54 protein-coding genes and 1 pseudogene (1 of these 55 only partly in view) are annotated in these 54,569 nt (G+C 73.0%); 18 read left to right on the forward strand and 37 right to left on the reverse strand.

The genetic code is table 11. The features are described from left to right. On the reverse strand, positions 1–89 hold the beginning of the coding sequence (locus ACTMSW_RS13905) for a helix-turn-helix domain-containing protein (protein WP_441181004.1). It extends 1,033 nt beyond the left edge of the window; 89 of the gene's 1,122 nt are visible here — the first part of the coding sequence; it begins with the start codon at positions 87–89; the stop codon falls past the left edge of the window. Next, positions 79–237 carry a hypothetical protein gene (locus ACTMSW_RS13910; RefSeq protein WP_441181005.1) on the reverse strand — a complete coding sequence of 53 codons (159 nt, stop codon included), beginning with the start codon at positions 235–237 and terminating at the stop codon, positions 79–81. The genes ACTMSW_RS13905 and ACTMSW_RS13910 overlap by 11 nt, the downstream gene beginning before the upstream one ends. A gap of 1,632 nt (positions 238–1,869) precedes the next feature. On the opposite strand from ACTMSW_RS13910, the gene ACTMSW_RS13915 reads away from it, so the two are divergent. Next, positions 1,870–2,367: an NUDIX domain-containing protein gene (locus ACTMSW_RS13915; RefSeq protein ID WP_441181006.1), complete on the forward strand. Its 498-nt coding sequence runs from the start codon at positions 1,870–1,872 to the stop codon at positions 2,365–2,367. Between the two features lie 42 nt (positions 2,368–2,409). On the opposite strand, the gene ACTMSW_RS13920 is transcribed toward ACTMSW_RS13915, so the two are convergent. The 5 genes from ACTMSW_RS13920 to glgX all read right to left on the reverse strand — a co-directional run bounded on the left by ACTMSW_RS13920 (position 2,410) and on the right by glgX (position 9,974). Next, on the reverse strand, positions 2,410–2,952 hold the full coding sequence (locus tag ACTMSW_RS13920; RefSeq protein ID WP_441181007.1) for a DapH/DapD/GlmU-related protein: 543 nt from the start codon (positions 2,950–2,952) through the stop codon (positions 2,410–2,412). A gap of 39 nt (positions 2,953–2,991) precedes the next feature. Further along, the gene (locus ACTMSW_RS13925) at positions 2,992–3,639 is read right to left on the reverse strand and encodes a maleylpyruvate isomerase family mycothiol-dependent enzyme (protein ID WP_441181008.1); all 648 of its coding nucleotides are present in this window, start codon (positions 3,637–3,639) and stop codon (positions 2,992–2,994) included. A gap of 174 nt (positions 3,640–3,813) precedes the next feature. Next, entirely contained in the window at positions 3,814–5,541 is a 1,728-nt protein-coding gene (treZ, locus tag ACTMSW_RS13930) for a malto-oligosyltrehalose trehalohydrolase (RefSeq protein ID WP_441181009.1), read from the reverse strand. Then, the gene (treY, locus tag ACTMSW_RS13935; RefSeq protein ID WP_441181010.1) at positions 5,538–7,853 is read right to left on the reverse strand and encodes a malto-oligosyltrehalose synthase; all 2,316 of its coding nucleotides are present in this window, start codon (positions 7,851–7,853) and stop codon (positions 5,538–5,540) included. The genes treZ and treY overlap by 4 nt, the downstream gene beginning before the upstream one ends. A 3-nt stretch (positions 7,854–7,856) precedes the next feature. After that, complete coding sequence (glgX, locus tag ACTMSW_RS13940; RefSeq protein WP_441181011.1) at positions 7,857–9,974, reverse strand: glycogen debranching protein GlgX; 2,118 nt, start codon at positions 9,972–9,974, stop codon at positions 7,857–7,859. Positions 9,975–10,309: 335 nt separating this feature from the next. On the opposite strand from glgX, the gene ACTMSW_RS13945 reads away from it, so the two are divergent. Next, complete coding sequence (locus tag ACTMSW_RS13945; protein WP_441181012.1) at positions 10,310–11,713, forward strand: glycosyltransferase family 4 protein; 1,404 nt, start codon at positions 10,310–10,312, stop codon at positions 11,711–11,713. 185 nt (positions 11,714–11,898) lie between these two features. On the opposite strand, the gene ACTMSW_RS13950 is transcribed toward ACTMSW_RS13945, so the two are convergent. The 4 genes from ACTMSW_RS13950 to ACTMSW_RS13965 all read right to left on the reverse strand — a co-directional run bounded on the left by ACTMSW_RS13950 (position 11,899) and on the right by ACTMSW_RS13965 (position 17,149). Next, positions 11,899–13,182 (reverse strand): citrate synthase, encoded by a 1,284-nt coding sequence (locus ACTMSW_RS13950; RefSeq protein ID WP_441181013.1) that lies wholly within the window; start codon positions 13,180–13,182, stop codon positions 11,899–11,901. Positions 13,183–13,492: 310 nt separating this feature from the next. After that, positions 13,493–15,583 carry a sulfatase-like hydrolase/transferase gene (locus ACTMSW_RS13955; RefSeq protein WP_441181014.1) on the reverse strand — a complete coding sequence of 697 codons (2,091 nt, stop codon included), beginning with the start codon at positions 15,581–15,583 and terminating at the stop codon, positions 13,493–13,495. Next, entirely contained in the window at positions 15,576–16,994 is a 1,419-nt protein-coding gene (locus tag ACTMSW_RS13960; protein WP_441181015.1) for a class I SAM-dependent methyltransferase, read from the reverse strand. Before ACTMSW_RS13960 ends, ACTMSW_RS13955 begins: the two co-directional genes overlap by 8 nt. A gap of 5 nt (positions 16,995–16,999) precedes the next feature. After that, positions 17,000–17,149 (reverse strand): hypothetical protein, encoded by a 150-nt coding sequence (locus ACTMSW_RS13965; protein WP_357041133.1) that lies wholly within the window; start codon positions 17,147–17,149, stop codon positions 17,000–17,002. A 206-nt stretch (positions 17,150–17,355) separates the two neighbouring features. Here ACTMSW_RS13965 and ACTMSW_RS13970 point away from each other — a divergent pair, with 206 nt between their 5' ends. Both ACTMSW_RS13970 and ACTMSW_RS13975 read left to right on the forward strand, forming a co-directional pair. After that, positions 17,356–18,210, forward strand: a complete 855-nt coding sequence (locus ACTMSW_RS13970) for an arginase family protein (RefSeq protein ID WP_441181016.1) — start codon at positions 17,356–17,358, stop codon at positions 18,208–18,210. Positions 18,211–18,280: 70 nt separating this feature from the next. Further along, entirely contained in the window at positions 18,281–18,685 is a 405-nt protein-coding gene (locus ACTMSW_RS13975) for a VOC family protein (protein WP_441181017.1), read from the forward strand. Here ACTMSW_RS13975 and ACTMSW_RS13980 read toward each other — a convergent pair. From ACTMSW_RS13980 to ACTMSW_RS14005, 6 genes are all read right to left on the reverse strand, one after another. Beyond that, a complete protein-coding gene (locus ACTMSW_RS13980; protein WP_441181018.1) occupies positions 18,675–19,364 on the reverse strand; it encodes a helix-turn-helix domain-containing protein in 690 nt (229 codons plus the stop codon). The two genes, ACTMSW_RS13975 and ACTMSW_RS13980, sit on opposite strands and share 11 nt — an antisense overlap. 114 nt (positions 19,365–19,478) lie before the next feature. Beyond that, positions 19,479–20,708, reverse strand: coding sequence for a glycosyltransferase (locus tag ACTMSW_RS13985; RefSeq protein ID WP_441181019.1), 1,230 nt, complete (start codon positions 20,706–20,708; stop codon positions 19,479–19,481). Position 20,709: 1 nt separating this feature from the next. After that, positions 20,710–22,758, reverse strand: coding sequence for a glycosyltransferase family 39 protein (locus ACTMSW_RS13990; RefSeq protein ID WP_441181020.1), 2,049 nt, complete (start codon positions 22,756–22,758; stop codon positions 20,710–20,712). Positions 22,759–22,803: 45 nt separating this feature from the next. Next, on the reverse strand, positions 22,804–24,240 hold the full coding sequence (locus ACTMSW_RS13995) for a HAMP domain-containing sensor histidine kinase (RefSeq protein ID WP_441181066.1): 1,437 nt from the start codon (positions 24,238–24,240) through the stop codon (positions 22,804–22,806). Positions 24,241–24,262: 22 nt separating this feature from the next. Beyond that, positions 24,263–25,018: a response regulator transcription factor gene (locus ACTMSW_RS14000; protein ID WP_441181021.1), complete on the reverse strand. Its 756-nt coding sequence runs from the start codon at positions 25,016–25,018 to the stop codon at positions 24,263–24,265. Positions 25,019–25,090: 72 nt separating this feature from the next. Beyond that, on the reverse strand, positions 25,091–25,312 hold the full coding sequence (locus ACTMSW_RS14005) for a hypothetical protein (RefSeq protein WP_441181022.1): 222 nt from the start codon (positions 25,310–25,312) through the stop codon (positions 25,091–25,093). A 158-nt stretch (positions 25,313–25,470) separates the two neighbouring features. Here ACTMSW_RS14005 and ACTMSW_RS14010 point away from each other — a divergent pair, with 158 nt between their 5' ends. From ACTMSW_RS14010 to ACTMSW_RS14020, 3 genes are all read left to right on the forward strand, one after another. Further along, positions 25,471–26,415 (forward strand): serine/threonine-protein kinase, encoded by a 945-nt coding sequence (locus tag ACTMSW_RS14010; RefSeq protein WP_441181023.1) that lies wholly within the window; start codon positions 25,471–25,473, stop codon positions 26,413–26,415. Between the two features lie 87 nt (positions 26,416–26,502). Beyond that, positions 26,503–26,931: an OsmC family protein gene (locus ACTMSW_RS14015; protein WP_441181024.1), complete on the forward strand. Its 429-nt coding sequence runs from the start codon at positions 26,503–26,505 to the stop codon at positions 26,929–26,931. A gap of 291 nt (positions 26,932–27,222) precedes the next feature. Further along, positions 27,223–28,071 carry a hypothetical protein gene (locus ACTMSW_RS14020; protein WP_441181025.1) on the forward strand — a complete coding sequence of 283 codons (849 nt, stop codon included), beginning with the start codon at positions 27,223–27,225 and terminating at the stop codon, positions 28,069–28,071. 9 nt (positions 28,072–28,080) lie between these two features. Here the strand turns inward: ACTMSW_RS14020 and ACTMSW_RS14025 are convergent, their stop codons facing one another. The 5 genes from ACTMSW_RS14025 to ACTMSW_RS14045 form a co-directional block, all read right to left on the reverse strand. Beyond that, positions 28,081–28,557 carry an ATPase gene (locus ACTMSW_RS14025; RefSeq protein WP_441181026.1) on the reverse strand — a complete coding sequence of 159 codons (477 nt, stop codon included), beginning with the start codon at positions 28,555–28,557 and terminating at the stop codon, positions 28,081–28,083. 121 nt (positions 28,558–28,678) lie between these two features. Then, the gene (locus tag ACTMSW_RS14030; protein ID WP_441181027.1) at positions 28,679–29,125 is read right to left on the reverse strand and encodes a response regulator; all 447 of its coding nucleotides are present in this window, start codon (positions 29,123–29,125) and stop codon (positions 28,679–28,681) included. A 67-nt stretch (positions 29,126–29,192) separates the two neighbouring features. Further along, on the reverse strand, positions 29,193–29,537 hold the full coding sequence (locus tag ACTMSW_RS14035; RefSeq protein ID WP_441181028.1) for an STAS domain-containing protein: 345 nt from the start codon (positions 29,535–29,537) through the stop codon (positions 29,193–29,195). A gap of 85 nt (positions 29,538–29,622) precedes the next feature. Continuing rightward, on the reverse strand, positions 29,623–30,672 hold the full coding sequence (locus ACTMSW_RS14040; protein ID WP_441181029.1) for a cobalamin B12-binding domain-containing protein: 1,050 nt from the start codon (positions 30,670–30,672) through the stop codon (positions 29,623–29,625). Further along, positions 30,669–32,423 (reverse strand): PP2C family protein-serine/threonine phosphatase, encoded by a 1,755-nt coding sequence (locus tag ACTMSW_RS14045; RefSeq protein WP_441181030.1) that lies wholly within the window; start codon positions 32,421–32,423, stop codon positions 30,669–30,671. The genes ACTMSW_RS14040 and ACTMSW_RS14045 overlap by 4 nt, the downstream gene beginning before the upstream one ends. 243 nt (positions 32,424–32,666) lie before the next feature. Here ACTMSW_RS14045 and ACTMSW_RS14050 point away from each other — a divergent pair, with 243 nt between their 5' ends. Both ACTMSW_RS14050 and ACTMSW_RS14055 read left to right on the forward strand, forming a co-directional pair. Next, the gene (locus ACTMSW_RS14050) at positions 32,667–33,008 is read left to right on the forward strand and encodes an STAS domain-containing protein (protein WP_441181031.1); all 342 of its coding nucleotides are present in this window, start codon (positions 32,667–32,669) and stop codon (positions 33,006–33,008) included. Positions 33,009–33,110: 102 nt separating this feature from the next. Beyond that, positions 33,111–33,455: an STAS domain-containing protein gene (locus tag ACTMSW_RS14055; protein WP_441181032.1), complete on the forward strand. Its 345-nt coding sequence runs from the start codon at positions 33,111–33,113 to the stop codon at positions 33,453–33,455. 79 nt (positions 33,456–33,534) lie between these two features. Here the strand turns inward: ACTMSW_RS14055 and ACTMSW_RS14060 are convergent, their stop codons facing one another. After that, positions 33,535–33,849 carry a hypothetical protein gene (locus ACTMSW_RS14060; protein WP_441181067.1) on the reverse strand — a complete coding sequence of 105 codons (315 nt, stop codon included), beginning with the start codon at positions 33,847–33,849 and terminating at the stop codon, positions 33,535–33,537. Positions 33,850–34,059: 210 nt separating this feature from the next. Here ACTMSW_RS14060 and ACTMSW_RS14065 point away from each other — a divergent pair, with 210 nt between their 5' ends. Both ACTMSW_RS14065 and ACTMSW_RS14070 read left to right on the forward strand, forming a co-directional pair. Next, a complete protein-coding gene (locus tag ACTMSW_RS14065; RefSeq protein ID WP_441181033.1) occupies positions 34,060–35,040 on the forward strand; it encodes a DUF2267 domain-containing protein in 981 nt (326 codons plus the stop codon). Between the two features lie 75 nt (positions 35,041–35,115). Further along, on the forward strand, positions 35,116–35,910 hold the full coding sequence (locus ACTMSW_RS14070) for a spermidine synthase (RefSeq protein ID WP_441181034.1): 795 nt from the start codon (positions 35,116–35,118) through the stop codon (positions 35,908–35,910). 154 nt (positions 35,911–36,064) lie between these two features. Here the strand turns inward: ACTMSW_RS14070 and ACTMSW_RS14075 are convergent, their stop codons facing one another. Together ACTMSW_RS14075 and ACTMSW_RS14080 are read right to left on the reverse strand one after the other, a co-directional pair. After that, the gene (locus ACTMSW_RS14075; protein ID WP_441181035.1) at positions 36,065–37,369 is read right to left on the reverse strand and encodes an NAD(P)/FAD-dependent oxidoreductase; all 1,305 of its coding nucleotides are present in this window, start codon (positions 37,367–37,369) and stop codon (positions 36,065–36,067) included. A gap of 91 nt (positions 37,370–37,460) precedes the next feature. Continuing rightward, positions 37,461–39,569, reverse strand: coding sequence for an amylo-alpha-1,6-glucosidase (locus ACTMSW_RS14080; RefSeq protein WP_441181036.1), 2,109 nt, complete (start codon positions 39,567–39,569; stop codon positions 37,461–37,463). Positions 39,570–39,761: 192 nt separating this feature from the next. On the opposite strand from ACTMSW_RS14080, the pseudogene ACTMSW_RS14085 reads away from it, so the two are divergent. The 4 genes and pseudogenes from ACTMSW_RS14085 to ACTMSW_RS14100 all read left to right on the forward strand — a co-directional run. After that, a pseudogene (locus ACTMSW_RS14085) lies at positions 39,762–40,007 on the forward strand (M28 family peptidase); the annotation flags it as partial. A gap of 178 nt (positions 40,008–40,185) precedes the next feature. Then, positions 40,186–40,500 (forward strand): hypothetical protein, encoded by a 315-nt coding sequence (locus tag ACTMSW_RS14090; protein ID WP_441181070.1) that lies wholly within the window; start codon positions 40,186–40,188, stop codon positions 40,498–40,500. 103 nt (positions 40,501–40,603) lie between these two features. Then, a complete protein-coding gene (locus tag ACTMSW_RS14095; RefSeq protein ID WP_441181037.1) occupies positions 40,604–41,692 on the forward strand; it encodes a hypothetical protein in 1,089 nt (362 codons plus the stop codon). Positions 41,693–41,794: 102 nt separating this feature from the next. Next, a complete protein-coding gene (locus tag ACTMSW_RS14100) occupies positions 41,795–41,956 on the forward strand; it encodes a hypothetical protein (protein WP_441181038.1) in 162 nt (53 codons plus the stop codon). Between the two features lie 35 nt (positions 41,957–41,991). Here the strand turns inward: ACTMSW_RS14100 and ACTMSW_RS14105 are convergent, their stop codons facing one another. From ACTMSW_RS14105 to ACTMSW_RS14135, 7 genes are all read right to left on the reverse strand, one after another. Then, the gene (locus ACTMSW_RS14105; RefSeq protein WP_441181039.1) at positions 41,992–42,561 is read right to left on the reverse strand and encodes a GNAT family N-acetyltransferase; all 570 of its coding nucleotides are present in this window, start codon (positions 42,559–42,561) and stop codon (positions 41,992–41,994) included. Between the two features lie 147 nt (positions 42,562–42,708). After that, entirely contained in the window at positions 42,709–43,002 is a 294-nt protein-coding gene (locus ACTMSW_RS14110) for a DUF6510 family protein (protein WP_441181040.1), read from the reverse strand. A gap of 41 nt (positions 43,003–43,043) precedes the next feature. Further along, positions 43,044–43,778 (reverse strand): ferredoxin reductase, encoded by a 735-nt coding sequence (locus ACTMSW_RS14115; protein WP_441181041.1) that lies wholly within the window; start codon positions 43,776–43,778, stop codon positions 43,044–43,046. Continuing rightward, positions 43,775–44,374: a sulfite oxidase-like oxidoreductase gene (locus ACTMSW_RS14120; protein ID WP_441181042.1), complete on the reverse strand. Its 600-nt coding sequence runs from the start codon at positions 44,372–44,374 to the stop codon at positions 43,775–43,777. The genes ACTMSW_RS14115 and ACTMSW_RS14120 overlap by 4 nt, the downstream gene beginning before the upstream one ends. A gap of 61 nt (positions 44,375–44,435) precedes the next feature. Next, a complete protein-coding gene (locus ACTMSW_RS14125; protein WP_441181043.1) occupies positions 44,436–45,452 on the reverse strand; it encodes a TerC/Alx family metal homeostasis membrane protein in 1,017 nt (338 codons plus the stop codon). Between the two features lie 181 nt (positions 45,453–45,633). Then, positions 45,634–46,626: a glycosyltransferase family 9 protein gene (locus ACTMSW_RS14130; protein WP_441181044.1), complete on the reverse strand. Its 993-nt coding sequence runs from the start codon at positions 46,624–46,626 to the stop codon at positions 45,634–45,636. Continuing rightward, entirely contained in the window at positions 46,619–47,806 is a 1,188-nt protein-coding gene (locus ACTMSW_RS14135; RefSeq protein ID WP_441181045.1) for a glycosyltransferase family 4 protein, read from the reverse strand. Before ACTMSW_RS14135 ends, ACTMSW_RS14130 begins: the two co-directional genes overlap by 8 nt. A gap of 56 nt (positions 47,807–47,862) precedes the next feature. On the opposite strand from ACTMSW_RS14135, the gene ACTMSW_RS14140 reads away from it, so the two are divergent. After that, entirely contained in the window at positions 47,863–49,029 is a 1,167-nt protein-coding gene (locus ACTMSW_RS14140; protein WP_441181046.1) for a CaiB/BaiF CoA transferase family protein, read from the forward strand. A 7-nt stretch (positions 49,030–49,036) separates the two neighbouring features. On the opposite strand, the gene ACTMSW_RS14145 is transcribed toward ACTMSW_RS14140, so the two are convergent. After that, positions 49,037–49,441 carry a DUF2267 domain-containing protein gene (locus ACTMSW_RS14145; protein ID WP_441181047.1) on the reverse strand — a complete coding sequence of 135 codons (405 nt, stop codon included), beginning with the start codon at positions 49,439–49,441 and terminating at the stop codon, positions 49,037–49,039. A 155-nt stretch (positions 49,442–49,596) separates the two neighbouring features. On the opposite strand from ACTMSW_RS14145, the gene ACTMSW_RS14150 reads away from it, so the two are divergent. Further along, positions 49,597–49,866, forward strand: coding sequence for a DUF2795 domain-containing protein (locus ACTMSW_RS14150; protein ID WP_441181048.1), 270 nt, complete (start codon positions 49,597–49,599; stop codon positions 49,864–49,866). A 356-nt stretch (positions 49,867–50,222) separates the two neighbouring features. On the opposite strand, the gene ACTMSW_RS14155 is transcribed toward ACTMSW_RS14150, so the two are convergent. From ACTMSW_RS14155 to ACTMSW_RS14165, 3 genes are read right to left on the reverse strand one after another with little or no spacing between them, the layout of a single operon-like run. Further along, entirely contained in the window at positions 50,223–50,873 is a 651-nt protein-coding gene (locus tag ACTMSW_RS14155) for a hypothetical protein (RefSeq protein WP_441181068.1), read from the reverse strand. A 55-nt stretch (positions 50,874–50,928) separates the two neighbouring features. After that, a complete protein-coding gene (locus tag ACTMSW_RS14160) occupies positions 50,929–51,900 on the reverse strand; it encodes a pirin family protein (protein ID WP_441181049.1) in 972 nt (323 codons plus the stop codon). Positions 51,901–51,944: 44 nt separating this feature from the next. Then, positions 51,945–52,904, reverse strand: a complete 960-nt coding sequence (locus ACTMSW_RS14165; RefSeq protein ID WP_441181050.1) for a hypothetical protein — start codon at positions 52,902–52,904, stop codon at positions 51,945–51,947. A 98-nt stretch (positions 52,905–53,002) separates the two neighbouring features. Between ACTMSW_RS14165 and ACTMSW_RS14170 the strand changes: the two genes are divergently transcribed. Then, positions 53,003–53,944 (forward strand): MerR family transcriptional regulator, encoded by a 942-nt coding sequence (locus ACTMSW_RS14170; protein WP_441181051.1) that lies wholly within the window; start codon positions 53,003–53,005, stop codon positions 53,942–53,944. An 88-nt stretch (positions 53,945–54,032) separates the two neighbouring features. Here ACTMSW_RS14170 and ACTMSW_RS14175 read toward each other — a convergent pair. Then, a partial coding sequence (locus tag ACTMSW_RS14175; protein WP_441181052.1) for a hypothetical protein occupies positions 54,033–54,569 on the reverse strand: 537 nt, incomplete at its 5' end.

Raw genomic sequence — 54,569 nt, forward strand, 5'->3', positions numbered from 1 at the left:
CCGAGCCGGTCGGCGAGCATCTGCTGGGTCATCCGCCGCCGTACCCGCCAGCGCGCCACCCGGCGACCGATCGGCAGCTCACCGGTCACGCTTCCACCGCCGGTCCGGGACCGCACGCGTCGGGTCGTCCGTCGGTACGCGGTCCTTCTCGGCCTGGTCGAGGAGGCGCTGTTTCGCGGCCTCCCGCTCAGCCGCCTCGACCTGCTCGCCTCGGCTCGGTGAATCTTCGCCTGTCATCGCTACCTCCGTCAGCGTTGGGCGTGGCAGCAGGTCTGATTTCCTCTCGCCACCGCCCGTGGAGTCCTGCGGCCAGCCAAATCGACTGCTGATCGGCCGACCAGATGGCGAGCGATGCGCGCGGTTGCGCTGCTCGGTGCCGGGGTTGCGCAGGGTTGCGCCGTTCGGTCATGTGAGCATCGAGGCCCATAGGATTATCACTGCAAGTAGCCAGTTGATAGCTGGAGGCCCACGATGGCGCGGCCGGTCACGAACACAGCCTTCGAATCCCTGCTGTACGACGCCGGCTATGGCAACGCCCACGCTGCCTTCGCACGTCAGCTCAACCTCGCCGGCCGTGCCTACGGCGGATGGCGCTATGACGCCGCCAGCGTCTACTGGTGGCTGCGGGGTCGCCGTCCCGCTGAGCATGTCCAAGCCACCATGGCCGACGTACTCGCCCGCAAGCTCGGTCGTCCTGTCGCCGTCGCAGCGCTGGGATTCGCCGCCAGCCCCTTGACCGGAGAGGTCCGCTATCCCACTTCCGCCGGCCACGCGGTCGATGCCGCCGAATCACTCTGGTCGACGCTCAGCAAGCCGGTCGATAGGCAGTCCGACGAGGCGTTCAGCAGCGGCAAAGCTCTGCAAGCCGCGTTCGGGTGGCGGTACGACCTCCCTGACGAATCGGTCAGCCACACTGGTCGACAGCAGGTCACGCTAGTCGACGTCCAGTCCCTGTACGCCCTCGTCGACCACTTCACCGATCTCGATCGACGTCATGGCGGTGGCTCCCCACGCACTCGGACGCTCATGGCCGACTTCCTCGTGCGGCAGGTCGTCCCCATGCTGCACGGCACCTACACCGACACAGTGGGTCGCGACCTCATGCGGGCCACCGCGACACTCTCCGGCCAACTCGCCTTCATGTCTTACGACGCGGGCGACCACGGCATTGCTCAACAGCATCTGACTGTCGCGCTGTCTGGCCAAAGCCGCCAACGACCGCCTGTACGGTGCGCATCTGCTCGCCAATCTCGCCACCCAGGCTGTCTACCTCGGTCATGCCCGGGACGCCGCCCGTCTCGCCGAAGCTGCTATCGATGGCGCAGGCCGCGCCCCAGCCGCCGTCCGCGCCCGGCTCTACACGACGGCGGCCAGCGCATACGCTCGATCGGGCGAGCAACGTGCCTGCCAGGCCGCGCTTACCAAGGCCGAACGTGCCCTCGACCGGGCAGATTCTGGCTCAAGCCCACGCTGGGCCGACTATTTCAGTCCGGCGCACCTGGCCGGTACTGCCCTGAAGTGCCTGAGCGACCTACGCCTGTACCGGCAGGCCCTGAGACGGGCACCCGACGCGCTCACTCTCGGCAGCCAGAACGTCCGGACCCGCGTCCTGCACCACGCCCTCATCGCCACCACCCATGCCTTGACCGGAGACATCGATGCCGCCTGCGGCTGGGGCAATGAACTCCTAGGCCCGGTACGTGGCATCCACTCCGTCCGCGTAAGACACCGTATCCACGAACTCGTTACGACCCTCACCCCTCATCGCACGATGCCTCAGGTCAATGAACTCCTGCTGCATCTGTCCGCCTCCGCAACGCCCAATTGACGCGGGGCCACAGCGGGACCGTCTCGGCTAGCGTCACCGAGGTGACCTGGACGGAGCCTGCCATCTGGTATGCCAACCTGCCCTCCTTCTACGCCGCCGCAGCTGCCTTCATCACAGGTCCGGCCGGCGAGATCCTGCTCGTCAAGCCCACCTACCGCGATCATTGGGCATTCCCGGGAGGCTATGTGGACGAGGGCGAATATCCCCACGTCGCGTGCGCCCGCGAAATCTCCGAGGAGCTGGGCGTCACTCTGGCGGTGGGCGAGCTGCTCGTCGTCGACTGGGCGCCTGCCGCTGGCCTACGTCCCCGTGCCATCGTCAGTTTCACCTTCGACTGCGGAAAGGTCACCGACCTCAACGACGTTCACCTGTCCAGCCACGAGCTGGAGGATGCCGCCTTCTTCTCGCCACCGGACGCCGAGCGGCGTCTTCCCGAGAACGTCGCCCCACGGGTTGGTGCTGCCATGCTTTCCCGGGACCGTCGTGCCCCGGTATACCTCGCTGGCGGTTCGGCTACAAGGTCGGGCGACGTCTGGTAGATGCTGCCATGGCGCGCTGTTGAGCGACGGGAGGACAGGTCCTCACCACCGTCGGTGCACCGTTGCTTTGGTGCCGGTCACCAGGCTGGCCGGCGGAACGTCGTCGGCCACGACCGCGCCTGCGGCGATCACCGCGTCACGGCCGATGCTGACGCCCGGCAGGATCGTGGCACCGGCGCCGATCCACACGTTCTCGGCCACGTCGATGGGCGCGCCCGTGAGGTACAGCCGCCGCTCGGCAGGATCGACCGGGTGGCCGCTGGTGATGAAGGTGACCTTCGGGCCGACCATCACGCGCTCGCCGAGTCGGATACCGGCGTAGTCCAGGAACGTGCAGTTCTGGTTGATGAAGACACGCTCGGCGAGGTCGAGGTGGAGGCCGTGATCCGTGTAGAAGGGCGGATAGATCGTCACTCTCGCCGGCAGTGGCTTGCCGAGGATCTGTGCAAACAGAGCCGCCTTGCCCGCTTCGTCATCGAAGGGCAGGACGTTCAGGCGGGAGGTGAGCTCGGTGACCCGCAGGACCCTCTCGGCCATGGCCCGGAACTCGGCGCTGTGGATGCGCATGAGACGGTGGCTGGACATGCCACGACCCTTCCTGGGGAACCGGTAACCAAGCAAGTCTCAGACTGAGGTACACCGCTCACGCAGGGTGGACACGCCGGGGCCGGTGAGGTCGCCGCAGTAGGCATGCCGGCCGGCCATCACCATGACCAGTGCGAGCGTGGTGCCGCTCGCGAGGGGACCCGAGCCGGTCGCGAACGGTCCGTCGGTCGCCTGGACGCGCAGGCCGTCGATGGCGCTGCGACCGGCCACGGTGAAGTCCCGCTGGGCGTAGAAGCGGGCGACGGGGGTGACGGACTCGATCGCGGGCGTGCGCGCGATGCCGAGCGGACGCCGGATGTCCTGCGCGTGCACGATCACCTCACCGAGCCATGCCTCGGTCGGACCGAACGTCGACGTCGTGCTGGTGATGATGCGGCGGAACCGCTCCAGGGTCTCGGCCGGGGTGGCGCCTCGGCGCTCGGCGAGACGCCTGTCGTTGTGCAGCCCGAAGTCGAACCGGGCGGCCAGGGCACTGGCCAACCAGCGCAGCCGACCGACGCTCGCCGCTGCCGTCAGGTGGGCGACGACCTCCTCCACCGTCCACCGACCGCACAGCGACTGCTGCGCCCACTGCGTCGCATCCAGCGAAGCGAGGTCGTCGGCGAGGGCGGCGCGCTCGGCGTGGGTGGCGGCCCACAGGGCCTCGCGAGACAGGACGTCGGACATGGGGCCCTCCACGGGTCGGCGTGCAGACACCGGGACAGACGTCACCGCAGCGGTGAACTCATCGGTCCGGCGCCGAGATCCACTCGATGTCACGGACATCGGGGCATCCGACTCGGTCGGACACCCCGATGTCACCGACAGCGAGTCGATCAAGGCCGAGCCAGCGCGCCGTCCTCAGAGCGCGACGATCGCCGCCGTCTCCGCCGGCAACTGGATCCGGTCCCGCATCACGGTGACCCCCTCGCCGGTGGCCAGCAGCACCCGCCGCACCACCCCCGGCAGCGAGATCCCCTGCGCCCGACCGGCCAGGTTCGCCACGACGAGGCACTCCCCCCGCCGCATCACCAGGAACTGGTCCCCGTGCCGCACGTCCACCGCCGACAACCGCGGATCGGACAGGTCGGCCCGCGCCTTCCGCAGCGCGATCAACCGCCGGTAGAAGTCGTACATCTCGCGGTGCTCGGGCTTGTTCAGCTCCGCCCAGTCCAGCCGCGACCGTACGAACGTCTGCGGATCCTGCGGGTCCGGGACCTCGTCCGCGCCCCATCCGTGCGCGGCGAACTCCCGCTTGCGCCCGGTCGCCACGGCGACGGCCAGCTCCGGCTCCGGATGCGAGGTGAAGAACTGCCACGGCGTGGACGCCGCCCACTCCTCCCCCATGAACAGCATCGGCGTGAACGGCGCCGTCATCAGCAGCGTCGCGCCCACCCGCAGCAACGCGGGCGACAGCGACGCCGAGAGGCGGTCGCCAACCGCCCGGTTGCCGATCTGGTCGTGGTTCTGCAGGTACGCCACCAGCCGGTGCCCCGGAAGCCGCTGCCGGTCCACCGGCCGCCCGTGATGCCGCTGCCGGAACGACGACCAGGTCCCGGCGTGGAGGAAGCCGCCGGTCAGCACATCGGTCAGCGCCTCCAGCGACCCGAAGTCCCCGTAGTAGCCCTGCCGCTCCCCCGTCAGCAGCGTGTGCAGCGCGTGGTGGGCGTCGTCGTTCCACTGGGCGTGCAGCCCGTACCCACCGGCCTCGCGCGGGGTGATCAACCGGGGGTCGTTCAGGTCGGACTCGGCGATCAGCGACAGCGGCCGACCCAGGTGCGTCGACAGCGACTCCACCTCGACCGCGATCTCCTCCAGCAGGTGCGTCGCACGGGAGTCGGGCATGGCGTGCACGGCGTCCAGCCGCAGCCCGTCGACGTGGTAGTCGCGCAGCCACATCAGCACGCTGTCGACGATGTAGCGGCGTACGCCGTCGGAGTGCGGACCGTCCAGGTTGACCGTGCGGCCCCACGTGTTGGACTGCTCGGTGAGGTACGGCGCGAACATCGGCGCGTAGGCCCCGGAGGGCCCGAAATGGTTGTAGACGACGTCGAGGATCACCCCCAGCCCCTTGGCGTGGGCGGCGTCGATCAGTCGTTTGAGCCCGTCCGGGCCGCCGTAGGGCTCGTGCGGGGCGTACCAGCAGACGCCGTCGTAGCCCCAGTTGTACTCGCCGTTGAAGGCGTTGACCGGCAGCAGCTCGATCATGTCGACGCCGAGGTCGACCAGGTGGTCGAGGCGGCCGATCGCCGCGTCGAAGGTGCCCTCCGGCGTGAACGTGCCGATGTGCAGCTCGTACAGGACACTGCCGGGCAGCTGCCGGCCGGTCCACCCCTGGTCGGTCCACGCGAAGGCCGCGTGGTCGTAGAGCCGGCTCGGCCCGTGCACCCCGTGCGGCTGCCACCGCGACCGGGGGTCGGGCAGCGGCGTCTCGTCGTCACCCAGCAGGAAGGAGTAGTCGGGGCCGGCGTCGGGCACGTCGACCCGCCACCAGCCGTCAGGGTGGGCCCGCATGTCGTGGTCGTCGGCGTCGGGCAGGCGCAGGCGGACCCGGGCGGCGTCCGGCGCCCACACCGCGAATTCGGTCATGAGGCGGCCTCCACGGACTCGGTGAGGGGAGCCAGCAGCGCGACGGGATAGGTGGCCAGCAGTTCGGCCAGAGAAGTCTCACCACCACTGTAGACCTGCCCGGTGAACACGTCGGTAACCGTGTTAACCGGAAATGACACGATCGTGTGACCCCAGCCGCCGGAGCGGGCCAGGGTCAGCGGCAGGCGGGTGGCGACGGCGATCGCGCCGCCCCGGTCGAAGGCCACCGCGTGCCGGGACGCCGGGCCGTGCACGGGCATCGGCCGGTAGGTGGTGAACAGCTCCGGGTGGTCACGGCGCAGCCGCAGCGTCCGCGACACGACGAGCAGCTTGGCCGCCCCGCCGGCGTCGACCGCCGGCCGCCGGCCGCCGTCGAGACCGGCCAGCAGATCCCGGCGTACGGCGAAGTCGACCGGCCGGCGGTTGTCCGGGTCGACCAGGGAGTTGTCCCACAGCTCGGTGCCCTGGTACGTGTCCGGCACGCCGGGCATCGCCAACTGCACCAGCTTCTGCCCCAGCGAGTTCGACCAGCCGGCCGGGGCGATCTCGTCGGCGAACGCGGTCAGCTCGGCGTGCAGTTCGGGCTCGTCGTACATCGCGTCGACCATCGCGTGCATCGCGTCTTCGAAGGCCGGGTCCGGATCGGCCCAACTGGTGGAGACCGACGCCTCCCGGGCGGCCTTCTCCGCGTACGCGTGCAGGCGCTCGCGCTCGACGGGCCAGGCGCCGACGGCGGTCTGCCACAGCAGGTGGGCGAAGGCCGGGTCGGGCAGGGTGACCCGCCCCATCCACCGACCGACCTGCTCGGCCCAACGGCCCGGCAACTCGCTGAGCACGGCGAGCCGGGCCCGGACGTCCTCGCCGCGCTTCGTGTCGTGGGTCGAGAGCGTGGTCATGGCCGCCGGCCAGCGCCGGTGCCGGGCGCCGGCGAAGCGGTGGAACTCCGCCGGCGCGGTGCCGAAGTGGGCGGGGCTGCCGCCCACCTCGTTGAGCGCGATGAAGCGGCTCCACCGGTAGAAGGCGGTGTCCTCCACCCCCTTGGCCATCACCGCGCCGGTGAACTGCGGGAAGCGCTTGGCCAGCTCGTCGTCCGGGTCGCGCAGCCGGCGGGTGATCGCGTCCAGTGCGCCGGTCAGGTCCGGGCGGCGGCGGCCGGCCTCGGAGCGGGCGGCGGCGAGGTGCCGGGCGCCCTCGGGCGGATAGCCGCGGTAGACGGCGAACGCCGCGGCCAGCTCGGCCAGCGCCGCACGGGCCGCGTCCCGGTCCACGTCCGGCGCCAGCGCGGCGAGGCGGGTCAGTTCGGCCGACAGCAGTCGGGTGGCGGCCTCCAGCTTCGTGGTGTGGGTCAGGTCCTCCCAGGAGGTGTGCCGGCCGGTGATCCGGGCGTCCAGGGCGGTAAAGTCCGACTCCGCGTCGGGGTCCACGAACAGGCCGCACACCGCCGACAGCGCCTCGTACCCCGTCGTGCCGTCGACCGGCCAGTCCGGCAGCTCCTCCCCGTACTCCAGGATCTTCTCCACGACCAGCCACGCCTGCGGCGCGGCGGCGCGCAGCCGCGCCAGGTAGCCGGCGGGGTCGCGCAGCCCGTCGGGGTGGTCGACGCGGATGCCGTCGATCTCCCCGGCCTTCGCCCAGGCCAGGACCAGCTCGTGGGTGGCGGCGAAGACCTCCGGGTCCTCCACCCGCAGGCCGGCCAGGTCCGAGACGGCGAAGAAGCGGCGGTACGTCAGCTCGGCGTCGCCGCGCCGCCAGGACACCAGCTCGTAGTGCTGCCGGTCGTGCACCTCACGCGGGCTGCCCTCGCCGGTGCCGTCGGCGATCGGGAAGCGGTGCTCGTGGTACCGCAGCTCCCCCTCGACGACCTTGAGGTCGTCGAGGGCCTCCGGCGCGTCGGCCAGGATCGGGAGCAGCAGCCGGCCCCGGTCCCAGTCGATGTCGAACCACCGGGCGTACGCCGAGTCGCGTCCCCGGCGCAGCACGTCCCACCAGGCCGGGTTGGCGGCCGGCTGGGCCACCCCGGCGTGGTTGGGCACGATGTCCACGACCAGGCCCAGCCCGGCGGCGCGCAGCGCCCGCAGGAGGCGCTGCCGGCCGGCCTCGCCGCCGACCTCCGGGTTGACCGCGCGGTGGTCCACGACGTCGTAGCCGTGCGCCGAGCCGGGGGTGGGGGTCAGCAGGGGCGCGCTGTAGAGGTGGGTGACACCGAGGTCGGCGAGGTAGTCGGCGAGCCCGGCGGTGGTGTCGAGGTCGAAGCCGGGGCGGACCTGGACGCGGTAGGTCGACGTGGGGGTGGGGCGGGGGGTGTCGGGCATTGCTCAGACCGTCCTCTCGAGGACCACCAGGGAGCGGTCGGGAACGGTGAGCGCACCACCCGCCTCGACCACCGTCGTCTTCTCCGGATCCGGGTCGGCGGTGCTGATCACCAGCTCCCACCGCTGGCCGAACTCGACCGGCGGCAGCGTGAAGTCCAGCGGCGCGTCGTGGGCGTTGAAGCAGAGCAGGAAGGAGTCGTCGTGGTGGCGCTGGCCGTACTGGCCGCGCTCCCGGATGCCCTCGCCGTTGACGAACAGCGCCACCGAGCGGCCGAAGTCGTTGCCCCAGTCCTCCCCGGTCATCTGACGGCCGTCCGGGGTGTACCAGGCCAGGTCGGGCAGCGGCTCGTCGACCTCGGGGCCGCGGACGGTCAGGCCGGTGAAGAACCGGCGGCGACGGAACACCTGGTGCCGGCGGCGGAAGGCGACCAGCCGCCGGGTGAAGTCCAGCAGGTCGGTGTCCAGGTCGTCCCAGTCGATCCAGGCCAGCTCGCTGTCCTGGCAGTACGCGTTGTTGTTGCCGCGCTGGGTGCGGCCCAGCTCGTCGCCGTGCCCGATCATCGGCACGCCCTGGGAGAGCATCAGCGTGGCCAGGAAGTTGCGCCGCTGCCGGGCCCGCAGGGCGAGCACGCCCGCGTCGTCGGTCTCGCCCTCGACGCCGCAGTTCCAGGACCGGTTGTGGCTCTCCCCGTCCCGGTTCTCCTCGCCGTTGGCCTCGTTGTGCTTGTCGTTGTACGACACCAGGTCGTTGAGGGTGAACCCGTCGTGGCAGGTGACGAAGTTGATGCTGTGGAAGGGGCGGCGCCCGTCGTCCTGGTAGAGGTCGGCGGACCCGGTGATCCGGGAGGCGAACTCGGCCAGCGTCGCCGGCTCACCGCGCCAGAAGTCGCGGACGGTGTCGCGGTACTTGCCGTTCCACTCGGTCCACACCGGCGGGAAGTTGCCGACCTGGTAGCCGCCGGGACCGACGTCCCACGGCTCGGCGATGAGCTTGACCTGGCTGACCACCGGGTCCTGCTGCACCACCTCGAAGAACGTGGAGAGCCGGTCCACCTCGTAGAACTCGCGGGCCAGGGTGGCGGCGAGGTCGAACCGGAAGCCGTCGACGTGCATCTCGGTCACCCAGTACCGCAGCGAGTCCATGATCAGCTGGAGCGAGTGCGGGCTGCGGACGTTGAGGCTGTTGCCGGTGCCGGTGTAGTCGACGTAGTACCGCCGGTTCTCCTCCGAGAGGCGGTAGTAGCTGTGGTTGTCGACGCCCTTGAAGCTCAGCGTCGGGCCGAGGTGGTTGCCCTCGGCGGTGTGGTTGTAGACCACGTCGAGGATGACCTCGATGCCGGCGGCGTGCAGCGCCTTGACCATGCCCCGGAACTCCTGCACCTGCTGGCCCAGACGACCGAGCGCGGAGTAGCCGTGGTGCGGGGCGAAGAAGCCGATGGTGTTGTAGCCCCAGTAGTTGCGCAGGCCCAGGTCGGCCAGGCGGTGGTCGTGCACGAACTGGTGCACCGGCATCAGCTCGATGGCGGTCACGCCGAGCGTCTGCAGGTGCTCGATCATCGGCGGCGAGGCGATGCCCGCGTACGTGCCGCGCAGCTCGTCCGGGATGTCCGGGAGCCGCATGGTCAGGCCCCGCACGTGGGCCTCGTAGATGACGGAGTGGTGGTACGGGATGCGGGGCGGCTTGTCGTTGCCCCAGTCGAAGTACGGGTTCACCACCACGGACTTCGGCATGTAGGGCGCCGAGTCGGTGTCGTTGCGCGTGTCCGGGTCGCCCAGCTGGTAGTCGTAGACCGCCGGATCCCACTCGACGTCCCCGTCGATCGCCTTCGCGTACGGGTCGATGAGCAGCTTGTTCGGGTTGCACCGCAGGCCGTTGGCGGGGTCGTACGGGCCGTGCACGCGGTAGCCGTACCGCTGGCCCGGCTCGATGCCCGGGATGTAGGCGTGCCAGACGTACGCGTCGACCTCGCGCAGCGGGACCCGCCGCTCGACCCCGGTGTCCCACTCGTCGAACAGGCACAGCTCGATGGACTCGGCCACCTCCGAGAAGATCGCGAAGTTGGTGCCCATCCCGTCGTAGGTGGCCCCCAGGGGGTAACGCTCACCCGGCCAGACCTGCATGTCGCTCCTCAGTCCCACGATCATGAGCGCACACCGCACCATGAGCGCACCACACGGTGGGGACCGGCGGCGCGCAGGCGCCTTATTGCCCCACAGTCTCGAACACGAATCCATCCGTTCGGCCGATATCCGTAATCCACCCGCCTGATGCGTGGTAAACCTTTAGGTGTCGTCCGTCACGTTGACCCCTTTCGAGGTGCGGGATCGCGCGGGATGGCCTTTGCTTGTGCGCGGGACGCGCCCACGCGTCGCCACTCGGCCTTCGGCCACCCCACGCACCCTCTTCTGCCGTCGACGGCGCCGGCGCGATTCACCATGCATGGACGGAGACTGATGTGACGACCCTGCGGGTCGACGTACCGCCCACCACCGCCGCGGGCCGCAAGCACCGGCCCACCCTTACCTCCCGGCCGCAGACCCCGGTGGCGTCCGGGTCCGGTGTCGCCCCGCAGCCCCGCCGCATCCTGATGCTGTCCTGGGAATACCCGCCGGTACTCGTCGGTGGGCTCGGCCGGCACGTGCACGCCCTGTCCGTGGCGCTGGCCGCCGCCGGCCACGAGGTCACCGTCGTCACCCGGCACGTCGACGGCGCCGCCCTGGAGGAGTACGCCGACGGGGTCCGGATCGTCCGCGCCGCCGAGGACCCGGTCACCTTCCCACTGGCCACCTCGTCGCTGCTGGCCTGGACCATGGCGTTCAACCACACGCTGACCCGCGCCGCCCTGCGCGCCACCGAGTCCCAGTCGTACGACGTCATCCACGCCCACGACTGGCTGGTCGCGCACACCGCGATGACCCTGCGCGAGCACCTGGACATCCCGCTGGTCAGCACCATCCACGCCACCGAGGCGGGCCGCCACCAGGGCTGGCTCCCCGAGGAGATGAACCGCACCATCCACGGCGTCGAGCAGTGGCTGTCGACCGAGTCGGGCCGGGTCATCGTCTGCTCCGGCTACATGCGCAACGAGGTGACCGGGCTGTTCGGCGTACCCGGCTCCCGGGTCGACGTGGTCCCCAACGGGGTCGAGCCGCACCGCTGGAAGGTCTCCACGCGGGCGGTGCTGCGGGCCCGCGAGCGGTTCGCCGGTGACGGTCCGCTGGTCACCTTCGCCGGTCGGCTGGTCTACGAGAAGGGCGTCCAGCACCTCATCGCCGGTCTGCCCCGGCTGCGCGAGCAGCACCCCGGGCTGCGGGCCGTGATCGTCGGCGACGGCCCGTACCGCGCCGAATTGGAGGCCGAGGTGCACCGCCTCGGGCTCGGCGACACCGTCAGCCTCCCCGGCTTCCTCGGCGGCACCGACCTGCCGGCCGTCATGGCGGCGTCGGACTGCTTCGCGGTGCCCAGCATCTACGAGCCGTTCGGCATGGTGGCCCTGGAGGGCGCCGCGGCCGGCGCTCCCCTGGCCGTCTCCGCCACCGGTGGCCTCGCCGAGATCGTCGAGCCGGGCGTCACCGGGGTGACCTTCCGGCCGCAGGACCCCGACGGGCTCAGCGAGGCCGTGCACGCCCTCCTGTCCGACCGCGAGCAGGCCCGCCGGCTCGCCCGCCGCGCCCGCGCGATGGTCCACGAGAAGTACGGCTGGTCGGCGATCGCCAGCCGCACCGCCGCCACCTACGCGGCGGCCATCACCCAGTCCCCGCAGTTCGCCACCGAGCGCGGCGCCCAGCGGATGGCCCACGGCCGGGCGCTGCCCACCCTCCCCGAAGGCAACCTGCTCGCCGCCGCCGGCCTCCGCTGAGGGTGTAAGGAAGGGCCCCTTCTTAACGCCTCGTGTCGAGGAAGGGCCCCCGCTTAACAGGCGCCGGCAGGTGCACACGACGAAGGGCGCCGACCCGATGGTCGGCGGCCTTCGTGTTGGCTCCTGATGTTAAGAAGGGGCCCTTCCTCTACCGCAGGCGTTAAGGAGGGGCCCTTCCTTACACCTCAGCGCTCGTCGACCGGGACGTACGCCCGCTCGGGGGAGCCGACGTAGACCTGCCGCGGACGGCCGATCTTGGTCTCCGGGTCGTTGATCATCTCGCGCCACTGGGCGATCCAGCCGGGGAGCCGGCCCAGCGCGAACAGCACCGTGAACATCTTGGTCGGGAAGCCCATGGCCTTGTAGATCAGGCCGGTGTAGAAGTCCACGTTCGGGTAGAGCCGGCGGGTGACGAAGAAGTCGTCGGCGAGCGCGATCTCCTCCAACTCCATCGCGATGTCCAGCAGCGGGTCCGGCTTGGCCATCCGGCCGAGCACGTCCTGGGCGGCCTTCTTCACGATCGCGGCGCGCGGGTCGTAGTTCTTGTAGACCCGGTGGCCGAAGCCCATCAGCTTGACGCCGTCCTGCTTGTCCTTGACCTTGCGGACGAAGGAACGGACGTCGTCGCCCTCGGCGTGGATCTTCTGGAGCATCTCCAGCACGGCCTGGTTGGCGCCGCCGTGCAGCGGGCCGAACAGCGCGTTCACGCCGGCCGAGACCGAGGCGAAGAGGTTGGCGTTGCTGGAGCCGACCAGCCGGACGGTCGAGGTGGAGCAGTTCTGCTCGTGGTCGGCGTGCAGGACGAAGAGCATGTCCAGCACCTTCGACATCACCGGGTCGACCTCGTACGGCTCCGCCGGGACGCCGAAGGTCATCCGCAGCAGGTTGTCGACGTACCCCAGCGAGTTGTCCGGGTAGAGCAGCGGCTGCCCGATCGACTTCTTGTACGCGTACGAGGCGATGGTCGGGACCTTCGCCATCAGCCGCACCGTGGAGATCTCCACGTGCTCGGAGTCGAACGGGTCCAGGCTGTCCTGGTAGAAGGTCGACAGGGCGCTGACCGCCGACGAGAGCACCGCCATGGGGTGCGCGTCCCGGGGGAAGCCGTCGAAGAAGCGGCGCATCTCCTCGTGCAGCAGAGAGTGCCGACGGATCCACTCGGTGAACTCGGTGAGCTGCTGCTGGGTGGGCAGCTCGCCGTAGATGAGCAGGTAGGAGACCTCCAGGAAGGAGGACTTCCCGGCCAGCTGCTCGATCGGGTACCCGCGGTAGCGCAGGATCCCCGCGTCACCGTCGATGTACGTGATCGCGGAGGAGCACGCCGCGGTGTTCACGAAACCGGGATCGTAGGTGGTCATCCCGGTTTCCTTCAGCAGCTTGCTCACGCCGATGCCGGCGGGGCCCTCGACCGCGTTGTGCACCGGCATCGAAAGCTGCCCACCGGGGTGATCGAGCTTGACTTCCGTCATGTGGTTCCTCGCTTCGCCGGCAGATCTTCGTTGAATTGCCTTCGCTTTTACCGTAATCGGGGTCTCGGGGATACCGCCCGCCGTGGTTCGGCGGTGAGGTATGCATCACCCGATTCCCGACCTGCCGGCCGGGAAACCCCCTCGGTTCCGGGTACGCCGCCTGCCGGAGCGCGGCGGGCGTGAGGCATGGGAACGGTACCGGTCGGGGTTGGCGGCCGGTGCGCGAGGTCGATCAAGAGCTGGCAGCGGTGTTAAGCGGGGGCCCTTCCTCTACCGCAGACGTTAAGCGGGGGCCCTTCCTTACCACTCCTTACATCGCTGACAGGGTGAGGCGGCGCAGGGAGTTGTCGGGGGCGACGCGGTAGACGTCGAGGCGGTTCGCGCCGGCCTGGTAGAGCCGGTCGTCGGCGAGCAGCGCCGCGAAGCGGCGGCCTCCGGTGTCGCGCGGCACCACCGGCACGACCGCCCCGATGCGGCCGTTGACGGCGAGCGCGAGGGGCGTTCCGTCGGGTACGTCGTCCGGCACGTCGCCCCAGACGAGTGCGGGCAGCTCGCCGGCGTCGGGGTCCACGGCACGGAACGCGCCGAGCCGGGCCACCTCGGCGGTACCGCCGCCGGGTCGGTCACCGACGGTGGTGCCGACCAGGGGGTGCGGCGTGGGCGGCGGGAGCGGGCCGGGCACGCCGCCGGTGATCGGGGTCGGCTGGGCGGGACGGTCGTAGAAGACCTTGCCCGGGTCGGTACGCGGGCGCTCCCGCGCGGACCGCCCGTCGACCCGCCACGGCAGCCGGATCCCGGCCTCGTCGGCGACGGTCGGCAGCAGGTCCACGTGCTGCCAGTTCCGGTCGTCGACGCGGCCGGCGCGCTGTCCGGGGCTCTTGACGAACAGTGGCACCCAGGCGACCTCGTCGGCGGCGGCCCGGATCGCGTCCATGCCCCGCCCCTGGGCGCCGGGGGTGAAGCTCACCCCGTGGTCGGCGGTCACCACCACCAGTGCCCGGTCGTAGAGGCCGGTGGCGCGCAGGGTCCGCAGCGTCTCGCCGATCAGCCGGTCGGTGTACCCGAGCTGCGCGAGGTGGCGCTGCCGGGCCAGCTCCGTCCAGCCGCCGGCGCCGTCGTTGGGCAGGTCCTCCGGCGCGTCGTACCGCGCGCCCGACGGCAGGAACGACCACGGCGAGTGGGGCATGAGCAGGTGCAGGAAGTGCAGGGCGGGCCGGGGGGTGGGCCGCAGCCCCGCCAGGAAGCTGGTGAAGCGGGCCGGCTGGTTGTCGTCGAGGTTGTCCCAGCGGAACGTCGGGTCGGCCGGCACCGGTTCGGCGGCGTTGACGCCCGCCTCGGCCCGGGTCCGCTCCCGGTAGGAGTCCTCCGGGTCGACCCGGCTGTCGACGGGTGCGGCGATCCGGCGCAGCAGCGTCCCGGTCTCCCGGACCAGCACGCCGAGCCCCTGCTCCGGACTGACCGGTGTCTCGCAGCGGCTGGGCGGGCAGAGCCGGGTGATGCTCTCCTCGGCCCGAATGTCGTAGAGGCCGCCGAAGGCGGTGAAGAGGTTGTCCGGGTACTGCGCGTAGTGCGGCGCGACGCCCTGGGCCGGATACCGGCCGGTCAGCATCGCCGGCAGCGCGTAGGGGGTCCACCCGCTGACGCCGGTCGCGTTGCGGTACCAGGTCGAGCCGCCGGCGAGTTCCGCGAAGTGCGGGAACCGGGCGGCGTCGACGCGCCCGTCCGGGCCGAGCAGGGACACCAGCGGCAGCTCGTCGAGGATCAGCATCACCACCGGCGGGTGGACGTCGCTCTGAGCCGTACCGGCGGCGCCGCCCTCGCCGCGCGGCAGCACCACCGCCGAGGTCGGCGAGGCGAAGAGGAACAGCGCCACGAAGACCAGCGGGCCCGCGCCGGCCAGCCGCAGCACGTGGCCGGGTGCGCGCCACCGCCGGTGGGCGGCCGCGCCGGCGACGCCCACCACCGCCGCCAGCAGGAGCAGCGGTACGCCTCGCAGCGGAGTGACGTGTCGGCCGACCTGGATCGCGGCGGCGGCCAGCAGCAGTCCCACGACCACGGTGTGCGTCACCGCGCGGGCGGCCGGGCCGGCCAGCCGGGACAGTGCGCCGAGCAGTCCGACCGCGAGCGTCGGTAGGAGCGCGACGAGGGCGAGCAGCAGCAGGATCTCGCCCGGGTCGGCCCGGTGGAACAGGAAGAAGTCGGGGCTGCGGCCGAGCACGTCCAGCACCGGCTGGGTGACCACGAGCCCGAGCAGGCCGGCCACCTCGGCCAGCCGGCCGAGCTCCCGCCGCCAGCCGCGCCCGGGTCGACCGGACCTCCCCGTCGTGCCGCCCGCAGTGTCGCCGTCGGCTCCGCCGGGCGGTGACCGGTCGGGGAGAGCCGGTGTTGCCGGCTCAGTCACCCACGACCGCCTCGTAAAGCGTGCGGGTGCCCGAGGGCAGGTCGAGCCGGCGCGTGATCCGGCAGCGACCGGCGAGGGACCGCTCGAACGCGTCCCGCCGGTAGTCGGGGAAGAGTCCGTCGGGTTTGTTGGCCAGCAGCCGCCGGGCCATCGGGTCCTCCGGGTGGACGAACTCCGCCACGAGCCGGGCTCCGGGTGCGGCGAGCGCGACGAGCCCGTCGACCACCTCGGGCAGTGGCACGTTGCGGCCGATCGCCAGGTGGTGCACGACCGCCAGGGCGAGTACCACGTCGGCGTGGGCGCGGTCGGCGAACGAGGCCCGCTCGACGCCCCGCCAGCCCCCGCCGGGGGACGGGTCGGCGAGGTCCATGACCAGCGGCAGGATGCGCCGCTCCCCCTGCGCGCGCAGCGTCCGGTACAACTCGTCGACCACCGTCGGGTCCTGCTCGACCGCGACGACGTGGTCGGCGTGCCGCGCGGCCAGACGCGCGTACCGGCCGTCGTTGGCACCCAGGTCGAGCACCAGGCGGGCGCGGGGACCGGCCGTCAGCGCCTCGGCGACGAAGCGTTCCTTGGCCGCCCGGTCGTCGGCCGTGTAGCCACAGGTGCGCTGGTAGTCCACCCAGTGGCTGGCCGCGCCCCGACGGTCCAGGCGGCGGACCAGCTTCTCGATGCCGCGTACGGTGGCCAGGGCCAGCTCGCGGGAGTAGCCGGCGGCGCGCAGCTGGGAGCGCACCTCGGCGGTGCTCGCGTCGGCGTTGCGCCGCTGCATGGCGCCGTGCAGGTGGACGTGGGTGAGCACCCCCGGCAGCAGTCGCCGGGTGCCGCCGAAGAGGGGGCGCATCTGTTCCGGCTCGATGCCGTCGACCCGGGCCCGCAGCCAGGGCTGGAAGTCCAGTCCGAGGTGGGCGCCGAGCAGCAGCGGGTACAGCAGGGTCTGGCAGAACTGCCGGTAGCCGGCCCACGGTTCGCCGTCGCGGGCCGGCGTGAAGGAGCCGACGTCGATGAAGACCGGCTCCGCGCCGCGCCACTGGAGGTTGTACGCGGACCCGTCCTTGGTGGTGAACCCCTCGGGCAGGGCGGCGCGCAGGATCTCCAGGTGCAGCAGCGCGGCGTCGCGCAGCATGGCGAAGGACCACTCGTAGGGGTGGGAGACGAAGGGGATCCGCTCGTGGCGCAGCACCGCCGCCCAGCCGTGCGGAAGCGGCGCCGGCTCGACCTGCTCGGTGCCGCACACCTTGCCGGCGGCCACCAGCGACGGGAAGAACCCGCTCGCGGCGAGGGCCCGCCACTGCACGGCCGCCTCCTCGTCGAGCCCGCGGAGCACGTCGTCACCGAGGTGGAAGACCCGGTTGGCCGGGTCGCGGAACGAACCGGGCTCGGCCCGCAGTCGCGGGTCGGAGATCGCCATGCCGGTCAGCGCTGGTCGGTGGGCTGCCGGCGGAACCGGTCCACCAGGCGTCGCCAGTAGAGCTTGGCCGCCACGGCGGCGCCGGCGACCCCGCCGACCACCGCCTGCACGATCAAGCTGCCGGATCCCGCGTCCAGGTAGGCCAGGTGGTCCACCGACCGCTCCTTTCCCCTCACCGTCTCGAACCCGGGCACGCTTGAACGCCCGCTATGCGGGTTTTAAGGCAGTACGCCGGACTTGTCTGACACCGTACGCCGCTTCACGGTCGGAGGAGACCCACACCGGACACTCCACCCGGCGTCTGCGGCGACCTTCGCGGTACCCACCGTCCGGCCGGTCACGTCGGACTACCTTCGACGGCATGCGATGGTCGGTGCTGGACGCCCCGCTGGAGTCGTCCGGCCGTGGGCGGGGCGAGCGGCGGGCGCCGGTGGCGCTGCGCACGGCGGGACTGGTCGCGCGGCTCGGCGCCGAGGACGCCGGGGCGCTGGCCACGGTCATCACCGACCCGGTCCGGGACCCGGAGACCGGCGTGATCGGCGCGGAACAGGTCCGCGAGGCCATCCGGGACATCTCCGCGCGGGTGATGGAGTTGAACGCCGCCGGCCGGCACCCGCTCGTCCTGGGCGGCGACTGCGGGATCCTGCCCGGGATCCTCCTGGGGCTGCCGTCCGGCTTCGAGCTGTGGTTCCTCGACGGGCACGCCGACTTCCACGACGGGCGGACCTCCCCCACCGGCGAGGTGGCGGACATGGACCTGTCGCTGGTGACCGACCACGGCCCGACGGGCATCCTCGACCGCGAGGGCCCGCTGGTCGACCCGGACCAGGTCCACCTGCTCGGCCACCGCCCGTCCGCCGGCGCCGAGAGCGTCGCGGAGGCGGCCCGGGTGGACCCGGCGATCCACCAGGTGCCGGCCGACCGGCTGCGCGGCCCCGACGCCGCCCGGGTGGGCCGCGAACTGGCCGCCGCCGGCGCCAACTTCGCCTGGCTGCACCTCGACCTGGACGTCCTCGACCCGCTCGTGCTGCCCGCGGTGACCTACCCGGAGCCGGGCGGGCTGGACTGGTCGGACCTCACCGCGCTGGTCACCCCGCTGGTGCGGTCCGGCCGGCTGCTCGGCGTGAGCGTCGCCGACCTCAACGCCGACGAGGATCCCGACGGGCGGCACGCGGAACGCGTCGTGGACGTCCTGGCGGACGTCCTCACGGCCTGAGCGTCCGGCACGCCGACCGCTGTCCGTTTCGTTCAAGACACGACCGTGCGGCCACCCTAGCCTCGGGTTCATGGCACCTCGACTGGACTACGTCGGCATGGTCGTCGCCGACATGGCGCGCAGCCTCGACTTCTACCGACGCCTCGGACTGGACCTTCCTGCCGAGGCGGACCACTCCCCGCACGCGGAGGTGACCCTGCCCGGCGGCACCCGGGTGGCCTGGGACACCGTGGACGGCGTCCGCGAGTTCGGCGGGTGGACGCCGCCGACCGGGAGCGCCCGGATGAGCCTGGCCTTCCGGTGCGCCGATCCGGCGGAGGTGGACCGGTACTGGACGGACCTCACCGGGGCCGGTTTCCACGGTGAACTGCCGCCGTGGGACGCGACCTGGGGGCAGCGGTACGCGGTGCTACGCGACCCGGACGGCAACGGCGTCGACCTGTACGCCCCGCTGCCGGCCACGGTCACCGACTGAGCAGCGCCGCCGGTGGCACCCCGGCCAGGTCCCGCACCTCGCGGGTGAAGTGGGCCTGGTCGGCGTACCCGGCGCGAGCCGCCACCGCCGCGAGGGGAAGGCCCGCGTACGCCAGGGTCAGCGCCCGCTGCATCCGCAGGACGCGGGCGAGGGTCTTCGGGGCGTACCCGAACAGCTCCCGGCCGAGCCGGTGCAGAGCACGCGGGTGGAGGCCGACCTCGGCGGCGGTCGCGGCCACCGTGGCCCCGGCGGCGAGCGAGGCCGCCACCCGGAGACCGCGCGGGTCCGGTCCGCCCGCGGCGGCCAGGCGGGCGACGGCGACGGCCTCCAGACCGGCGGCCGTCGGACGTTCCCCGAGCCGCTCGGTGAGGTCACCGGCGGCGCGGCCCCACAGCGCGTCGAGCGGTACCCGCCGGTCCCGCAGCTCGTGCGCGGGAACCCCGAACACCGCGGGCCCGACGCCGGGGGGCAGCCGCAGGCCCAGCCACCGCTCCCCCGGGACGGACGAGGTCAGGTACGCCGTGCGGTCCGGGCCCGCCACGAGCAGCCCGCGCACACTCGACCAGAGCAGGTCGAGGCAACCGTCGGGCAGCACGCGGGTCGACGGGGCGTTCGACAGCACGTGGCTGGTCCACACCACCGCCCCGGCGATCGCCACCGCCGGCCGCTCCCGGTACACGCCCCCACTCTGCCACGACAACACCCCCCACCCACCCCGTTGATCAAGAGGTTTGCGTCAGGATCCGCGAGCGATCTGACGCAAACCTCTTGATCGACACGGGAGGGGGGTGGGTCAGGTTCGGTGGTGGTGCATGGCCAGGCGAAGGAGGACGAACCGCAGCACCGTCGCGGCGAGGTTCGCGGCCACCAGCACCGCGAGCTCGACCGGTCGGGCCGGTACGGCGCTGACGGCGTGCAGCACGGCGAGGGAGCCGCTGGTCAGCGCCAGGCCGAGCCCGAAGGCCAGCAGTCCCTGGAGGTGGTGCCGGCCGGCGTGCCGGCGGCCGGCGATACCGAAGGTCAACCGCCGGTTCGCCGCCGTGTTGGCCACGGCGGTGACCAGCAACGCCAGCAGGTTCGCCGCCTGGGCGCCGAGCGCGCCCCGGGTCGCCACGAACAGCAGCAGGTACGCGCACGTGCTGGCCACCCCGATCGCGGCGAACCGGGCCAGCTGCCGGGGCAGGCCGACCGGCACCTGCGCGGGCGGCGGCGTGAGCGGCGCCCGGCCCAGTTGGTCGCGCAGCTCGGTCAGGGGCAGCGCCCCGGTCGCCAGCGCCCGGCCGAGCCGGCCGATGCCGCGCAGGTCGGCCAGGGCGGTGGCCACGATGTCCACCCGGCTGTCCGGGTCGTCCACCCAGTCCACCGGCACCTCGTGAATACGCAGGCCGGCCCGCTGGGCGAGCACCAGCAGCTCGGTGTCGAAGAACCACCCCGTGTCGCGTACCAGCGGGAGGAGTCCCTCGGCGACGTCCGCCCGGATCGCCTTGAAGCCGCACTGGGCGTCGGAGAACCGGGCCGCCAGGGTGCCCCGCAGCAGCAGGTTGTACGCCCGGGAGATGACCTCCCGCTTGGCACCCCGTACCACCCGGGAGGTGCGGGCGAGTCGGGTGCCGATGGCCAGGTCGGAGTGGCCCGAGATGAGCGGGGCGACCAGCGGCAGCAGTGCCGCCAGGTCGGTGGAGAGGTCCACGTCCATGTACGCGAGCACCGGCGCGGACGACGCCGACCAGGCCGCCCGCAGCGCTCGGCCGCGCCCCTTCGCGTCGAGGTGCAGCACCCCGACGCCGGGCAGTTCCGCGGCGAGCGCCTCGGCGACCTTCAGGGTGTCGTCGACACTGGCGTTGTCGGCGATGGTGATCTGGAAGGGGTACGGGAAGTGCCCGCTCAGGTGCGCGTGCAGCCGCCGGACGCACGGCTCGAGGTCGGTCTCCTCGTTGTGGACCGGCACGACCACGTCGAGTACGGCGGTCGGGCCGGTCGACCGGGTCTGGACGCCGGCCCGCGGGCTGGTGGAGCCGGTCATGTCAGCGACCCTTTCCGCTACTGAGGTCGTAGACGGTCACTCCGTCGACAATCTGGGAGTCGAAGGTGTCGGCCACCCAGGCCGCGATCTCCGACGAGGCGTTGCTGCCGCCGTTGGTGCCGGGAAAGCCACCGCCGCCGACAAACCAGTGGATCTCTCCGTCGGCCACGTACTGCTGGAACCGGGCGAGGGTCGGTGACGGGTCGCTGCCGTTGAACCCGCCGACCGCCATCACCGGGTCGCCGGTGGCCAGCTGGTAGCCGGAGGCGTTGTTCGCGCCGACGGTCGCGGCGATCCAGGTGTGGTCGTCGCTGTCCCGTTCCAGCAGTTCGCGTAGCGCGGCGCTGGGTTCGCGGGCGTCCAGCAGGCCGCCCATCCCGCCGCCGGCCCGGTCCGCGCCGTTCCCGCCGGGGAGGCCGGGCACCTGACCACCGCCCGGGAAGGACGGAAGGTGACCACCACCGGGGAGCGTCGGCGGCTGGCCACCGCCGGGGAAGGACGGGAGCTGGCCACCGCCGGGGAAGCCGCGGCCCGGACCGAAGCCGCCCGCCACCGCCGGCCCGGCGGTCGGGATCGCCCCGGTCTGCGGGGTGGCCACGGTCTGGAGGGAGTACGCCATCGGACCGGCCAGCGCGGCCGCCGCGCCCAGTGCGACGAGCACCGGCCGCACCCGGCGGGGCAGCCGGTGGGCCGGGACGAGCAGCACCGCCGCGCCGAGCCCGGTCATCAGGACGGCCGTACGCAGCCAGGGGTACCAGTCGGGGCTGCGGCCGAGCAGCGTCCACGACCACCAGGCGGTGACGGCGAGCGTCCCGACGAGCACGAGCGTCGCCGCGAGCGACCACCGTCGCGTCCCGTCGGCGCGTACCCGCCACAGCAGCGTGGTGCCGATGCCGACCAGCGCGCCGACGGCCGGGGCCAGGGCCACGGTGTAGTACTCGTGGAAGATCCCGGACATGAAGCTGAAGATGGCGCCGGTCACCAGCAGCCAGCCGCCCCACAGCAGCAGGCCGGCGCGGGTGCGGTCGGTGCGCGCGGCCGGGCCGGCCACCACCACACCGGCGACGAGCAGGATCAGCGCCGCCGGCAGCAGCCAGGAGATCTGGCCGCCGATCCGCTCGTCGAACATCCGCAGTACGCCGGTCCCGCCGCCGAGCAGTGCGGCGCCGCCGGGCGGGCCGACGCTGCCCTCCTCCTCGCCGGTGATCCGGCCGAGGCCGTTGTAGCCGAGGGTCAACTCCAACACGCTGTCGGTCTGCGAACCGCCGATGTAGGGGCGGGCGGCGGACGGCACCAGCTCGACGACCGCCACCCACCAGCCGCCGGCGACCACCAGGGCGAGGCCGGCCAGGAGCAGCTGGCGGAGCCGCCGCCACGGACCGGTCGGCGCGGCGAGCAGGTAGACGCCGGCGAGGACCGGCACCACCAGGAACGCCTGGAGCATCTTGGTGAGGAAGCCGAAGCCGACCAGCGCGCCGGCCAGCACGATCCAGCGGGTGCTCGCCGTCTCCACCGCGCGCACGGTGGCGTACGCGGCGGCGACCAGGAGCAGCACCAGCAGGGCGTCGGGGTTGTTGAACCGGAACATCAGCGTCGCCACCGGGGTGACCGCGAGGACCGTACCGGCGATGAGGCCGGCGGCCGGGCCGTACCAGCGGCGGACGGTGGCGTACAGGACGCCGACGGCGGCGACACCGCAGAGCGCCTGCGGAACGAGTACCGCCCAGCTGTTCAGGCCGAACAGCCGCACCGACAGGCCCGTCAGCCACAGCGAGGCGGGGGTCTTGTCGACGGTGATCGAGTTGGCCGCGTCGAACGAGCCGTAGAAGAACGCCGTCCAGCTCTCGGACCCGGCCTGCACGGCCGCCGCGTAGTAGGAGTTGGCCCACCCGTTGGCGCTGAGGCCCCACACGTACAGCACGGCGGTGGCCACCAGCAGGGTGGCGAGGGCCGGACGGGGCCAGCGGTGCGGCCGACGAGCCGGCTGCGGCGGACTCCCGGGGGCGGAGGCCGGACCGGGCGCGGCGGGCAGGGTCTCTGTTCTGTCCATGCCGGCAAGCCTGGGAGGCCGGACTGGCCCGGCCCCGTGAGCCGGCTATGGGTCAGCTGTGGGATTCGGCAGGCGCACGGTGAACACCGTACGGCCCGGCCCACCGTCCACGGTGACGGTGCCGTGGTGGGCCTCCACCACGGCTGCCACGATGGCCAGGCCGAGGCCGGTGCTGCCCTGGGCACGGGACCGGGAGCTGTCGCCGCGCGCGAAGCGTTCGAAGACCTCCGCCCGCAGCTCGGGCGGGATGCCCGGCCCGTCGTCGGCGACGCGCAGCACGGCGGCGTCGGGCTCGACGTCCAGCGACGCGGTGACGGTGGTGCCGGCGGGGGTGTGCACCCGCGCGTTGGCCAGCAGGTTCGCGAGGACCTGGTGCAGTCGGGCGGGATCGCCGGGCACCCGGACGACCCGCTCGGGCAGGTCGAGCTGCCAGTGGTGCTCCGGGCCGGCGACGTGCGCATCGCTGACCGCGTCCACCAGCAGCGCCGACAGGTCCACCGGCTCGACGGCCAGCGGGCGACCGGAGTCCAGCCGGGCCAGCAGCAGCAGGTCGTCGACGAGGCGGGTCATCCGGGTGCTCTCCGACTCGACGCGGCGCAGCGCGTGAGCCACGTCGGGCGGCACCTGGTCCCGGCCGCGGCGGGACACCTCCGCGTACCCGCGGATGGCCGCGAGGGGGGTGCGCAGCTCGTGACTGGCGTCGGCCACGAACTGGCGTACCCGTGTCTCGCTGGCCTGCCGGGCGGCGAGCGCGGCAGCGACGTGCCCCAGCATGCGGTTGAGCGCGGCGCCGACCTGGCCGACCTCCGTGCGCGGGTCGGTGTCCGCCTCGGGCACGCGGACCGACAGGGCGACCTCGCCCCGGTCCAGGGGCAGCTCGCTGACCCGGCCGGCGGTGGCCGCGACCCGGCGCAGCGGGCGCAGGGTGCGCCGGACGATCAACGCGCCGGCCGTGCCCGCCACGAGCAGGCCGACGCCGGCCAGGCCGGCCTGCGCGGCGACCAGCCACATGACGATCTCCTCGACGTCGGACAGGGGCACCGCGAAGGCCCGCACCGTCCCGTTCGGCCACTGCCGCGCGATCGCCCGGTACTCTCCCCGCGCGCCCAGGTCCACCGTGCGGGGTCCGTCGCCCGGCGCCAACCGGGCCAGCGCCGTCACCTCCCCCAGGGGCACGGGATCGCCGCCGGGCCGGTCGCCGTCCTGCACGAGGGCCTCGGTGACCCGCCCGTCGGCCAGGGTCGCGACCATCGTGCCCGGTTGGAAGCCCGGCGGGATCGTCAGCTCCTCCGCGGGCGGGAAGAACCGCGGGAACGGCCGCCCGTCGCGCGGCCCCGGCTCCGCGGTGAGCTGGGCGTCGACCCGCTCGATGAGGAACTGCCGCAGGGCCACCGTCGTGGTGGCGCCGATCGCCACGCTGACCAGGGCGAGCAGCGCGACCAGGATGACCACCAGACGGGTACGCAGGGACCAGCCGGCCAGCCACCGCCGCAGCCGGCCCCGCTCACTCCGCCGGTTTGAGGACATAGCCCGCGCCGCGCAGCGTGTGGATCATCGGTTTCCGGCCGGCGTCGATCTTCTTGCGCAGGTACGAGATGTACAGCTCGACCACGTTGGCCTGGCCACCGAAGTCGTAGTTCCAGACCCGGTCGAGGATCTGCGCCTTGCTGAGCACCCGTCGGGGGTTGCGCATCAGGTAGCGCAGCAGCTCGAACTCGGTGGCGGTGAGGGTGACGAGCTGCCCGCCGCGGCGCACCTCGTGGCTGTCCTCGTCGAGACTGAGGTCGCCGACGGTGAGCACCGCCTCCTCGCGGGCCGCGACGGCGAAGCCGGAGCGGCGCAGCAGCGCCCGGAGGCGGGCGATCACCTCCTCCAGGCTGAACGGCTTGGTGACGTAGTCGTCGCCACCGACGGTCAGCCCGGCGATCCGTTCCTCCACGGCGTCGCGGGCGGTGAGGAACAGCACCGGGACGGTCGGCGCCGCCTCGCGCAACCGGCGCAGCACCTGGAATCCGTCCAGGTCGGGCAGCATCACGTCGAGCACCACCGCGTCGGGCTGGAACTGCCGGGCCGTGGACAGGGCCGACATGCCGTTGCCGGCGGTGCGGACCTGCCAGCCCTCGTAGCGCAGCGCCATCGACAGCAGGTCGGTCAGGGTCGGTTCGTCGTCGACCACCAGCACCCGGACCGGTTCACCGTCGAGACGCCGCAGGTCGATCCGGGCCGGCGCGCCGTGCTCGTCCGTCACCATGGCCCCCATCGTGGGCAGGACCGCTGTGCTGCGCTTGTGTGCATCCTGTGTACCAGCTGTGCCAGCCGGTGGCGGCCGGCCTCACTCGGTCATGCCGACCGGGTAGGTGTGCACGAACCGCATCGTCCACCCACCGCCGGGGCGGTCGGCGCGCTCGTAGAGGTGGTCGGCCGGGCCCGGGTCACCGCCGTCGGGATGGCGCAGGATCCAGCGGGCCGGGGGGCCGCCGTCCGGCTCGGCCGGCAGCGCCCGCTCCAGGTCGTGCGCCGGACCGCCGACGAAGCGTACGGTCACCTCGCTCATCGTCGACTCCCTCGCGCCGGCTGCCCCTGGCTGGCAAGCTACCCCACGGCGACCAGGCGTACCCTCCGGTTTGCCCTGCTCGGAGGCCGGGTACCGGCATCGGAAGCAACGGGGCCGGACATCCGGCGCAGGCGGGGACGACGAGACAGGAGCGGTCGATGAGAACGCTGGACGGGCGGTACCGGCTCGAACAGCGCATCGGCATCGGCGGCATGTCGGAGGTCTGGCGGGCCCACGACGCGGTGCTGGACCGGCCGGTCGCGGTGAAGCTGATGTCCCCCGGACAGGAGGATCGGGACGCGTCGGTGGAGCGGATCCGCACCGAGGCGCGCTCGGCCGCCCGGCTGGTGCATCCCAACGTGGCCAGCGTGCACGACTTCGGCACCTCGGCGACGCTGCCGGGCCGCGAGCTGCCCTACATCGTGATGGAGCTGGCCGAGGGGGAGACGCTCGCCGCGCACCTGCGCGCAGGGCCGCTGGACTGGCGGATCGCCGTGCGGGTCTGCGCGGAGGTGAGCGCCGCACTGGCGGCTGCGCACGCGCACGGCATCGTGCATCGCGACGTCAAACCAGCGAACGTCATGCTCACCCCGGCCGGCGTGAAGGTGCTCGACTTCGGCATCGCCACCCCGTCGGGCACCCCGGATCCCGCACCGGACGGGGTGGTCGTGGGCACACCGGCGTACCTGGCGCCCGAGCAGTTGGAACGCGCCCCGGCGACCCCGGCCGCGGACATGTACGCCCTCGGCGTCCTGCTCTACTACAGCCTGTCCGGACGGCTGCCGTACCAGGCCGACACCACGACGCAACTGCTCGGTGCCCGACGCCGGCAACCGCCGGAGCCGCTGCCGGAGATCCCCGGCCTGCCGCCGGAGGTGGCGGACCTGTGCGCGACCTGCCTCGCCGACGACCCGGCGCAGCGGCCCACCAGCCTGATGGCCGCGCTGCTGCTCGCCGAGGCGGTGGACGCGCGGGTCTACGTGCCGATGCTCCAGTCGGTGCCGCCCCGGCAGCGGGAGGTGGTCTCGCCGTGGACCGACCGGGCCGCCGCCGAGGCGACCCAGGCCGCGGTCCTGCCGGACTGGTCCACCCGCGCCGGCTGACCGCCGTTCCGTCAGGGAGCACCCCGTCCTGCGGTTTCACGGCCCGGGTGCCGGGTAGCCGGGCCGGTGAGCGACGGGAGGAACTCGATGCCGGATCCAGGTTCGTGGCTACCCGAGACGGCCACCGCGACCGCTGAGGGCGGTCACGTACGCACCGACGACGGCGGTCTGTCCACCGCCCTGGCGTCTCCGCTGGCACCACACTGCACGGGCCTCACGCCCGAGCAACTGCTCGCCGCGGCCTTCGCCTCCTGCCTGCACCACGCCGCGGTGGAGGCGGCCGGTGAGATCACCAACGAGGCCCACACGGTCCAGGTGCGCGCCCAGGCGAAGCTGGGGCGTGACGACGACGGCCGCTACCGGGCGGATGTGCACGCCTCGATCTCCTCCGCGGGGCTCAGCCGACAGCAGTTGGCCGAGCTGGTGGAGCACGCCGACCAGCTGTGGCCCTTCACCAGTGGGGACGCGAGCCGGACCCGGCTGACCGTCACGCCCGCCGAGAACGGTCGGCACTGACGGTTCGCCGCCTGGCCCTCGCGTCTTCGGCCAGCCGTCCCTCCTCCGTACGGTCCAACGTAGATCGACCGTACGGAGGATGCGTCCCGGCACCGCGACCGGCGCGACGCATGATCGACTTAACGACCGTTTGGCATGCGCTTGATCACCTTTTTCCGGAAAGTCGGACAGGAGGAGAAGGCGGCTTTGCTGATTGACCGAGGGTATTAGCACCGGGGATTGCCGCAAATTGTGGCGCATGCCACTAATCGCGCCGATGGCAAAGAGCGCTCCTCTTTCTAGCCTCGGCGGGTGCATCCCGATGACTCCATCGACCAGAAGCTGGCCCAGGATCGACCGGCCGCCCGTCCGGACGACACCGCATCAACCGAACGGACGATCGGCCGGCACCGCCTCCCGGAGCAGCCGCGGCGCGGCGTGTTCGGGTCCCCGCGGATGCGGGTCGCGCTCGCCACCGGGGTCACCTGCTGTCTCGGCGTCGGCGTCTTCGCGGCGACCGGCGTACGCGACCGGGCCGAGGCCGACCGGGAACCGGTGGCCGAGGCGGTCGCGGACCGCGCCGCCACCGACGACCGCGCCTCCCGGTCCCTCGACCGGGCCGCCTCCCCCGCCCCGGCCAGCCCCACGCCGAGCGCCAAGCCCTCCCCCTCGGCCAGCCGGCCGGCGGCGAAGAAGAAGCCGGTCAAGCCCGCCAAGCCGGTGCGCCCGCGACCCGTCGCCGGTCTGACCCAGACCCAGATGGACAACGCCAAGGTGATCGTCGACGTCGGCGTCGGCCTGAAGATGCCCCGCCGGGCGCTGGTCGTCGCGATGGCGACCGCGATGCAGGAGAGCAACCTGTACAACCTGGCCAACGACTGGGTGCCCGAGTCCCTCGACCTGCCCAACCAGGGCAGCGGCGCCGACCACGACTCCGTCGGCCTGTTCCAGCAGCGCCCCAGCAGCGGCTGGGGGACCGTCGCCGAGCTGATGCGCCCGGCGTACGCGGCCCGCGCCTTCTACGTCGCGCTGCGGGAGATCCCCGGCTGGCAGGAGATGAGCATCGCCGGGGCCGCCCAGGCCGTGCAGGTCTCCGCCTTCCCCGACGCGTACGCCCAGCACGAGGACCGGGCGACCACGATCGTCGCCGCGCTCACCTGAGCGGGCCGTTCAACGCCGGCCGGCGTCGCCGCTGGCGGGCACCGCCGCGGCGGCGGTCGGAGTGTCGGCCGGCACCGGCACCCCGCTGAGGATCTCGTCCACCCGCGCCTCGCGCCGGCGACGCGCCTGCAGAGTCTCCTCGAACTCCCGCCGGGCCTGCACCGCCTCGGCGTACACCCGTTCCCGAAGCTGGCGTGCCTCCTCGCGGGCCGCGTCCAGCTCGAAGCGCGCCTGCGCGAGCAGGTCCGCCGCCTCGCGGTCGACGGCGTCGGCGTGCCGCCGGGTCACCGCCGCGTCACCCAGGTCCAACCGGTCCAGGAGACCGCGCAGCGCAAGGGCCTCCCCGCGCACCTCGTCCCACTCCCGGCCGTCCCCGGCGGCGCTCTCCGCCCGCGCCGCCAGCCGCGCCAGCCGGATGCCCAGCTCGTCCAGGCAGGAGTCGACCTGCCGCCGGTCGTAGCCCATCTCCACGACGGAGAACCTCATGCTGTCGCCCCCCAGGCAGCCGATGCTTCCTTCCCCACCTGGATCCTCGGCGCTCACGGCGACAGCCGAGGATGTTCGGAAAAAATGTTCAGCATGCGAGCGGCGCGGGGCCGGTCCGCCCTCAGGAGCGCTTCGGAAGCACCACGACGCGGCCGAAGAACTCGTCGATGCGGCGCACGACGTCGTTGAAGTCGTCCAGGTCGATCGGCTTGGTGACGTACGCGTTGGCCTGGAGGGTGTAGCTGCCCAGGATGTCCGTGTCGGCGTTGGAGGTGGTCAGCACGACGATCGGGATCGTCCGCAGGTCCTCGTCGCTCTTGACCTCACTGAGCACCTGCCGGCCGTCCATCCGCGGCATGTTCAGGTCCAGCAGGATGACGTCGGGACGCCGGGCCTCGGTGTGCCGGCCCTCGCGGCGGAGGAACTCCATCGCCTCCTGGCCGTCGCTGACCACGTCGATGACCTTCTCGACGTCGGAGTCCGCGAGCGCCTCCTCGATCATGAGCACGTCACCGGGGTCGTCGTCCACCACCAGGATGCGTACCGGACTCGGAGTCACTGGAGGCATGGCTACCTGCTTCGTATCGGGGAGGGCGGTGCGTTGCGGTCACCTGCTGGCGGGGAAATCTAGCCCATCAACCGGCGGTCCGCGCCCTGGGGTCAGCGGTGTCGGCATCGTGTCGCAGCACGTCGGCCAGCCCGGTCACCTGGAGCACCCGGTCGACCCGTCCGGTGGCCCCGGTCAGGCGCAGCCAACCCCCCGCAGCCGACGCCCGGTTGTCGCCGCGTACGAAGGCGGCGAGCCCCGTCGAGTCGCAGAAGGTCAGCTCGGCCAGGTCGAGCAGGAGCTCGCGGGTGCCGGCCGCGGTGAGCCGGTCCAGCACGGCGGTCAGCTCCGGGGCGGTGCTCAGGTCCAGCTCGCCCGCGAGTCGCAGGTACGCCCCACCGTCGCGTTCGGCGTACGTGACGGTGAACGACACCCGGACCCCTCCCTCCACCGCAGGCCGAGACGCTTGCAGTGCAGCAAGTATAAGCAGGGGGCGGGGGGACTCCCGGCGGCACGTGTCAGCGCGCGCCCGCGCTCCGCACCGCGGTCACCGACGCCCTGCTCTCCTCCAGGAACCGCGTCGCCCGCGGAAAGTCCCGCAGCTCACGGGCATAGTGCCCGAGGGTGAGCCCCACCGCACCGGCCGGCACCCCCCGGCTCCTGAGGATGGACACCAGCCAGTCGACGAAATCGGCGAAGAGGGTACCGTCGTCGACGTACAGCGCGGCGGCCAGGAAATCGACGATGTACCCCAGGTCGCTGACCGTCGAGTCGATCTGGGTCGGGGTGTAGTCCCGCGCGGACGGCACCCGCTCCCGCAGGTCGGCCAGCGCACCGTCGATCAGCTCGCCGCGCCGCTTGACCAGGCCCGCGTACTCGTCGTCGGCCAGGTGGGTCAGCTTCGCCGGCGGCACCCGCCGCAGGGCCGGCTCGTCGGCCACCAGGTCGGCGGCGGACGGCGCGTCCGGCGCCCACGCCACACCGAGCCGGCGTGCCCACCGTCCGTCCGCCCCGAAACCGCGGCCCCCGACGACCACCGGGACGTCGGAGCGGCGGCACGCCTCGATCATGCGGTGGGCGTGCGGCAGCCGCATCGGCAGCGCGCACGCCAGGGCGACCGCGTGGGCGTCGTGCCGGTGCAGGTACGACACCAGGTGCGCGGCCGGGACGCTCGCCCCGAGGAAGGTCACCTGCCAGCCGCGCAACCGCAGCACCTCGGCCACCAGCCGGGGCGGCAACGCGTGCCACTCGCCGTCCATGCAGGCCACCACGACCCGCCCGCGGGTGGGGCGCACATCGGCGTACGCGGCGACCGCCGCCACGACCCGCTCGCTGATGTGGGTGGCGGCGTGCTCCTGCGCGACGCTCCACTCGTTGCGCGCCCACCGCTCCCCCACCTCGGCCTGCGCGGGCGCGACGAGGTCCAGGAGGACGCGCTCGGCGGGCACCCCGCCCTCCAGCAGACCGGTGGCCACGTCGATCGCGGCGTACTCGTCGGCCTCCTCCAGGCAGTGCAGGTAGCCGGACCAGGCGCCGGCCAGGCCGGCCTCGGTGGTCGGAGCGCTCACGGGCGCGTCTCCCTCGTGTCGGTCGCCGCCGGGTCGGGCACCGCGTGCAGATGCCGCGGTGTACGCCCACCCGGGCCGGTCGCACGCAGCGCCAGCACGGCGATGTCGTCGTGGTCGCCGTGACCCAACCAGTCACAGGTGACCTGCTCGATCCGCTCGGCCAGCGCCGGCGCCGGCATACGGTGGCATCCGCTCACCAGGTTGACCAGCCGCTCGGGGCCGAACTGCTCGTGCCCGCTCCGGCCGCCGCGCGCCTCGGTCACGCCATCGCTGTAGAGCAGGCACGTCTCGCCGGCCTCCAGCCGAACCGTGGCCTCGCCGACGCGCGGATCGGACACCACACCGACCAGCATGCCGCTCAGCGGCACCTGCTCCACCTCGCCGGAGTTCCGCAGTACCAGCGGCGGCAGGTGGCCACCGCCGGCCAGGGCCAGGGTCAGCCCACCGTCGCGGTGCGGCCGGACGGCCCCCAGCACCATGGTGGCGAACCGGCCCCGGTCGTGCGCCTGGGTGGTCTCCAGCAACGCGTCGTTGAGCAGCTTCAACAGCCGCCCCGGGTGCGACTCGATCCGGTGCAGCGCGTGGAGGCACTGCCGCAACTGCCCGGTGAAGACGGCCGCCTCGACACCCTTGCCGGAGACGTCGCCGAGGAAGAACAGCGAGCCGCCGTCGGGCAGCCGGTGCGAGCCGTAGAAGTCCCCGCCGATCCGCAGACCCGCCTGCGCGGGCCGGTACGCCGTCCCCCACTGCACGCCGGTCGCCTCGGCCGGCTCCACCGGCACCAGACTGGCCTGGAGCGTGTCGGCGACCTCGGCCTGGTCGCGGTAGAGCATCGCGGTGGTCAGCGCCGCCCCGGCCCGCGCCCCGAAGGCCCGGACGAGGCCGATGTCGGCGTCGTCGTACCACCGGGTGGCACGCCGGGCCACCAGCAGCACACCGGCCGGAGCGTCCCGGCCGGGCAGCGGCACCACCCGGGCGCACGCCTCGACGGAGGTCAGGCCGGGCAGCCAACCGGCTTCCATGGCCTGCTCCACCAGCCAGTCCACGGCGTGCGGCTCGGAGCCCTGCAGGCCCTCGACGATGGCCGGCGGCAGGTCGGGGGCGTCGAGCACGCCGCTGTCCACAGTGGGTGCCTCGTCCTCGCCCCGCGACGCCCGCCACCAGCGGGACCGCCCGGACCGGGGCGCCAGTACCAGCACCGCCACCTCGGCCAGGGTGGGCACGGCCAGCCGGACCACCGCCGCGGCGGCCCGGTCGGGGTGCAGCGGGTTGCCCAGCTTCTCACCGGCCACGGCCAGGAACGACGAACGCGCCCGCTCGGCGAGCAGCGCGTCGGAGCGGGAGACGATCTCGGTGACGTCCTCGACGTACCAGCAGGAACGGGCCGCTGACAACGGGACTCGACGGGCCCGCAGCCGGCGCCCGTGATGGGTGAAGTCACCGCCGACGCCGAGCCCGCCGACACCCGCCGCCGCCAGCAGCTCACCTGCGACGACCTCGGGAAGCAGCCGCTCGGCGACCGGGCTGAGGTGGCGGACGACGCCGTCGGCGTCGCAGATGACGAGGCCCTCCCGGAAGTGCTCGACGACCTCCGACCAGTCCGGTGCGGCGTGGCCCCGGTCCGGCGCGAGCGCGGGCAGGGCGACGGGGCGACCCGGGGCGTCGGCGGCCCAGGCCGGAGCCCGCGCGGCACCCGGCGTGGAGATCCGTCCGTCGCCCGGGTCCTGACCCCTGACGTCGGCGGTAGTCACCAGCTGAGCCCCACTCCTTATCGACACCCGAACGCGCCCTGACCGGCGCTTGTGGTCAAATCTCTCCGACCCACCCTACGCCGGTCTGCCGGTTCCGCCACCCCACGCCCTCGTGGCCGCCGGGCACGCACCGGGCGGGTCCGCACGGGCGTTGTTACGATCCCCTCGGCCCCTGCGGCCGCCTGCGGAAAGGCGTTGAGAGTGTCATCCCACGGGAGGAAGGCGGAGACGGTGCCGCTGACCATGTCTGTCGATCGATCGGATCCGGGCGCCCCGCTCATCATGGTCGGGGGCGACCTGGCCTACACCACGGCCACCCCGCTGAGGTACGAGGTCGAGCGGGCGCTCGCCGACGCGCCCCGGGTGCTCGTCCTGGACTTCGCCGGACTGGAGTTCATCGACAGCACCGGCCTCGGCGTCATCGTGCACGCCTGGCGCGAAGGGCAGCAGGCCGGCACCGCCATCGAGCTGCGCGCCGTCCCCCGCTTCCTGGAGACGATCCTGGACATGACGGGCGTCATGGGCCTGCTGGAGCGCCCGATGGGCGACGCGCAGGTGGAAACGCACGCGCAACGCCAGGCCTGAACGCCGCCCAGGCCGGTCTGCCGGTACCCCTCGCGGGTCCGGGCCGGGAAAGCCGACTCCCCCGTGTTTTGCCATTCGCCGTCGTGCTGGGAACATGGAGTCATGGCGCACCAGCTGTTGACCATCGAGGTGACCCGGCTCGCCGCCGGGCGTGCCCGGCTGCGGCTGACCGGTGACCTGGACTACGACACCGCGCCGGAGCTCGTCGACGTGGTCGCCGAGCTGCGCCGGGACGGCTGTCACGACCTGGTGATCGACCTCGCGGGGGTCGGGCTCTGCGACTCGTCCGGCCTGAGCGCGTTCGTGGTGGTGCACCGCGCGGGCACCGGCCCGGTACGCCTGGCCGGCGTCAGCCCGCAGCTTCAGCAGCTCCTCGACCGCACCGGTCTCGTCGAGCTGCTGGCCGTCGAGCGCAGCGCGGACGGCGGCCTGCGCGAGGTCGGCTGACCGGACGGGACCCGGATCCAGGCCGGGCGGGGGGTGGCCCCCGACCCTGGGACCAGGGGTCGGGGGCCCGGAGTGTGGTTCAGGGCGCGGTGACCGGTTGCAGTCGTGGTCCGGTCGTCCGCTGCTGTTCGGTCCGGGGCGGCTCGACGTCCTCCGGTGAGCCGGAATCCGGTGTCTGGAAGAGATAGCGGACGAACTCCCCACCCGCCTCGTTGTCGTCCGCGCCCGGCCACTGGCCGATGCAGTCCACGCCGACCACCTCACGACCGGTGCCGTCCGCGTTCTCCAGCAGCGCCCACAGGCTGACCGCGTAACAGCGGGTGTCCTCGGGCGAGAGCCGCCAGCGGGCGTACCAGCCGGGTCGGGCGGGAACGATCTCGACGATCCTCTTCATCACGACCTTTCCTTCCGCGTACCTCGGAAGTTCCCCGGTCCACCGTCATCGTGGGCCGGCGTCGGGTGACCCCCCATCACCCGCCCGGGATGAAGCTTCTTTGCGCCGTCCGCACCCCGCCGGCGACCGGTTCCGGCCCGTTACTTCCCCGGTCCCGGCGGGAAGGCGACCGACGGAAGTACGCACGCCCAGCCGAAGCGAGGTGTCACCATGCGCAAGCAGATGGAGGGCGACAACCAGCGCCGTCGGGCCCTGGCCCGCGAGGCACGGGAACGCGGCCTGCCGCCCAGCAAGACCGGTGCCAGCCTGAGCGCCTCCAAGCAGCTCACCCACCTCGACAAGGGTCGGCGGATGGGCCCGCCCCCGGCCGGTCGACTCCGCAAGCCGGACGCCACCCGTGGCGGTCCCGCGCCGCCGCCCGCCGCCGTGCCGGAGACCACCTGGCCGCGTCCCGGCCCCGCCTCGGACACTCCCGGGGTGACCAGGACGGGTTACCGCGATCTGGTCGACGACGTGGGTCGCCGGGCCGGCGTCGACTTCCGTACGGCGAAGGTCGGTGCGGAGGCCACCGTGCTGGCCCTGGCCTGGGCGCTCGACGAGGGTGAGCGGCGCCGGCTGCTGGAGGCGGTGCCCATGTCCCTGCACGACGTCACACCGGTCGACGGGGTGCGGAGCCACGCCGACCTGCCGGGCTTCCTGGCCGAGGTCGGCCGGCTCAGTGGCCGCAGCCCGGAGCAGGCGCGCTACCAGGCGTCGGCGACACTCGCCGCGCTGGCCGCCCGCGACGGCGACCTGGTCGAGTCGCTGCACGTACCGGACGGGCTGCGGGACCTGCTGGCCCCGCCGGACCCCGGCGGCGGTGTGGTCGGTCCGACGAGCAGCACCCCGCCGTTGCGCGGTGACGAGGTCCACGAGGCGCTGAACGGGTTGCCGTACTGGTCGGGCAACACCGAGGCGCTGACGCGGACCGTCGAACTGCCGCCGGACAACCTGGACCGGGTCCTCGACCGGCTGGACCGGCTCCGGATGGAGACCGGTCGTGGTCCGCGCATCGGGCGGCCCGACGCCACGACCGCTGTGCTGACCGTACGGTCCCGGCAGGCGGGCGCGGTGACCGCCCAGGACGTCGACCTGGCACACGCGATCGACGACGCGATCGAGGAGGCGGGCGCCGGGATGGCGAGCGGCTGACCCGGCACGTCGGCGGGCCGGTGGGTGCACGCCCACCGGCCCGTCGCCGACGCGTGATGGTCTAGCGTGCCCGGCATGGAACGCGGCGACGAACGGCTACGGCTGGTCGCCGACCCGGCCCGCCCGACCGGGCGCCTGCTGCTCGCCGACGGGGTCGAACAGTCCTACGTGGACCTGGCCGATCCCCGGCACCTGCACTTCGAGTACGTCCGGCGGATGGCCGCCGTCGCGGACCTCGTGGCGCCGGCCGGTCGGACCCTGGAGGTCCTGCACCTGGGCGGTGGTGCGTTGACACTCCCCCGCTACCTGGCCGCGACCCGGCCCGGATCGCGCCAACGGGTGGTCGAGCGGGACCCGACGGTCGTCGACCTGGTGGCCCGCGAGCTGCCCGCCCTGCCCGGCGACGTCACAGTCCAGGTCGCCGACGCCCGCGAGGCGGTCACCGCCGCTCCCGCCGGCCGGTACGACCTGGTGCTCGCCGACATCTACCGGGCCGCCCGCATGCCGGCGCACGTCGCCGGCGTCGAGTTCGTGACCGAGGTGGCCCGCATCCTGCGTCCCGACGGCGTGTACCTGGTGAACGTGACCGACCTTCCCCCGCTGGTCTTCGCCCGGGTGCAGGTCGCGACCCTACGGGCCGTCTTCGGCGACGTGTGCCTGGTCGCCGACCGGCGGATGCTGCGCGGCCGGCGGTACGGCAACGTGGTGCTCGCCGCCGCGGCCCGCCCCGGACGGCTGCCGGTGACCCGCCTGACGGCCCGCGCCGCCCGCGACGACGTACCGGGAGGTGTCCTGCACGGCGCGGCCCTGGAGGCGTTCACGGCCGGCGCCCGCCCCGCCACCGACGCCACCCTCACCACCGAACCCTGACCCCGCCCGCCCCGCCCGGCCCCGCCCACGCCGGCGATCTTGCACTTTCGGTCGCTGTTATGGGCTCTAATGTTCGTTACGCACCGACAGAACATGCAAGATCGCGGGGCTGGTCGGGGCGCGGCGCGCGGGGTGGGCGGGGGCGCGGGCCTGGTCAGCGGGTGGCGTGGACGGGGATCTCGGGTGAGGAGCTCTCCAGTGGGACGGTGTTCGCCGGGACGAGACCGAGTTGCACGGCCGGGCGGGTCAGGGCGGCGTCGAGGAGCCAGTCGGCGCCGACGCGCGCCCGGTTGCCGGGCATGGCCAGCAGGTGGTAGCCCCGGGTGACGGCCTTGGCGGGCAGCCCGGCCAGCGGCACCTGGAGCGGGTTCGCGGCGGCGTCCTTGCCCCCGAGGTCGACCACCCAACCGAGGTCGTGGTGCTTGTACGTCCTGCGCCGCCCCATCCCGTACGAGGCGGCGATGTTGCGCGCGGCCAGCTTGCCCTGCCGCTGGGCGTGCTGGGCGGTCATGGTGCAGATCTCGCCGGGACGGGTCACGTCGGGCACCGCTGCGGCGTCGCCGCAGGCGTACACCTCGGGGAAGCCGGGGACGTTCAGGAACTCGTCGGTGACGAGGCGCCCCTTCTCGGTACGCAGGCCCAGGTGGGAGACGAACGGGTCGGGGCGCACGCCCACGCACCAGACCAGGGTGCAGGTCGGGACGTAGTCGCCGTCGGTGAGCTTGACCCCGTCCGCGGTGGCCTCCGCGACCGAGGTGCCCATCCGGACGTCGACGCCGCGCCGGTCGAGCACCCTGTGGGCGGTCTTCGACATGCGCTCGTTCAATTCGGGCAGCGCACGCGGGGCGACGTCCAGCAGCATCCACCGGGGACGGATCTTGAGGCGGGTCCGGTGGCGGGTCAGGGCGTCGGTGAAGAGTTGCCCGTGCGCGGCGACCTCGGTGCCGGTGTAGCCGGCGCCGACGACCACGAAGGTGGCGCGGGCCCGCTGCTCGTCCGGGTCCTCCGCCTGCTCGGCCAGCTCGATCTGCCGGACGACGTGGTCGTGCAGGAACAGCGCCTCGGGCAGGCTGCGGAAGCCGTGCGCGTACTCGGTCACGCCGGGGATGGGCAGCAGCTTGTTGACGCTGCCGACGGCGAGCACCAGCCGGTCGTACGCGAGGCGGTTGTGGTCCCCCTCGGGTTGGGTGAAGCCGACCCAGCGGTTCTGCAGGTCGACGTGGTCGGCCTCGCCGACGACGACCCGTACGCCGGGCAGGGTCCCCGCGAGCGGCACGGAGATCCGGGTCGGCTCGACCACACCGGCCGCCACCTCGGGCAGCAGCGGCAGGTAGAGGAAGTAGTCGGTGGCGTTGAGGACCACGATCTCGGCCCGGCCCTTCGCCAGCCGGCTCAGCGTCTTCGCCGCGTGGTAACCGGCGAACCCGGCCCCCACGATCACCACACGAGGTTTCGTCATTTCGGCCCCGTTCCCATCGCCGGGGCGGACAAACGTGGCAGGTCGGGCAACAATCGCAGGGGTGTGGCCACCCGACGGCCGGCCGGCGCCCTCAGCCCTGGGCGAGCCGGACGTGCCCGGCGCGGCCCACGGCCTCCACCTCCCACACCTGCCCGAAGGCGCGGACCCGCTCGACGGTGATCCGGCCCACCTCGGGCGGAATGTCCGGGTCGACGGTCAGACGGCCGTCGACCGGGTTGAGCCCCACCATGGCCCGCGCCAGCGCCAGCGGCGCACCCGCCGCCCACGCCTGCGGGCTGCACGCGGTGGGGTATGGAACGGCGAACAGGGTCCGCTCACGGGCGTACCCGCTGAGCGCCTCCGGCAGCCGGTGGTCGAACTGCTCGGCCGCCTCCAGCAGTGCCATGCTGACCCGGTTGGCCTCGGCGCGGTAGCCGTAGCGGGCCAGCCCCAGCACGGCGAGGGAGTTGTCGTGCGGCCAGACGGTGCCGAGGTGGTATCCGAGCGCCCGGTACGGCCGGTCCTCCCGGGACAGGGTGCGGATGCCCCAACCGGAGAACATGTCCGGGTGCATCAGCTGGCGGACCACCGCCCCGGCGTGCTCGGGGGGCACGATGCCGCTCCACAACAGGTGACCCATGTTGGAGGTCTTCGAGTCGATGCGGTTCTTGTCCCCGTCGAGGCCGGTGGCGTAGAAGCCGCCCCGCTCCTCGATCCAGAAGTCGCGGTTGAACCGGTCGAAGAGGTCGGCGGCGTCCGCGCGCAGTCGCTGCGCCAGCGTGGGGTCGGCCAGCGGACCGTCCGCCAGCTCGGCGAGGCGGAGCTTCGCGTCGTACGTGTAGCCCTGCAGGTCGCTGGTGGCGATCGGCAGCACCGGGATCCGCCCGTCGGAGAAGCACACCCCGTCCGGGGAGTCCCGCCAGCACTGGTTGCCCAGCCCCTCGGGTGAGCGGGTGCCGTACTCGACGTAGCCGTCGCCGTCACGGTCTCCGAACTCGTCGATCCAGCGCAGCGCCGCGAGGGCGTTGTCGCGCAGCGACCGGACCAGGTCGTCATCCCCACTCCACCGCCAGTACTCCGACAGCAGGATCAACCAGAGCTGGGTGGCGTCGGCGGTGCCGTAGTTGGGGTTGTACGGCTTGACGCCGGTACGGGTCAGCTCGCCACTGCGGAACTCGTGCAGGATCTTGCCCGGCTCCTCGTCGGTGAAGTCGTCGCAGGTGCGCCCCTGGAGCCCGGCGAGCGCCACGAGCGCCCCCTTCGCCAGGGCCGGCCCGGCCACCAGGGTCTGGTACGCGGTGATCAGCGTGTCCCGGCCGAACACGGTGAGGAACCACGGCAGGCCGGCACCGGGCAACATCACCCGCTGCCCGCGGATCTCCAGGTCGAGCCGGAGGGCGGCGAGGTCGAAGCGGGAGCGGTTGGTGGTTCGCTCCACCACCGGATTGTCGCTGTGCAGGACGGTCCGCCCCTCCACCCAGCGGCGCAGCGGGTTGTCGGTGGACCGGTGGACCACCTGGGCGATGTCCCCACCGAGGGGATCGATCATCACGCGGTTCCCCTTCGGCAGAGGAACGACGAGGTCGACCTGCCATCCCTCGCGGGATGCGAGGTCGATCTCCCAGACCAGGTCGTCGCCCTCGACGCGGGTGGCTGGCGGGTCGCAGCGGACACGGGCGGAGGCGTCGAACCCGTCGGCCGCGTAGCGGAAGCACAGCTCCTCCGACGTGTGCGAGCGGGCGATCCGGCCCGAGCGGTCCCGTACCCCGGACTTGATCTCGAACAGGTCAGCGAAGTCCGCACCGACGGACAGCCGCAGCTCCACGCGGACCGGCTCGGCCCCGAAGGACAGCATCTCGATCCGCTCGTGGAAGTTGTCTGCGACGTAGCGCAGGCGGCGGGCGGCGAGGCTGTCCGGCGGCAGGTCGGATGTCCCGGGGTTGGTGAGCATGAACTCGGCCGAGTAGTGGTCGATCGTCTCCCCACGCAGCGCCAGCAGCCGGGCCCCGTTGACGGTGACCACCCAGCCGCTGAGCAGGCGGGTGTCCAGGTGGACGAGCCCACCGATGCTGCCCGGCGGCACGTCCCCACAGGTGTCGGAGTACATGAACGTGGGGCCACTGACCACGGCGATCGAGTTCGTGCCCAGCTCCGGTGGCATGGCGCGCTGGTCCCCGGGCTCCCGGCTCGGTGTGGTCACGCCGGGGCACGGTTCGACGGGCGTCGGACGCACGGCAGCCATGCACCCACCGTAGGAAGGCGCGGGCAGCGGCGTCATCACCCGGTCCGGGTGAACCCAGAGATTCATTGCTGCCGATATGGAAGCATCGGCGCCGCCCGGAACTGGATCCACGACCGCCTGCGGGAGTACGCCGCCGCGTCCGACGACCGGATGACGGTGGAACTGCAGTCCTACGTGCAGGAGCCGGCGCCCCGGATCCCCACGGCCGCCCGGATCACCAACGTCGTGGCGACGCTGCGCGGGGAGACGTCGCCGAACCGGGTGTACGTGGTGACCGGGCACTACGACTCCCGCGCCACCGACGTCTCGGACGCGGTCAGCGATGCACCCGGCGCCGACGACGACGCCTCCGGCGTGGCCCTGCTGATGGAGCTGGCCCGGGTGATGGCGACCCGCCGGCCGGCCGCCACCATCGTGTTCGCCGCGGTGGCCGGCGAGGAGCAGGGCCTGGCCGGCCGGCCGCTTCACCGAGCCGAACGAGGACTTCGCCCACCAGCACCAGGACGTCCGGCTGGTCGACGGCAAGCAGTACGGCGACCTGCCGGAGTTCTGCGACTTCGCGTACATCACCCGGGTGACCCGGGTCAACGGCGCGGTGCTCTGGTCCCTCGCCCGCGCCCCCGGGACGCCGAAGGGCGTGGTCGTGGTGACCACCAACCTCACCAACGACACGACGTTGCGCTGGCAGCGCGGTGACGAGCCGGACCTGGCCGGGTACGAGGTGGTGTGGCGGGAGACCACCGCGCCGGAGTGGCAGAAGGTCATCGAGGTCGGCGACGTCACCGAGACGACGATCGACCTGCCGAAGGACAACGTCTTCTTGGGCGTACGGGCGGTGGGGCGCGACGGGCACCGCTCTCCGGTGGCGTTGCCGAAGCCGGGCAGCTGACAGCGACGCACTCCCGACAGGTAACCGCTCGATAGCGGACAGTGAGCGTCTCGGTGGCGGCGCACGCTCTGCGACGACAACGGCTCTCGTCACAGGAGGACAGATGCGCATCCGTCCGCTCGCCGCCGCCGCGTTGACCGCCGCGCTGGCAGCCGGTGCCCTCGCGCCGGCCGCCCCGGCCACGGCGGCCACCGCCGACCGCTGGGGCTTCGCGTACGTCAAGGACCCCACCGTGCCGGCGTGGACCGTGCTCGACACGACCCGCCAGTGGGGCAGTTGGAAGACGGCCTTCCCGGCCGCGTGGGCGCAGGGCGCCAAGCTCGCCCCGGGCCGGTTCCTGGTCCGGTTCCCGCAGGTCGGCCTCGGGTCGCGCGGCGTGCCGCACGTGACGCCGGTGAACCGCACCGGCCACTACTGCGAGGTGGTGCGGTGGTACCAGTCCGGGGCGGACGAGATCGTGGACGTGCAGTGCCACAAGCCCGGCGGCGAGCGCGACGACACCCCGTTCACCGTGCTGTGGACAACCAGTTCCGGAGTGCTGCCCGCCGGCACCGCACACGCGTACGCGCAGGTGACCGCCGGCGCCGCGCTCGCCCAGTCGTACAACTCGACCGGTGCGGCGAACGGGGTCGGACCGGCGGGCGTCGGGCAGTACGCGGTGAAGCTTCCCGGGGTGGGCCTGGCCGGCGTGCTCGCCGGGAACGTGCAGGTGACCGCGGTGCAGCCCAACGCGGGGCCGCGGCGGTGCAAGGTGCTGAACTGGTTCGCCTCCGGCACCGACGTGACGGTGTACGTGTCCTGCTTCGACCAGACCGGCACCCTGACGAACAACGACTTCACGCTGTCGTACCACCGGCGGCGGTCGGTGATCGGCTCGGTGGCCCCGCCGACGCGCTTCGGCTACCTCGGCACGGCCGTCGGCGGCGCGACCAACGACAATTCGGTGCTCGGCGTCGGCGCGAACACGATCGGTGCGCTGGCGCCGGCGGGTCGCTACCTGGCGACGTTCAAGCAGCTCGGTGTCAAGGAGACGCACGCCCAGGTGGTCGCGCAGGGGGCCGGTGCGAACTACTGCCACCTCACCCAGCCCTGGTCGTACGACCTGGACGCGGCGGTCGACGTGGTCTGCTTCGACAACGCCGGAGTAATCACTCCGTACCGCTTCCTCGCCGCGTTCACCTCGCGCGTCTGACCACCGGTCGGGTCCGGGTAACCCGCATCGGGTGGGGTCCGCTCACCCGGTACGGGCGCACGGTGGTGCTCTCGGAGCCCGCACGACGAGGAGGCAACGGCCATGAGCACCCCCATGTCGAACGACCAACGACAGCCGATCTACCTGCAGCAGAGCGGTCGCAAGCAGCTCACGTCCCGGCAGCGACGGCGCGTCGAACAGAAGCAGGGCCGCATCGAGCGCCTCGGCGTCCAGCGCCGGGAAGCGCGTGGCCCCGGTCGCTGACCGCCCCACCTCACCCGTCGATCAAGAGGTTCGCGTCAGCTTCCCGCCGGATGCTGACGCAAACCTCTTGATCGACCTGGTGGGTCGGCCGGGGCGGTGATCGCCCAGCGTTCGTGGTCGCGCCAGGCCCCGTCGATGAAGAGGTAGTCCGGGGAGAAGCCCTCGAGCCGGAAGCCGAGCTTGCGCGCCACCGCCCGGGACGGCTCGTTGCCCGGCTGGATGTTGGCCTCCAACCGATGCAGGCCCAGCGCGGTGAACGCGTGGTCGACGACCAGGCCGATGCCGGTCGACGCGTGTCCCGTGCCACTGAACGGCAGGAACGCGGCGTAGCCCAGGAAGCCGCCGCGCAGGGCGCCCAGGATGATGGCGCTGATGTTCGCGTACCCGGCGATCGCCCCGCTGGCCCGGTCGCAGATCAGGTAGCCGGAGTGGTCCCGGCGACGCACCTTGGCCAGGTACGCCGCGTACGCCGTCGGGTCGGCGGGAGCGTTCAGCCACGGGTGGTGCAGTTCCCGGCTGCGCCGGGCGGCGGCGGTGAACTCCGCCTCGTCGGCGGGCCGGGGCCGCCGGATCCCGACCGCGCCGGCCGTCCGCAGATACCTCACGGCCGACACTCTGACCGGCACCCCCACCACCTGTCCAACCCAATCCCTCCACCGGCCCGCCGCCCCGTAGCCGACAAAAGCCCTGTCCGAGCGACCAAAAGTGCACGATCGCGAGGGAGAGAGGGCCCGCGCGGGGAGGGGCGGGGGTCAGAGGGGGCGGGGGTGGGGTTGGTCCAGGGGCATCGGGACCTGGAGGAACGTCGTGCCGCGCAGGTCGAACCAGGCCCGGTCGGGGGCGCGGACGAGGCGCAGCATCACCTCGGTGCAGACCGGACAACGCCCGACCAGCCCGGGTGCGTGCGGATAGACCTGCAGTCCGGCCATCGGGCCAACCGTCCCGCAGTGGTCGCAGCGGCCGGTGGCGCTGCTCAGGTCGACGGCGAACAGCTCCCGCAGCGGGCCGTCCAGCATGTTGCCGTCCAGGTACGACATGTCGGTCATCGTTTCCCCTCCTGCGTCGCCACGGTCCGGTGACGACGACGTCAGCCGGCGGGTCCGAACCGTTCGGTCTTCACCCGCCGGGTCTGGTGACCCAGTCCGACCAGCAGGTCGGCCACCGTCTCCACGAACCCGGTCGGCCCGCACACGTAGCAGAGCGGTTCCAGGTCGGGCGGCCAGCCGTGCGTGTTGACGTCCGCGATGCCGACCCGATGCGGCTCCCCCCGCCAGCCCTCGGGCGCCTCGCGGGTGTACACGTACGCCACGTCGAGGCCGAAGTCGTCGCGGGCGCGGCGGCGCAGTTCGTCGGCGTAGATCACGTCAGCCGGGGTGCGCACCGAGTAGAGCAGCCGGAACGGCACCCGGCTGCCGGCGGCGCGGCGGGCGCGGACCATGGCCATCAGCGGGACGACCCCGGAGCCGCCCCCGACGAGCAGCACCGGCGCGGTCTCCTCGGGCCGCCAGACGAACCAGCCGCCGACCGGCCCACGCACCTCCACCGGGTCGCCCTGCGTCCACGCGTCGATCAGGTACGGCGACACCTCGCCGTCGGCGACCCTCTGCACGGTCAGCTCGATCCGGCTGCCGTCGGCGGGGCCGGCCAGCGAGTACGACCGACCGGCCTGGTAGCCGTCCGGGGCGGTGAGTCGCACGTCGAGGTGCTGCCCCGGCAGGTGACCCGGCCAGTCGGGTACGTCGAGCACGAGGGTGTGCGCGGTCGGCGTCTCGACCCGGCGCTCGACGAGCCGGGCGACCTGCCACCGCAGCGGGGCGGTCAATCGCCCTGGTACCGCTGCTCACGCCACGGGTCACCGTAGTCGTGGTAGCCGGCGGTCTCCCAGAACCCGGGCTGGTCGCTCGTCGTCAGGCGGATGCCCCGCACCCACTTGGCGGACTTCCAGAGGTACAGGTGCGGCACGAGCAGCCGGGCCGGGCCGCCGTGCTCGGCGGGCAGCGGGCCACCGTCGTACGTGTGGGCCACCCAGGCCCGCCCGCCGCGCAGGTCGGCCAGGGGCAGGTTGGTGGTGTAGCCGCCGTACGAGTGGGCCTGCGCGTAGTGGGCGTCGGTGTCCACGCCCTCGAGGAGGGTGTCCAGCGAGACCCCGCCCCAGGTGGTGTCCCGCTTCGACCAGCGGGTGACGCAGTGCAGGTCCACCGTCGGGGTCTCCTGGGGCAGCGTCATCAACTCGTTCCAGGTCCACCGGAACTCCGCGCCGGTCTCGGTGGTGATGACGAACTCCCAGGTCTCCGTCGGCACCTTCGGTGTCGGGCCGGCGGAGAGGACGGGGAAGTCCTCGGTCAGGTACTGCCCCGGCGGCAGGGCCGGCTCCGCCGAGCGGGGCCGGCCCTGGAAGCCCGGTGACACGATTCCCATCCGTCAGTCGTACCACCTACGGTGTGCCGTCGGCCGGAGAACGGCCGGGGCGGGCGACACGTCAGCGCTGCTCGACGACGACCTCTTCCCGCTTCCCGTCGTGGCGGGTGGCGCGCAGGCTGGTGAGAGTAACGGCGACGAGAACGGCGACGATGACGGCGAGGGACAGCTCGGTGGGGATCTCCGGCACGCCCGACCAGATGCCGTGCGCCCAGTGCAGGCCCAGCTTGACGCCGATGAACGCCAGGATGATCGCCAGGCCGTAGCTGAGGTGCACCAGACGGCTGAGCGCGGCGTGCAGGACGAAGTAGAGCGCACGCAGGCCCAGCAGGGCGAACGCGTTGGTGGCGAAGACCAGGTACGGGTCCTCGGTGATGCCGTAGACGGCCGGCACCGAGTCGACGGCGAAGACCACGTCGGTGGCGAGCACCGCCACCGTGACCAGCGCCAGCGGGGTGAGCGCCCGCTTGCCGTCCACCCGGACGGTCAGCCTCGTGCCCTGGTACTCCTCGGTGACCGGCATGAACCGGCGCAGCAGGCGCACCGAGCGCATCTTGCTGATGTCGACCTCCTGCTCGTGCCCGGAGAGGGCGTCGCGCAGCAGCTTCACCGCGGTGACGAGCAGGATCACCGCGAAGAGCAGGAAGGCGAAGTCGAGGGTCTGCAGGGCGGCGGCGCCGAGGGCGATGAAGATCGCGCGCAGGACCAGCGCACCGGCGATGCCGTACAGCAGCACGCGCTGGGCGAGCACGGCCGGCACGGCGAACGCGGCGAGCAGCAGCATGAAGACGAACAGGTTGTCGACCGAGAGGGACTTCTCGACCAGGTAGCCGGTGAGGTAGTCGAAGCCCTGCTTCGAGCCGAACTCGGCCCAGATCCACGCGCCGAAGGCAAGCGGGAGGGCGACGTAGAAGGCCGACCAGCCCAGCGCCTCACGGAGGGACACCTCGTGCGGCTTGCGGGTGACGAGGAAGTCCAGCACCAGCAGCGCGAGCACGCCGGCGATGGTGACGCCCCACAGGGTGGGAGTACCCACCGAGGTGATCTCGGTGGCAGCAAGATATGACGGACCGGACATGGGGCCTCCTCGAACACCGTGACATGTTCGAGGTCTCCTTCACCCACATATCGTGGGCAACCACCCGGGGAAGGCTCAGAGGCCCGCCGTACTGACCGGAATGGTTCGTGGGAAGTACTCCCCTCGCCGCCACCACATTAGGCCAGGCTCAGTCGGCCCGCCAAGCGGGGCACGCCGGGTGTCACGCGCCCCGGGTCACCGCCGCCAGGACGGTGCCGACGTCCAGGTCCGCCATGCACGCCGGCCCGGCCGGGTCCAGCGGGCACCGCGCCTGCCACCAGCAGGGTTGTTCGGTGATCGCGGTGGGCCGTCGGTGCGCACAGTCGGGCAGCCCCTGCAGGTCGAGGTCACCGGTTCCGTACCGCCGCGCGTCGGTGGGTCCGAACAGCCCGACGGTCGCGGCGCCGGCCGCGGCGGCCAGCCGCACCGGTCCGGTGTCGGGACCGACCACCACGCCATCCCGCCGTCCCACGGCGGCGAACTGCCCGGCGAGGGTGGGCAGGTCGACGCGGGGCAGCGGCACGCCGAGCGGTGCCTCGGGGTCGACCGGGCCGACGGTGAGCACCGGGTGGCCGCGCCGGGTCAGCTCGCCGGCCAGGGTCTGCCAGTGCCGCCACGGCCAGCGTTTCACCGCCATCCCGGCGTCGGTGACCAGCACCACCGGCGGCGCGAGCGGCTCACCCACCAGCCGGGCCACCGTCCGCTCCCCCGCCCGGTGCGCCTCGTCGCCGATGTGCACCCGGGGCCGGGCCGTCCGGTCGGCCGGGTCCAGCAGCCCCTCGGCGTGCAGGATCTCCAGGTAGCGGTGGCCGACCGGCTGGTCCGGCGGCGGCTCGCGCCACAGGTTCGTCACGGCGCGGGTGGCGGCGGCCTCCAGCAGGTCCGGGATCCCGTCGTAGCGGGTGGTGCTGACCGCCAGGTCGGGCCGCCGCGCCGCGAGGGCCGCCAGGACCGCCTCCCGCTCGGCGCCGGGGCGGTCGTGCCGGGGCGTGCGCACCTCGGCCACCACCGGGTCGACGCGCACCAGGTCGGCGCCCGGGTCGTGGGTGAGGACCCGCAGCCGCGCGCCCGGGTTGCGACGGGCCAGCCCGTGCACCGCCGGCAACAGCATCAGCAGGTCGCCGATCCCGCCGAGCAGATCGACCACCAGGATGTCCGCGTACCGCTCAGGCACCGGCCCACCCGAGGGTCCGCGCGTAGAGGTCGCGGTGCGCGGCGGCCACCCGGGGCCAGGAGTACGCGGCGGCGAACGCGCGTCCCCGCTCGGCGAGCCGTCGCCGCAGGACCGGGTCGGCGAGCAGCCGGGACACCGTACGCGCGATGGCGCCGCTGTCCCGGCGAGCCCGGACCACCGCCACCGCCCCGCTGCGGTGCAGGTCGTCCGGGTCCTCGTCGGGCACGGTGACGGCGGTCGGCACGCCGTGCGCCAGCGCGGCGAGCAGGGCACCGCTCTTGGTGCTCACCCCGGCGGTGAACGGCAGCACCGCGACGTCGGCGGCGTGCAGCACGGCCGAGACCCGCTCCCTCGGCACGTGGTCGGTGAAGGTCACCGCGCCGGCCACGCCGTGGTCGGCGGCGAGCGCGGTCAGCTCGGCACGGAACGCACCGGCCTCCGGTTCGGGCAGGGCCTGCGAGGCGAAGCCGCCCACCACCAGCAGCCGCAGGTCGGGGTGGGTGCGCCGCAGCTCGGGCAACGCCTCGATGAGGTAGCGCACCCCCTTCACCGGGTGCACGAAGCCGAAGAAGACCAGCACCGGCGCACCCTCGGGCAGGCCCAGCTCCGCCCGCAGCCGGTGCCCGGCGGTGGCCGCGCCGACCTCGTCGACGACGTTCGGGGCGATCGGGACGTACGTGGGTTCGCGCCCGGTGCGCTCCCGCACCAGGGCCGCGTGGCCCGGGTTGGTGACAACCACCGCCGCGCTGGCCGGCACCAGCCGGCCGGTCTCCCGGTCCCAGCGCCCGGTCCGCTCCACCCTCGACCAGACGCGGCCGGGCAGCCATCCGGGCCACGCCCACCCGCCGTACTCGTGGACGGTGGTGACCAGCGGCACCCGCCGGGGCAGCCGCAACGGCAGCAGTCCGGCCTGGCCGCAGAACCGGTACGCCGACGGCGCGAACTGCACGTGCGCCAGGTCCGGGGCCAGCTCGCGGACCCGGCGGGCGGCCCGGGCGGCGGCCGTACGCCAACCGCCCCGCTCCCGGGTCGGCCGCAGCGGCACCGGCGTCACCTCGACGTCCACCTCGCCGAGCGCGTCGACGAGGTGCGTCACGTAGTCACTGACGCCGTCGGCATCGGGCCGGCCGGGGCCGTGCAGCATGGCCACCCTGATCACGCCACTCCCCCGATCCACCACCCCCCGCGCGTTCCCGGCCCCTTACCCGGCAAACGCGAAACGCCTATGGTGGCCCGATGACGGACGACGCGGCGGCCGGGCCCCTCGCCGGCGTACGGGTGATCGAGCTGGCCGGCATCGGTCCGGGCCCGTTCACCGCGATGATGCTGGCCGACCTGGGCGCCGACGTGGTCCGGGTGGACCGGGTGGGCGACGTGGACCCCGCCGCGTTCGGCACGCCGCACCCGGACCTGCTGAACCGGGGCCGCCGCTCCATCGCGGTGGACCTGAAGTCCGCCGGTGGGCGGGAGGCGGTCCTCGCGCTCGTCGCCGGCGCCGACGCGCTGATCGAGGGCTTCCGGCCGGGAGTGACCGAGCGGCTCGGCCTGGGACCGGCCCACTGTCACGCGGTCAACCCCCGGCTGGTGTACGGGCGGATGACCGGCTGGGGTCAGGACGGGCCGGCCGCCCCGTACGCGGGGCACGACATCGACTACCTGGCGCTGACCGGCGCGCTGCACGGCATCGGTCGGGCCGGCGAGCGTCCGGTGCCGCCGATGAACCTGCTCGGTGACTTCGGTGGCGGCGGCATGATGCTCGCCCTGGGCCTGGTCTCCGCCCTGTACGCGGTGCGCGGCGGCGCCCCCGGCCAGGTGGTGGACGCGGCCATCGTGGACGGTGTGGCGGTGCTCAGCACCCAGATCCACGCGCTGCGCCGCCTCGGCATGTGGCAGGACCCGCGCGGGGTCAACCTGCTCGACGGCGGCGCACCGTTCTACGACACGTACGAGTGCGCCGACGGGAAGCACCTCGCGGTGGGCGCGCTGGAGCCGCGCTTCTACGACGAACTGGTGCGGCGTACCGGGTTCCCGCTGTACCCGGACGAGGCGTTGGACCGCACCGACCCGGCGAACTGGCCGGCGCTGCGCGAGTCGTGGGGCCGGCTCTTCCGGACCCGCACCCGGGACGAGTGGACGGCGCTGCTGTCCGCGTCCGACGCGTGCGTGGCTCCCGTCCTGGACTGGACCGAGGCGCCGGAGCACCCGCACCTGGCGGCCCGTGGCACGTACACGGAGCGGGACGGCGTCGTCCAGCCGGCCCCGGCGCCGCGCTTCTCCGGCACCCCGACGGCACTGCGCCGGCCGCCGCCGCAGCCCGGCGAGCACACCGACGAGCTGCTGGCCGAGGCGGGCTTCGACGCCGACCGGATCGCCGCCCTCCGCACGAGCCACGCCGTCGCCTGAGAGCGCGTCAGGAGTAGCGCAGGGTCGCTCCGGGCGCCATCGCCGGCTCCACCATGTCCCGGTAGTCCCGCGGGAACTGCACCGCCACGTCGTCGAACTCGGCGCCGGTGATCGCCTCCCGCAGCGTCGTGAAGACCGCCCGCGCGGCACCCCGGGCCGTCTCCTCGTCGACCCGGGCGCGCGCCGCCACCCGGGCCACGAACTCGGCCGCGCCGAAACGCTCCGCCGCCTCCCCACCGCCCTTCACCACCAGTTGCAACGGCTGGGGCAGTTGCACGGCCAGGTCCAGCACCTCGCCGCCGGTGAGCCGGTCGGCGAGCGTCTCCAACGTCGCCCGGGTCAGCTCCACCGCCTGCTCCGACGACGTACCGGTGCGCCGGGCCACCTGGACGACGAAGGTGTCGTAGTTCATACGTACTCCTCGAAAGGGCTGGTCGGGGCCCGCGGTTACCCGCGGCCCGGGCCGGGAAACGGCCGCGGTTTTTCCGACACCGGCGGCGTGAGACCCGGGCGGGCGGGTAACCGCCGCCGGTCGTGACCGCATCCATGCCACGAGGAGCCGACACCATGGCGACGTACGCCGACGTGCTGCAGTACCTGTCGAGCCTGGACTACCCGGCCGAGAAGGACGACGTGGTACGTGAGGCCGAACGCGAGGGTGCCCCGCCGGACGTGCTGAAGGCGTTGCGGGCGCTGCCGCCGGTCGACTACGCCAACGGCACCGAGGTGGCCCGCTCGGCGAGGATCGAGACCGCGCCGGAGGTCGATGCGACGCAGCGGAACCTCCAGGCTCGGGAGCCGCACACGCGCGTGTCGCAGCACCTGCGCCGCATCTGAGCGATACGGACCCGCGCCGGCCGCGTGGCCCCTGCGTGACGGGCATTTCCCGCCGCCGTCCAGCCACTGCCCCGGGGCTGGCCGGTGGCGTCCCGCTGACCACGGGTGAAATCCGGCGGGCCGGCCTGCGGACGTGACAGCAGCGGACAGGGGGGCGCCCCGGGTCGCGAACCGCGTCCCGGGGCGCCACCCCACGAACCTGTCCCCGATGCTGCGCGCCCCGAACCGGGACCTCACCACCAGGCGGTTGATGTACGCCTGAACCAGGCGGGCATCACTGCCGGGACCATCATACGACGACACATCATCCGAACGGGTAACAGTTTCAGAACTGTGGGCCGAAGCACGTTCCGCCATCAGGTGCTCAGCTCCGCGTAGCTCTTCTCCAGGTCCACCCGGGCCAGCGATCCCACCAGCCAGGCGAGTCGCTCGGACTCGCCGCTGCCGGCCAGCCCCGCGAGGTCGTCGGCGGACCGGCCGAGCCCCAGCCGGCGGGCCGCGACGAGCGCCCGCCGGTCGGCGACGGGTGCGACCTCCCGCCACAGCGCCTGCGCCTCGCGGAGGAACAGGTCGGCGACGGCGGCGTCCACACCGGGCAGCGCGGTGAGCAGTTCCCGCTCCCGGGCCGGGTCGTGGTGGGCCACCGCGCGCAGGCGGCGCAGGTCGCCCCGGTACTGCTCGACCACACTGCGGGCCAGGTCGCCGAGCGTGTCGGCGAGGGCGTCGACGTCACCGCGCTGACCGCCCTCGCGCAGCACCCGGACCCGGTCGGCGTGCAGGGACCGGGCCAGCCGGGCGGCGCTGTCCCAACCCTGGGCGGGAAGGGCGTGCGCGCTGTCCACGGCACGCCGGAAGTCACCCCGGCGGGCCAGCAGCACGGCCAGGCAGAGGATCTGGAACAGACTCGACGGGTTGTTGGTGACCCGGAAGCCGTACTGCTCGGCGAATCCGCGCCCGCCGCCGGCCAGGCGGCGGACCAGGCGCTTCTTGTCCTCGGTACGGGACATGGAGATGCTCGACATGCCGGCGACTACCCGTCCGGTCGCCGGCCACGCCTGCCGGTCAGCCGTGCAGGTTGCCGTTGCGGTCGCGGGCCTTGAGGCGGGTGGTGGGCAGCTCCGGGGCGGGCAGCGGCGGCGCCGGGTCGCCGACGACCGTGCCGAACCGCCGTCCGGCCATCCAGTCCTCCCGGGCGGCGACGACCTCCTCGTGCGAGCGGCCGACGAAGTTCCACCACATCACCAGCGGCTCCTCGAACGGCGTGCCGCCGAGCAGCAGCAGCCGCGAACCCGGCTCGCCGCGCAGGGTCAGCTCCGCGCGCCCGGTGCCGAGGTAGAGCAGCGCGCCGGGCTCGACGCTCACCCCGTCCACCTGGGCCGAGCCCGACATGGCCAGCAGCCCGTACTCGAAGTCCCGCCGCAGCGGCAGCGTCGCCGGGGCCGCGCTCCGTAGCTCCAGTTGCGCGCCGAGCAGCGGGGTGTGCACGACGGCCGGGGACCGCTCGCCGGCCAGCTCGCCGACGAGCACCGTCACGTCGAGGTCGCCGTCGACGAAGCGGGGCAGCTCGGCGTAATGGGCGAAGTCGGCCGCGCCGGCCCGCGCCGGATCCGGCAGGGCCACCCACAGCTGCATACCGTGCATCAGCGGCGGGCGCTTCTCCGGCGACCGCTCCGAGTGGCTGATGCCGTGGCCGGAGGTCATCACGTTGAGCTGGCCGGGCCGGATCGGCCGGGTGTTGCCGAGGCTGTCGCGGTGCACGACCTCCCCGTCGAGCAGCCAGGTCACGGTCTGCAGGCCCGAGTGCGGGTGCGGCGGCACCTCCATGCCGGGCCGCTGCGAGACGTCGGCCGGGCCGAAGTGGTCCACGAAGCACCACGCGCCGACCATCCGTCGCTGTCGCTGCGGGAGCAGCCGGCGCACCGTCGTGTAGCGGCCCAGTGGCACGTCGTGACCCGGCAGCAGGACGGTGCCGGGATCGACCGTCGCCACGCCGGGTGGTCGGGTCTGTGCCGGCATCTTCTCGGTACGCTCCACGGCCCGACTGTACGCCCGGGACACGGTCGGCCGACGGCAATGGGTCAGCCGGCGCCCGCCACGGTGACCGTGTTCACCCCGGCCACCAGATCGACGTACAGCCGGTCAGTGAAGCGGTCCCAGCCTGGTGAGCCGAGCAGCGCGCCGGCGGCCACGCCCCTGGTCCGCTCGCCGTGGACGGCGACCGCACCGGCCCCGGCGGCGGCCCGGACCCGTACCGGCGGGGTGCCGGGGACGACGACGTCGAAGCGGTTCATCCCGCCGGTCATCCGCACGGTCACCGTGCCGGTGATCTCGGGAAGTCGCAGCTCCGTGCGGGTCGCCCCGCCGGCCAGTTCCACTCCGGCCAACCGGGCGGCGGTCAGGTCCAGGCGTTGCTCGGTCACCCCGCCGGCCAGCCGCAACCGCCACGTCACCGCGGAGCTGAGGACCACCTCCGCCGAATGCGGACCGGGCCGGCCACTCGGGGCGAACCGCAGCCGGACCACGTCCCCCCGTACCTCGGCCTCGGCGCGCAGGCCACCGTCCGTGGGCGTGCCGATCCGGTACAGCTCGTCTCCCAGGTCCGCGACCCGCAGGTCCAGTCGGGTCAGCCCGTCCACCAGCTCGAAGGTCGCGCGCCGCCGGCCGGCCAGCGGGGCCGTACCGACCCCGCCCGCCGCGGTCTCCCGCGCCGACGCCTCGGCCGCCGCACCCAGACCGCCCGGCTCGGCGGCCGGCCGCCCGACCGGCCCCGTCCGTGGCCCGGCCGGTTCGCCGCCGGAGAACGCGATGCCCAACCGCTGCGGGTCGGAGAGCGTCACCACCACCGCGACGCCGCCGAGGGCGAGCACCACCAGCGCCGCCGCGATCAGCAGCCGCGCCGAGTACGGCCACGCGGACCGTGCGGCGTCGTCCTCTCCGGGCTTCCCGGCCGGCTCCGCCACGGCGTCCGTCACCGGTGTCGGGACGTCACCGCCCCCCGCGCCCGGACGGCGGTTCTCCTGCTCCCCCGACACCGCCATCGTCTCCCCTTTCACGGTCCCCGTGGAAGGTACGGGTGCGGCGCGTCCGCGGATCACCTCTTGCGTCTCCCGTAGGGGGAGGCGCGAGGCTGGCGGACATGGACGGCGACGCGCTCTACTCGATCGGTGACCTCGCCCGGCGTACCGGCCTGACGGTCAAGGCCATCCGGTTCTACTCCGATCACGGGATCGTGCCGCCGACCGGCCGCACCCCGGTCGGCCACCGCCGCTACGGCACCGAGGCCCTCGCTCGTCTCGACCTCGTCCGTACGCTGCGCGAACTCGGCCTGGACCTGTCCACGGTGCGCAAGGTCGTGGACCGGGACATCCCGCTTTCGGAGGTTGCGGCAGCGCACGCGGAGGCGCTGACCGTGCAGATCCGGACGCTGCGCCTACGCCGTGCGGTGCTCACCGCTATCGCCCGACGCGGAACCACTGCCGAGGAGACGGCTCTCATGCACAGGCTGACCCGACTCACGACGGACCAACGACGACAGCTCGTCAGCGAGTTCCTCGACGCCGTCTTCGGCAGTCTCGACGCCGACGCCGGCTTCGCGGGGATCTTGCGTTCGATGACTCCGGAACTGCCGGACGATCCCGACGCCGAACAGGTCGCCGCGTGGATGGAACTGGCCGAGCTGTCCCGGGACCCGGACTTCCGCGCCGGCATGCGACGGGTGGCCGAGCACTACGCGGCCGACCGCGCCGGCGGCGGTGCCACCGGGGTACGCCGCGACGCCCTCGCCACGGTCCGCGAGGAGGTACACCCGGCCCTGACGGCGGGCATCGACCCCGCCACGCCGGAAGCGGATCCCGTCGTCGCACGGGTCCTGGCCCGGTACGCGGGCCTCTGTGGCCGTCCCGACGGCGTCGACCTCCGGCGGCGGCTGCTGAGCCGGTTGGAGGCCGTCCGCGACCCGCGCCGGGAGCGGTACCTCCAGCTGCTCTCGGTCGTCAACGGATGGCCGGCGACCACGGACAGCCTCCTGCCGACGGTCGACTGGCTCGTCCGAGCCCTGCACACGCGCCCGCTCCGTTAGGCCGTGTCCGGAGACGCCGCTGGCCGGCACCCGGTGTTCGGGTGCCGGCCAGCGGCGTGTTTCCCCCTTAAAGGAAGGTCTGTGATGGTCAGCTGTTCCAGTGCTCGGCCACCAGGTCGGCGGCCTGCTGCTCCCACTGGGCGTAGTGGAAGGGGTAGGCCGAGACCTGAACGGTCTGGGCGGCCTTGGTCAGCGGCATGTCCTGCCAGCCGTCGACCTGCTTGAGGCCCTTCAGGAACGCCATCGTGGAGTACTCCGGGTCGGTGATCTGCTCGACGGTGCCCCAACCCGAGCTGGGGCGCTGCTGGAACAGGCCCTGCGAGTCGTGGTCGTTGCGCTCACCGAGGTGACCCAGGTTCTCCAGCTTCGACTCCTGCAGTGCGGTGGCGATGGCGACCACGGCGGCGCGCTCGTCCATGTCGGCCTTCTTCGTCGCCGCGATGATGGCCTTCACGTTCTTGGTCTGCTCGTCGGACAGGTCGATGCGGGACTGCTCGCCCTGTACACCGTGCGGGACCAGCGTGCCCATGTCCGGCTTGTCGGCCTTGTTGTCGGCCTGGACCGCGACGGTGACCGGGGTGGTCTCGACGGTCGGGGTGGCGGTGGCGGGGCCGGCGTAGATGCC

The organism is Micromonospora sp. BQ11, from assembly GCF_052068135.1.
In the GTDB taxonomy this organism is placed as follows: Bacteria; Actinomycetota; Actinomycetes; order Mycobacteriales; family Micromonosporaceae; genus Micromonospora.

What these genes read in the sequence shown, in the direction of transcription:
- glgX (WP_441181011.1), bottom strand. Translation starts at nt 9,974, where the DNA reads ATGCAGGTCTGGCCGGGTGAGCGTTACCCCCTGGGGGCCACCTACGAC.
- ACTMSW_RS14025 (WP_441181026.1), bottom strand. Translation starts at nt 28,557, where the DNA reads ATGAGGTTCTCCGTCGTGGAGATGGGCTACGACCGGCGGCAGGTCGAC.
- ACTMSW_RS13975 (WP_441181017.1), top strand. Translation starts at nt 18,281, where the DNA reads ATGGCACCTCGACTGGACTACGTCGGCATGGTCGTCGCCGACATGGCG.
- ACTMSW_RS14150 (WP_441181048.1), top strand. Translation starts at nt 49,597, where the DNA reads ATGGCGACGTACGCCGACGTGCTGCAGTACCTGTCGAGCCTGGACTAC.
- ACTMSW_RS14065 (WP_441181033.1), top strand. Translation starts at nt 34,060, where the DNA reads ATGCGCAAGCAGATGGAGGGCGACAACCAGCGCCGTCGGGCCCTGGCC.
- ACTMSW_RS13960 (WP_441181015.1), bottom strand. Translation starts at nt 16,994, where the DNA reads ATGGCGATCTCCGACCCGCGACTGCGGGCCGAGCCCGGTTCGTTCCGC.
- ACTMSW_RS14030 (WP_441181027.1), bottom strand. Translation starts at nt 29,125, where the DNA reads ATGCCTCCAGTGACTCCGAGTCCGGTACGCATCCTGGTGGTGGACGAC.
- ACTMSW_RS14140 (WP_441181046.1), top strand. Translation starts at nt 47,863, where the DNA reads ATGACGGACGACGCGGCGGCCGGGCCCCTCGCCGGCGTACGGGTGATC.
- ACTMSW_RS14050 (WP_441181031.1), top strand. Translation starts at nt 32,667, where the DNA reads ATGTCTGTCGATCGATCGGATCCGGGCGCCCCGCTCATCATGGTCGGG.
- ACTMSW_RS14015 (WP_441181024.1), top strand. Translation starts at nt 26,503, where the DNA reads ATGCCGGATCCAGGTTCGTGGCTACCCGAGACGGCCACCGCGACCGCT.
- treY (WP_441181010.1), bottom strand. Translation starts at nt 7,853, where the DNA reads ATGCCCGACACCCCCCGCCCCACCCCCACGTCGACCTACCGCGTCCAG.
- ACTMSW_RS14005 (WP_441181022.1), bottom strand. Translation starts at nt 25,312, where the DNA reads ATGAGCGAGGTGACCGTACGCTTCGTCGGCGGTCCGGCGCACGACCTG.
- ACTMSW_RS14070 (WP_441181034.1), top strand. Translation starts at nt 35,116, where the DNA reads ATGGAACGCGGCGACGAACGGCTACGGCTGGTCGCCGACCCGGCCCGC.
- ACTMSW_RS14095 (WP_441181037.1), top strand. Translation starts at nt 40,604, where the DNA reads ATGCGCATCCGTCCGCTCGCCGCCGCCGCGTTGACCGCCGCGCTGGCA.
- ACTMSW_RS14170 (WP_441181051.1), top strand. Translation starts at nt 53,003, where the DNA reads ATGGACGGCGACGCGCTCTACTCGATCGGTGACCTCGCCCGGCGTACC.
- ACTMSW_RS13910 (WP_441181005.1), bottom strand. Translation starts at nt 237, where the DNA reads ATGACAGGCGAAGATTCACCGAGCCGAGGCGAGCAGGTCGAGGCGGCT.
- ACTMSW_RS14000 (WP_441181021.1), bottom strand. Translation starts at nt 25,018, where the DNA reads ATGGGGGCCATGGTGACGGACGAGCACGGCGCGCCGGCCCGGATCGAC.
- ACTMSW_RS13990 (WP_441181020.1), bottom strand. Translation starts at nt 22,758, where the DNA reads ATGGACAGAACAGAGACCCTGCCCGCCGCGCCCGGTCCGGCCTCCGCC.
- ACTMSW_RS13925 (WP_441181008.1), bottom strand. Translation starts at nt 3,639, where the DNA reads ATGTCCGACGTCCTGTCTCGCGAGGCCCTGTGGGCCGCCACCCACGCC.
- ACTMSW_RS14060 (WP_441181067.1), bottom strand. Translation starts at nt 33,849, where the DNA reads ATGAAGAGGATCGTCGAGATCGTTCCCGCCCGACCCGGCTGGTACGCC.
- ACTMSW_RS13950 (WP_441181013.1), bottom strand. Translation starts at nt 13,182, where the DNA reads ATGACGGAAGTCAAGCTCGATCACCCCGGTGGGCAGCTTTCGATGCCG.
- ACTMSW_RS14120 (WP_441181042.1), bottom strand. Translation starts at nt 44,374, where the DNA reads ATGGGAATCGTGTCACCGGGCTTCCAGGGCCGGCCCCGCTCGGCGGAG.
- ACTMSW_RS14075 (WP_441181035.1), bottom strand. Translation starts at nt 37,369, where the DNA reads ATGACGAAACCTCGTGTGGTGATCGTGGGGGCCGGGTTCGCCGGTTAC.
- ACTMSW_RS13920 (WP_441181007.1), bottom strand. Translation starts at nt 2,952, where the DNA reads ATGTCCAGCCACCGTCTCATGCGCATCCACAGCGCCGAGTTCCGGGCC.
- ACTMSW_RS14155 (WP_441181068.1), bottom strand. Translation starts at nt 50,873, where the DNA reads ATGTCCCGTACCGAGGACAAGAAGCGCCTGGTCCGCCGCCTGGCCGGC.
- ACTMSW_RS14165 (WP_441181050.1), bottom strand. Translation starts at nt 52,904, where the DNA reads ATGGCGGTGTCGGGGGAGCAGGAGAACCGCCGTCCGGGCGCGGGGGGC.
- ACTMSW_RS14010 (WP_441181023.1), top strand. Translation starts at nt 25,471, where the DNA reads ATGAGAACGCTGGACGGGCGGTACCGGCTCGAACAGCGCATCGGCATC.
- ACTMSW_RS14100 (WP_441181038.1), top strand. Translation starts at nt 41,795, where the DNA reads ATGAGCACCCCCATGTCGAACGACCAACGACAGCCGATCTACCTGCAG.
- ACTMSW_RS14110 (WP_441181040.1), bottom strand. Translation starts at nt 43,002, where the DNA reads ATGACCGACATGTCGTACCTGGACGGCAACATGCTGGACGGCCCGCTG.
- treZ (WP_441181009.1), bottom strand. Translation starts at nt 5,541, where the DNA reads ATGACCGAATTCGCGGTGTGGGCGCCGGACGCCGCCCGGGTCCGCCTG.
- ACTMSW_RS14145 (WP_441181047.1), bottom strand. Translation starts at nt 49,441, where the DNA reads ATGAACTACGACACCTTCGTCGTCCAGGTGGCCCGGCGCACCGGTACG.
- ACTMSW_RS13970 (WP_441181016.1), top strand. Translation starts at nt 17,356, where the DNA reads ATGCGATGGTCGGTGCTGGACGCCCCGCTGGAGTCGTCCGGCCGTGGG.
- ACTMSW_RS13985 (WP_441181019.1), bottom strand. Translation starts at nt 20,708, where the DNA reads ATGACCGGCTCCACCAGCCCGCGGGCCGGCGTCCAGACCCGGTCGACC.
- ACTMSW_RS14055 (WP_441181032.1), top strand. Translation starts at nt 33,111, where the DNA reads ATGGCGCACCAGCTGTTGACCATCGAGGTGACCCGGCTCGCCGCCGGG.
- ACTMSW_RS14125 (WP_441181043.1), bottom strand. Translation starts at nt 45,452, where the DNA reads ATGTCCGGTCCGTCATATCTTGCTGCCACCGAGATCACCTCGGTGGGT.